Origin of the sequence: Paenibacillus sp. CCS19 (assembly GCF_033239625.1) — a bacterium.
In the GTDB taxonomy this organism is placed as follows: domain Bacteria; phylum Bacillota; class Bacilli; order Paenibacillales; family Paenibacillaceae; genus Paenibacillus_T.
Window position 1 is genome coordinate 1 of the sequence record NZ_BTCK01000051.1, and the last position, 45,708, is coordinate 45,708.

Annotated in this window: 33 protein-coding genes and 1 pseudogene; 26 read left to right on the forward strand and 8 right to left on the reverse strand. The window is 52.7% G+C overall.

What is annotated here, in order from left to right; all coding sequences use genetic code 11:
* Positions 1-150: 150 nt before the first annotated feature.
* The gene (locus tag SBI19_RS25000; protein ID WP_317972252.1) at positions 151-702 is read right to left on the reverse strand and encodes a helix-turn-helix domain-containing protein; all 552 of its coding nucleotides are present in this window, start codon (positions 700-702) and stop codon (positions 151-153) included.
* A 148-nt stretch (positions 703-850) separates the two neighbouring features.
* Between SBI19_RS25000 and SBI19_RS25005 the strand changes: the two genes are divergently transcribed.
* Positions 851-1,255: a DoxX family protein gene (locus tag SBI19_RS25005; RefSeq protein ID WP_317972253.1), complete on the forward strand. Its 405-nt coding sequence runs from the start codon at positions 851-853 to the stop codon at positions 1,253-1,255.
* Between the two features lie 20 nt (positions 1,256-1,275).
* Positions 1,276-1,917, forward strand: a complete 642-nt coding sequence (locus tag SBI19_RS25010) for an alpha/beta hydrolase (RefSeq protein ID WP_317972254.1) — start codon at positions 1,276-1,278, stop codon at positions 1,915-1,917.
* Between the two features lie 354 nt (positions 1,918-2,271).
* On the opposite strand, the gene SBI19_RS25015 is transcribed toward SBI19_RS25010, so the two are convergent.
* Positions 2,272-3,918 carry an Ig domain protein group 2 domain protein gene (locus tag SBI19_RS25015; protein ID WP_483312336.1) on the reverse strand — a complete coding sequence of 549 codons (1,647 nt, stop codon included), beginning with the start codon at positions 3,916-3,918 and terminating at the stop codon, positions 2,272-2,274.
* 302 nt (positions 3,919-4,220) lie between these two features.
* Here SBI19_RS25015 and SBI19_RS25020 point away from each other — a divergent pair, with 302 nt between their 5' ends.
* The 9 genes and pseudogenes from SBI19_RS25020 to SBI19_RS25060 all read left to right on the forward strand — a co-directional run bounded on the left by SBI19_RS25020 (position 4,221) and on the right by SBI19_RS25060 (position 10,677).
* Positions 4,221-5,018 (forward strand): RodZ family helix-turn-helix domain-containing protein, encoded by a 798-nt coding sequence (locus SBI19_RS25020; protein WP_317972255.1) that lies wholly within the window; start codon positions 4,221-4,223, stop codon positions 5,016-5,018.
* Positions 5,019-5,199: 181 nt separating this feature from the next.
* Entirely contained in the window at positions 5,200-6,204 is a 1,005-nt protein-coding gene (locus SBI19_RS25025; RefSeq protein WP_317972256.1) for a type II toxin-antitoxin system SpoIISA family toxin, read from the forward strand.
* Positions 6,205-6,256: 52 nt separating this feature from the next.
* Positions 6,257-6,415, forward strand: a complete 159-nt coding sequence (locus SBI19_RS25030) for a hypothetical protein (RefSeq protein WP_317972257.1) — start codon at positions 6,257-6,259, stop codon at positions 6,413-6,415.
* Positions 6,416-6,555: 140 nt separating this feature from the next.
* On the forward strand, positions 6,556-6,717 hold the full coding sequence (locus SBI19_RS25035) for a hypothetical protein (protein WP_317972258.1): 162 nt from the start codon (positions 6,556-6,558) through the stop codon (positions 6,715-6,717).
* A 190-nt stretch (positions 6,718-6,907) separates the two neighbouring features.
* On the forward strand, positions 6,908-7,720 hold the full coding sequence (locus SBI19_RS25040; protein ID WP_317972259.1) for an aminoglycoside phosphotransferase family protein: 813 nt from the start codon (positions 6,908-6,910) through the stop codon (positions 7,718-7,720).
* A 139-nt stretch (positions 7,721-7,859) separates the two neighbouring features.
* Positions 7,860-9,167, forward strand: a complete 1,308-nt coding sequence (locus SBI19_RS25045) for a phytoene desaturase family protein (protein WP_317972260.1) — start codon at positions 7,860-7,862, stop codon at positions 9,165-9,167.
* Positions 9,168-9,204: 37 nt separating this feature from the next.
* Positions 9,205-10,008 carry an RNA polymerase sigma factor SigJ gene (gene sigJ, locus SBI19_RS25050; RefSeq protein ID WP_317972281.1) on the forward strand — a complete coding sequence of 268 codons (804 nt, stop codon included), beginning with the start codon at positions 9,205-9,207 and terminating at the stop codon, positions 10,006-10,008.
* 183 nt (positions 10,009-10,191) lie between these two features.
* Positions 10,192-10,374: pseudogene (locus SBI19_RS25055) on the forward strand (YiaA/YiaB family inner membrane protein); the annotation flags it as partial.
* Positions 10,375-10,431: 57 nt separating this feature from the next.
* Positions 10,432-10,677: a YiaA/YiaB family inner membrane protein gene (locus tag SBI19_RS25060; RefSeq protein WP_483312337.1), complete on the forward strand. Its 246-nt coding sequence runs from the start codon at positions 10,432-10,434 to the stop codon at positions 10,675-10,677.
* 223 nt (positions 10,678-10,900) lie between these two features.
* On the opposite strand, the gene SBI19_RS25065 is transcribed toward SBI19_RS25060, so the two are convergent.
* The 3 genes from SBI19_RS25065 to desA are packed head-to-tail and all read right to left on the reverse strand — an operon-like array spanning position 10,901 to position 13,702.
* A complete protein-coding gene (locus SBI19_RS25065; protein ID WP_317972261.1) occupies positions 10,901-11,506 on the reverse strand; it encodes a response regulator transcription factor in 606 nt (201 codons plus the stop codon).
* A gap of 2 nt (positions 11,507-11,508) precedes the next feature.
* On the reverse strand, positions 11,509-12,633 hold the full coding sequence (locus SBI19_RS25070) for a sensor histidine kinase (protein WP_317972262.1): 1,125 nt from the start codon (positions 12,631-12,633) through the stop codon (positions 11,509-11,511).
* Between the two features lie 31 nt (positions 12,634-12,664).
* Positions 12,665-13,702, reverse strand: coding sequence for a Delta(5) desaturase DesA (gene desA, locus SBI19_RS25075; RefSeq protein WP_317972263.1), 1,038 nt, complete (start codon positions 13,700-13,702; stop codon positions 12,665-12,667).
* A 340-nt stretch (positions 13,703-14,042) separates the two neighbouring features.
* Here desA and SBI19_RS25080 point away from each other — a divergent pair, with 340 nt between their 5' ends.
* Both SBI19_RS25080 and SBI19_RS25085 read left to right on the forward strand, forming a co-directional pair.
* A complete protein-coding gene (locus tag SBI19_RS25080) occupies positions 14,043-14,855 on the forward strand; it encodes a GNAT family protein (RefSeq protein WP_317972264.1) in 813 nt (270 codons plus the stop codon).
* 220 nt (positions 14,856-15,075) lie between these two features.
* The gene (locus tag SBI19_RS25085) at positions 15,076-17,580 is read left to right on the forward strand and encodes a stalk domain-containing protein (RefSeq protein WP_317972265.1); all 2,505 of its coding nucleotides are present in this window, start codon (positions 15,076-15,078) and stop codon (positions 17,578-17,580) included.
* Between the two features lie 160 nt (positions 17,581-17,740).
* Here the strand turns inward: SBI19_RS25085 and SBI19_RS25090 are convergent, their stop codons facing one another.
* Positions 17,741-18,982: an S-layer homology domain-containing protein gene (locus SBI19_RS25090; RefSeq protein ID WP_317972266.1), complete on the reverse strand. Its 1,242-nt coding sequence runs from the start codon at positions 18,980-18,982 to the stop codon at positions 17,741-17,743.
* Positions 18,983-19,342: 360 nt separating this feature from the next.
* The gene (locus tag SBI19_RS25095) at positions 19,343-21,340 is read right to left on the reverse strand and encodes a beta-galactosidase (RefSeq protein WP_317972267.1); all 1,998 of its coding nucleotides are present in this window, start codon (positions 21,338-21,340) and stop codon (positions 19,343-19,345) included.
* A gap of 235 nt (positions 21,341-21,575) precedes the next feature.
* Here SBI19_RS25095 and SBI19_RS25100 point away from each other — a divergent pair, with 235 nt between their 5' ends.
* The 9 genes from SBI19_RS25100 (at position 21,576) to SBI19_RS25140 (ending at position 36,896) form a co-directional block, all read left to right on the forward strand.
* The gene (locus SBI19_RS25100) at positions 21,576-22,535 is read left to right on the forward strand and encodes an ABC transporter permease (protein ID WP_317972268.1); all 960 of its coding nucleotides are present in this window, start codon (positions 21,576-21,578) and stop codon (positions 22,533-22,535) included.
* A gap of 37 nt (positions 22,536-22,572) precedes the next feature.
* Complete coding sequence (locus tag SBI19_RS25105) at positions 22,573-23,457, forward strand: carbohydrate ABC transporter permease (RefSeq protein ID WP_317972269.1); 885 nt, start codon at positions 22,573-22,575, stop codon at positions 23,455-23,457.
* A 105-nt stretch (positions 23,458-23,562) separates the two neighbouring features.
* Entirely contained in the window at positions 23,563-25,191 is a 1,629-nt protein-coding gene (locus SBI19_RS25110) for an extracellular solute-binding protein (protein WP_317972270.1), read from the forward strand.
* A gap of 981 nt (positions 25,192-26,172) precedes the next feature.
* Positions 26,173-28,506, forward strand: a complete 2,334-nt coding sequence (locus SBI19_RS25115; RefSeq protein WP_317972271.1) for a helix-turn-helix domain-containing protein — start codon at positions 26,173-26,175, stop codon at positions 28,504-28,506.
* A gap of 140 nt (positions 28,507-28,646) precedes the next feature.
* Entirely contained in the window at positions 28,647-31,292 is a 2,646-nt protein-coding gene (locus SBI19_RS25120) for an exo-rhamnogalacturonan lyase family protein (protein WP_483312335.1), read from the forward strand.
* Positions 31,292-31,978, forward strand: a complete 687-nt coding sequence (locus SBI19_RS25125) for a DUF1961 family protein (protein ID WP_317972272.1) — start codon at positions 31,292-31,294, stop codon at positions 31,976-31,978. The genes SBI19_RS25120 and SBI19_RS25125 overlap by 1 nt, the downstream gene beginning before the upstream one ends.
* 17 nt (positions 31,979-31,995) lie before the next feature.
* Positions 31,996-32,805 carry a polysaccharide deacetylase family protein gene (locus SBI19_RS25130; protein ID WP_317972273.1) on the forward strand — a complete coding sequence of 270 codons (810 nt, stop codon included), beginning with the start codon at positions 31,996-31,998 and terminating at the stop codon, positions 32,803-32,805.
* Between the two features lie 148 nt (positions 32,806-32,953).
* Positions 32,954-34,228, forward strand: a complete 1,275-nt coding sequence (locus SBI19_RS25135; protein WP_317972274.1) for a rhamnogalacturonan lyase family protein — start codon at positions 32,954-32,956, stop codon at positions 34,226-34,228.
* A 382-nt stretch (positions 34,229-34,610) separates the two neighbouring features.
* Positions 34,611-36,896: a glycoside hydrolase family 88/105 protein gene (locus SBI19_RS25140; RefSeq protein ID WP_317972275.1), complete on the forward strand. Its 2,286-nt coding sequence runs from the start codon at positions 34,611-34,613 to the stop codon at positions 36,894-36,896.
* A gap of 510 nt (positions 36,897-37,406) precedes the next feature.
* On the opposite strand, the gene SBI19_RS25145 is transcribed toward SBI19_RS25140, so the two are convergent.
* Positions 37,407-38,336 carry a helix-turn-helix domain-containing protein gene (locus tag SBI19_RS25145; RefSeq protein WP_317972276.1) on the reverse strand — a complete coding sequence of 310 codons (930 nt, stop codon included), beginning with the start codon at positions 38,334-38,336 and terminating at the stop codon, positions 37,407-37,409.
* A gap of 159 nt (positions 38,337-38,495) precedes the next feature.
* Between SBI19_RS25145 and SBI19_RS25150 the strand changes: the two genes are divergently transcribed.
* The 4 genes from SBI19_RS25150 to SBI19_RS25165 all read left to right on the forward strand — a co-directional run bounded on the left by SBI19_RS25150 (position 38,496) and on the right by SBI19_RS25165 (position 45,434).
* Positions 38,496-40,715 (forward strand): glycoside hydrolase family 52 protein, encoded by a 2,220-nt coding sequence (locus SBI19_RS25150; protein WP_317972277.1) that lies wholly within the window; start codon positions 38,496-38,498, stop codon positions 40,713-40,715.
* A 1-nt stretch (position 40,716) separates the two neighbouring features.
* Positions 40,717-42,783 carry an alpha-glucuronidase family glycosyl hydrolase gene (locus tag SBI19_RS25155; RefSeq protein WP_317972278.1) on the forward strand — a complete coding sequence of 689 codons (2,067 nt, stop codon included), beginning with the start codon at positions 40,717-40,719 and terminating at the stop codon, positions 42,781-42,783.
* A 363-nt stretch (positions 42,784-43,146) separates the two neighbouring features.
* Positions 43,147-43,980: a sugar phosphate isomerase/epimerase family protein gene (locus tag SBI19_RS25160; RefSeq protein WP_317972279.1), complete on the forward strand. Its 834-nt coding sequence runs from the start codon at positions 43,147-43,149 to the stop codon at positions 43,978-43,980.
* Positions 43,981-44,030: 50 nt separating this feature from the next.
* On the forward strand, positions 44,031-45,434 hold the full coding sequence (locus tag SBI19_RS25165; protein ID WP_317972280.1) for an MFS transporter: 1,404 nt from the start codon (positions 44,031-44,033) through the stop codon (positions 45,432-45,434).
* Positions 45,435-45,708: the final 274 nt, after the last annotated feature.

A 45,708-nucleotide genomic window follows, 5' to 3' on the forward strand; every position in this document is an offset into this window, starting at 1 on the left:
CTAGAATTTCATCGGATAAACCAGGGGTTTTATCCAATGTCCATTCTAAGGGGTGCACTCCATTTCAAAACGGTGGGTTTCTCTTTCTTTTTTGTCTTATCTATAGTCCGCCGCGCAGCGAAACCCGATATTTCCGGTGGAGCTGTCGGGCTACAGGAAATCATTCGCCTGATCGCTTTCGGTATAGACAGCGATTAGAATAATGGCGGTTTCCTCGCTTATGTTTTTGACGAGATGCGGCGTGCAAGCATTCCAGCCGAAGGAGTCGCCCTCCCTGAATTCGGATGCATCCTCGCCTTGCTCGGCGTAAATGGTTCCTTTTACGACGAGATGGACCTCTTCACCCTCATGAGCATGCGGAGCGAAGCCAGTCGAAGCGCCGGGAGGAATCTCCACGAGCCGCATTCTTACGTTCTTAGTGGAGCTCAAGTGCTCCACTTTTAATTTCTCGGTCCCGCTGGTTGTCGTTTTTCGCTCTTCCTTCCGGACAATATTCATGCGTTCCTCTTGCTGCAGCAGCAAGTAAGCCAGCGGTACTTTCAAGGACTTGGCAATGCTTTCTAAGGTTGCGATAGACGGAGAGGTTTTATTCGTTTCAACCTGGCTCATGAAGCCTTGGGACAAACCTGTGTCTTCACAAATTTGCGCGATCGTTATGTTTTTGCGTTTGCGTATCGATCGGATGGTGGAGCCGATGTTCAACGGATGTTCACCTCATAAAAATATTTGTAATACAGAATATATATTAATAATAACAATGTTTCTGTTGACAAGCTACTCCTTCCCACAATATATTAGCTATACGAAACAAACATCTTTATAACTAATATGTTGAGGAGAGGAATTATATATGACGAAAATAAACATTGTTTCGACTATAGCGCGTGTCGTGCTGGGCATCTTGTTCGTGGCTCATGGACTTGATAAATTTCAGATGGGCTTAGGCAATGTGGAGGCTTGGTTCGATTCTATCGGTGTACCGGGACCACTCGCTTATGCCGTGGCGTATATCGAATTGGTTGGTGGAATTCTGCTGATAGCAGGTATCTTCACCCGATATGTAGCGGCCTTGTTGGTGATCATACTCATAGGCGCGATTGTCACAACTAAGCTGTCCGTCGGATTGCTTGGGAACGGCCAGATGGCCGGCTATGAGCTGGACTTGAGCTTTATTGTCATTGCGATTTACTTGATTGTTGCTGACCGATCGCCGTTGTCGTTCGATCACTTGCTGTGGAGAAAACGCAGCGCCTAACGCAAAGGAGAAGTGTCCACATGAACCCGACATATCAGTATGACATTCATTTTCCAGCTCATATGGATCCGGACAAACAGTACCCGACCATCTTCACGCTTCACGGCAAAGGGTCAAACGAGAGGAATATGTTCGGTTTAGTGGAGCCTTTAGCCGATGAATTTATTATTGTCGGCATTCGCGGCAATCTTACATTGGGCGCGGGCTTCCAATATTATGAACTGAAGAGCTTAGGGAATCCGATTCGGGAAATGTTCGATCAAGCGGTTGAGCAATTGGAAGCATTCATTCATTATGCGACGGAGAAATACCCTATTGATGCGGCCAAGCGTTATTTGCTCGGCTTCAGTCAAGGCGCGATTTTATCGATGACGCTTGCGCTTACGATGGGGGAAGCGCTGAAGGGAATCGTGGCGTTGAATGGGTATGTGCCGGAATTCGTGAAGACGGAATATTCGCTGAAGAGCATCCAGGAGGTAGCGGTGTTTATTTCCCACGGCGAATTCGATTCCGTATTCCCGATTCGGATCGGGCACGAAACGGCTGATTATATCGGAAGTCTAACGTCTCGTTTGACCTTCAACATTTATCCGACCGATCATGGTGTTTCCGAGCGCAATCAAAAGGATTTCGTGAACTGGCTTAAACAAGTGAACGAATGATTTTGACCAAGGCGGCACTTCATGGAGGTCATGCTGCTTTCTCTACTTAAAGGCCGTACGATATAAGAATGGGAGCCCAAGTCGGGCTTCCATTTTTCTATTTGACAAATTATTTTAGAAAGGAATCGGAGCTTTAGCGAACGTCGAGGTTGTGACTCGAGTATGGGCCTTTATGAAACGCATGTGATAGACACCACCATGATGAGCATTGACGAAAGTGTGACCGCTATTAGGCAGTCTCTTGTTGATGAGGGTAAGCGACTGAGCTAAATATCGCATTGAGGAAGCCATCTTTGCAGGTGTGTCATCCTGCAAAGATGGCTTAAAGCTTCCGGTAGTATAGAACGCGGAGAATTAATTCACCGTGAAGTTGTCCACGTTGATGCGGCTGCTGGAAGTGCCTGCTGCGACAACTTTGAACCGAACAGGAACCGTCGAATTGACGGTAATGGTCTGCTCGGTCAAGTTCGCTGTTGCGGTTGCTGCGGTCGTCACGTCGGTCCATGTTGAGCCTGCGTTGGTAGACTTTTGCAGCTTCCAGGTCGCACCTGTGTCCGTACTGAAGTTGGCCACGCTCAGCTTGACAGTCGTTGCACTCGCGACGTTGAAGTTCATGGCGATGGAACCAGCCGCGCGGATGCGCGCCGACTTCGTGCCAGTCTTCTTGTCTGTGCTCAAATCGCCGATCAGGGCATTGTCGAACGTCCAAGATCCAGAACCTAGCGTTACGCTGCCAGCTGTATAGGCCGTCTTGGTGCCGGATTCAAAGCCTTCATTAAGCGATGTAGATGGATTCGTGACCGTGCAAGAGCCGCCGCCATAAGAGCCCGTCTTGAACGTGCAGCGATCCCACCATTTGTAGCCTGCCGCTGGGGTAGACCACGGTTCGGCTTGCGGTTCCGTCGAAGCCGCTGGTGCTTCCATAGCGAGCAGGGAAGTGGCTTGATCCAGCGTTAAGCCGCTCACTTGGCTTAAGGAGGTGTAGGATTCTTGCGCACTCAGCCAGTTAGCGATATTGACGAGCAGCGTTCCATCATTTTGCTCCGTGAAGCCAGCGTAAGTCGTCTTCGCCGTGCCGGTCTCCTCCCGCAAATATTTCGGTGTGGCATCTTCAACAGGCGAAGAATCGCCGATGAAGGCAGCTTTGCCGAGACCGACCTTCGAGACGGCAACATACGGGCCTTCGTTCACGCCGCCGCCTTCGTACACGCCTTGATCGACGGCGCTTGCCCACTTCGTCGTAGTCGCAGGCAGATAGACGATCCCTTTTGCTTTGGAAGGGTCCATAATCGCAAGTGTCGACCCTGCATGCATGGCGACTGTCGATACGCCTTGGGTAATGCCGAACGCTTGCGAAGGGGAGACGATATTGTTCGCCGTCACATCGCCGATTGCGTTATAACGGAATCGCACGCCGAAGTTCGTGCCGAGCCAGTCCGAGCTGACGACGCCTTGCATGGCGTCGGAATTGGCTTCCTCCGTACTCATTCCTTGGGCAGGGTCGGGCCAAGCGCCGCGGCGATAGCCGTTGAACACTTCAGAAGCATCCCACCGATTCTTGTTCCGGTCCGCATTATAATGATCCCCGATGAAGAAAATGCTGCCGCCGTTCTGTACGTATTGCAGCATTGCAGCTTGCTCAGAGGCTTTATAAGGAATGTTCGCCTCGCCGATGATGAAGACATTGTAGCCGCTAAGATCGCTCAGCGTGATTGGGGTCGCTTTGCGTAATTCCTTCACATAGTATCCTTGTCCAGCTAAAGCTTGCGCATAGTCCGAGAAACCGCCGTCGATGACCCAGTCCGCAGCTCCTGCCGTTTGACCGTGCGTATTGTCGAACAAGATTTTCTTGCCATTGGCCGTGCCCGTCGGCTGCAGCACGGGAGCAGGATCGGCAGGACCCTCACCGAATGCAGTTGGCACACTGAGGATGCTCATAGCAATCGCACACGCTGACAAATACGCTGCCATCTTGCGAGTCCAGGCTAGTTTTCTTTTCATCATTTGTTTCCCTCCACCACATATTGATTTCGTTACTCCGAATTCCGACGACTTTAACGTTCCTCCTAATCGAATAGATTGATCGTACATGCCTATTACAACAGAACACTATTATGCTGGCGTCATGGCGTCCCGAAGGATTTGTAAATCGCGGCAGCTTCGTCAATTCCGCCATTTGCCTCCACCAAGTGCGGATGCATCGTGAAAGTGATCCTAATACCTTAATATCAACTTAAGTCATTTATCATGGAGGTGGAAATGTGTACAGTAGGGTTCTGAAGAAGGCGAGGCGAGAACGTCGAGTGAAACCGAAGTCCCGATTCAGGCATAAGCGAAGAACAATAGTCAAAAGAAAAGTCTGTCCGGTTTCACCCCAAACCTTCAGATCTAAATTGGCGAATACATCAAACCCTGTGGCTGCCCAAACATCTAACTCCAGCTCCGACTCCAACGATACCCATACAATAACTTCCGCCGCGGCTAACGCATCCAATCCGATCTCCGCCAGCACATCGAATCCGAATGATGTTCATTCATCTATTCCCGTCACGAGCATCGCAACCAGTCCGACCGATGCCAACACCTCTAATCCGGTCGCCACGAACACCAATACCAATACGGTTAGTCCAACCATTAATGTGAATCCGGTTATTAATATTAATTCGACTGCTGCAGGACAGGGACTGCTCACGGAGTTTAACTTCGTGCCGTTGGACTTTAATTCCACGGAATCCCCCGTTCCGAATACAGTTCTAAATACAACTCCGCTCCTCTTAAGTATTGATGATACGACGGGTCGCGTATGGCTCAATTTCTCCGTCCAATGGGCAAGTACTCAGCCGGTTAGCGAAGTCATATTTCGTATTCAACGCAGAAGACAAGGAGAAGTCGCCTTTACGGATATATGCACGACGATTGATACGAAATTCACAAACATACTAACAACTACTTTAACATGTGTTGATGCTGAGTCGATCCTCACACCGGGACAACAGCCCGTTGAATATCAAGTGACAGCAGAAGCAGCAGATGGTCTTCCGGTTCTTATTTTCTTCGGCATCGGAACTTTCACAGGTGCGGTAATCGAAGCGAACAATTAACGAACCGTTTCAGCATTTGAAGACTTGGCGTAGTGCCAGGTCTTCTTTGTGTTTGCAACGATTCAGATATACCGATACCGATAGGGGAAACTGAATGAAAGAAAACAAGTGACAGAATAAATCAAAATCTTGTAAACTAGTGCGGGGAATATTTGGAATAAAATAGAGGGGCAGCAGGGGGATGGGCGATGAATTGGGGAAAATCATACTTTATATCTTGAAGTACATAGGCATGATATCGGCAGGCTTCCTCTTCCTTATTGGCTTGGTATATGGCGGGGTGGAGCTATTCGATCGGATCGATTGGATTAGTATTGACCCACATCTTCTGAAGCTGCGAGAGGCGTTCAAGAACGGCGGGAAGGTATTCTTTGGTTCCTTCTTTCTGATTCTTATGGGATATTTAATTCACTCCGTGCAAGCCTTCCGACAAGACCCGAATAAATACACGGAAGAAATATGGAAAATTCGGAAGACTTATTATGCGTTCTATATGTCTCTGACGGCTGTAGGGTTTGTGTTTGGTTACATCGACTACAGGGACTGGAAGCTTCTTCTTCAGTTAACGGCACTTGTTGTCTTTTCAGACATTGCTGTGTTCCAAACACCGAACATTACAAAAATTTGGTCAGCAGAATTTCAGCATAATGCGATTGCAAAGAAAGCAATTGAAGGAAATATGGAACAAATCGAGAGCACAAGCATCAAATTGAGCGAATTCTCGGAAGTGGTACGCCAAACGAATAATCACTTTGCTCCTATTACAGCGAATACCCAATTATGGGCTGATTATGAGCAACAGTTACGCAGCTACTTGAACTTGTACACGAATCGATTTCGGTATGCCGTTCATTTTTTCCCATTTACTTATGATGCAGCCGATGTTGACATGACCAAACAAAACATAAGCCAAGCCTTAGACAATTTCGAGGTTCAGTTTGGTCACCGCATTGATCCGACTCCAGGAAGAGATCAAGAGCCAAGTCCTCGCGGTAAAGCGATGGATAAGCTGGTACATGGCAACGGTGTTTTTTTGGATTCGGACAAGCTGTTGGTCGTCCCGATCTTTTTTCATGGTCGAGATTATCTCATTGGGGTTAAAGCTAGTCAGGGGCTAAAGCTCGATCCTGTTGACAATACCAATCTCGTAAACCTTTGCCGCATCTTTCAAATGTTCATCCTGTAGAATCCGTGGTATAATGTGGTAGAGTACTAGTTTTCGAAGGGGGTTGATTTTCATGGTGAGACCATTGAACTCGATATGGAATAAGGATAAAATCGTCCGCCAGAAAGAAGCAGTGATACCGCCAAAAACGATGTTTGAAACGAAATCTACAGTAGAATTCAAGGATCTGCAGGCATTGAACCGTAAGGCTTTGACAAGCCTCAAACAATAGTATTAACAATGCATTCGGCATCGTCATATACAGAAGGATCAGGCTATTTTGCTTGATCCTTTTTTGCTGTCCTGTTTTAGAATCTCGTTTCCTTGACCATAATGCTACTAAATTATGGTAGTCCGAGAGGGGCTTCAACGATGGTGACGGTACATAGAAACAAGGGAATCAACAATGACAATGCTAGGAATAAAGCAAATAAAGGTCTGTTTGAAACACAAGTGCCTTTTATCGGAGAGAAGGCGCTCAAGGAATCTAGGAAAGCGTTGAAGCTTCTGGAAAAGGCGATGAAAAAACGTTAAATCAATAAGGTGCAGCTGAGGGCCGCTGTCTGATAAGCGGCCCTTTTTTATTTTGCTTAAGAGCGTTACAGAGATTCGAAACATAAGTATGGCATGCTTTTTATCGGCATTCCTTACTGCGTGTGCATTTGGTATTATATGTATAAACTTAGAGCTGAGAATATAATCCAAATGGGAAGGGTGAGGTCCAGTGACTCAGGAGGAAGTGTTAAAAGGCGGAAATGTGAATCACATCGTCCGTAAGGAAAATACGGTTCTGCGCCCCACTGGTTATTGGAGCCCGAGTGTTCACGAGCTGCTTAAACATTTAGAGAAACAAGGCTTCGAGGGAGCGCCGAGATTTCTCGGAATCGACGATTCCGAGCGTGAAATAGTAACATTCATCTCAGGGGAAGTTCCGGGAAACGATTACCCTGAACTTAAACCTTATATGTGGTCGGATGATACGCTTATAGGTTTAGCACGTCTCTTGCGCCGTTTTCATGATGCGACTGAAGGCTCTTCGCTCGTGAAAGAGGGCAAATGGCAGCTTAGTTATGTGGATGATCGTGAGCATGAAGTGATATGCCATAACGACGCTGCGCTGTATAATGTGGTTTTTCAACAGGGTACTCCTGTGGCGCTGATTGATTTTGACATGGCTGGACCTGGTCCGCGTATGTGGGACATTGCATATTCCCTGTATACATCCGTTCCGCTTGCGAGCTTCGAGCCTGATCATTCTTCGGGGACAACGGTGGCGTACCAATCGGATTCGCACGCTGCAGAGCGCCGTCGACGAATTCACTTATTCTTTGAATCGTATGGAACTCCCCTCCCTAATGAACTGCGTAATTGGATTATTCAACGATTGGCTGCAATGTGCGATACGCTCCGCAATGGTGCTGCCGAAGGAAATGTTGCGTTTATTAAAATGGTGGATGAGGGCCACTTGGCTCACTATGAGAGCGAGATTCGATTTGTATCCGATCATTTCGATGATTGGATAAATAATGGAGTATGACTTGAGACATAGCAAGATCAAGACCCTCTTGAACAAGAATCGGTGCTGCAAAGATTTCCTTAAAATTTACTTCGCGTATTTGTCACACTTCGCATCCGTTCCCCGTCATACAGGTAAAATGGCGAGGGGATGATGGGCGATGCAAAAGGTAAAGGTTGATGTGGTCGTGGTTGGTGGAGGAATTGCAGGTTTAACTGCTGCTGTCTATGCAGCCAAAGCCGGGAAACAAACAGTGGTCATTGAAAAACAAAATCGTTTAGGCGGCAGAGCCGTTACCAACAAGAAGAATGGCGCTTACTTCAATCTGGGCGCGCATGCCTTGTATAAGGGGGATGCTTACGCGACTTTCCGGGAGTTAGGTTTGACCTTGCAAGGTAAGCGGCCTTCGGCTGACGCTTATGGCTTGTGGAAAGGGAAATTGAGCGTCTTGCCTTCGGATATGAAATCTTTGTTTGCGACCCCGCTGTTGTCTTGGAAAGGAAAGATGGAGTTCGCTTCGTGTCTTATGAAACTTTCAAAAGCGGATACTCGTCCATTTGACCGGATCAGCATCCGAGAATGGGTCGAAGGGAATTTGCGGGATCCCATGGTGCGCAATATCTTTTATTCGCTGTTTCGTACGGCCAGCTATGTGGTCGGGCCTGATCTGCCGGCAGCGGGCCCTGTATTGAAACAATTGCAGAATGCCCTTAAAGGCGCGTTATACCTGGATCGTGGTTGGGGCGAGTTGATCAAGGAATTGCATAGCAAGGCATCCGACTTGGGAGTGCGGTTTTTAACATCTACCAAAGTCACGTCTCTCGATACTGAGGGCGGGATCGTACGGCAGGCTCGCTGTGAAGACGGAACGACAATCGATACTCGCCATGTTATCCTTGCCACAGCGCCTTCTATTGCGAATCAGTTGGTACCTTTTGCAGAAGAAACCGCCCTTCATACCTGGAAAGAGCAAGCGATTGAGGTCACGGCAGCCTGCCTGGATGTGGTCTTGAAAAGACTCCCCAGACCGAAACATCAATTTGCATACGGAATCGATCAGACGGTGTTTCTTACCAATCAATCGCGTGCGGCTTATCTAAGCGACGATGGCGCGCAAGTCATTTCGCTCATTAAGTACCAAGGGAAAGAAACGGACCCGGATCAAGATTTGCGCGAGCTGGAAGGCATGCTGGATTTGATGCAGCCGGGATGGCGTGAACAATTGATTGTGAAACAATACCTTCCCAAAATAACGGTCTGTCATGACTTTATGCATATGAAACGTCTCGAGAATCCTGGACCCGCTGTCCCGGAAATACAAGGACTATACGTAGCGGGAGAGTGGGCGTCGCACGGTGAAGTATTGGTTGACGCCGCGACGGCAAGCGCCAAAAGAGCAGTCCAACACATGCTCTCCCTTGAGGGCAAGGAGAGGAATGTCTTTAATGAGCATAGAGGAATTATATAAACGTTATAAAACGGAGCTGTTTTCGTTAGCCTACCGAATGCTCGGCAGCGTCATGGATGCGGAAGATATCGTGCAGGATGCTTTTCTGAGCTATGACGGGCTGTCTGACGTTGGGGCGATCCGAAACGAAAGGGCATTTTTATACAAAATCGTAACGAATCGGTGTCTTGATCTTTTGCGCTCATCGGTCAAAAAACGGGAATTGTATGTCGGTCCATGGCTCCCCGAGCCCCTGATTGAGAAAGCGGCTTCGGACAATGATCCATCCAATAAGTATTTGCGGTCCGAGTCGATTTCCACGGCTTATCTTCTGCTTCTGCAGCAGCTGAATGCTGCTGAAAGGGCGGTTTTTCTTCTTCGAGAGATTTTTCATTATTCGTTTGAAGAAATTGCCGATATCGTGGGGAAAAGCAGTGCGAACTGCCGGCAAATTTTCCACCGCGCCAAGAAAAGCATCCATTTCGACCAAGACCAACAACCGTCGGTTTCCATTGCAGAGGAGAAAATTAAAGAGTTCGTACGATCGATGCTGCAAGGCAATACGACAAAACTACTTGAACTGGTTAGCGAAAATGTGGTGCTCTATTCGGACGGCGGAGGCAAGGTAAGAGCGGCGCAAGTGCCTGTTGTCGGGTTTGAGCAAGTGCTGAAGTTACATCGGAACGTGATCAATATGCATGAGGGTAAACTTTCGTTCTCGTTCCTCGCCGTGAATGGGTTACCCGGAATCCTCATTCGAATAGGCGAAGAGACGAAATACGTTTATTCTTTTGCCTATGACAACCATAAGATCAAAGCGATCTATAGTGTCGCCAATCCAGAAAAGTTAAGACATCTATAGCATTAAACATGCTGCGCAGCATTGCCATTCTAGCTGCCGATTACGCCAGCGTTATATAGAGTTGTTTAATATATGTTAAAAATATACTAAAAAACCTGATAACAAGTAGAAATAAACGAAATAAACATTTATAGTGAACAATAGTATTGGTTTACTATCCTATAGTTGGAGAGGAAGCGTTGCATGAGTCAACGATATCGCAAACGCAATACAGCCGCTTTCACAGCTGCATCTTATTTTGCATTAGCTGCCGGCCTGTTCTTATTCTGTCTGGGCGTATACAACGCCGACTGGGAGCTGAACGTGAAAGGGTATTATCTGCTTTGCATGGTGCTCATTACGATTACTTGCATCGTGGTGCAGAAGGTTGTTCGCGACAATACGGAGGATAAAGAAACTCGCTTGGACAATCCGAAGCACCGGATGAGAAATACGCAAGCTTTCACGATTATGGTGATCGCCGGTTTGATTATCGGATATGCGATGTTCTTCATTGGCTTGTATAACGCTGATTTCGAACTGAATGTCAAAGGCTATTACATCGCCGTCATTCTTCTCATATCCTATAGCGCGATCGGCGTTCAGAAAGTGACGAGGGATAATGCGGAGGATAAGGAGATCCTTGCCGAGCAGGACGCCGCTAATCGCGGCATGTCTGGTCAGTACTGATAGGCTCTCTATACATCTAACGGATCAAAGGCAAGGGAATGTTCCCTTGCCTTTCCTGTTAACGGCTCCGGTTATCAGCATCTCAACTTTATGAAAGACTCCTCATGATTATTACCGCTCCTTTCCTCCACCATTTATGCAAGCCTCGAATCTTGATAAACAACAAAAAATCCACCTTTGGAGGCGGACTTTACAAGTCTATAGTATTCTTCATGACAGCCGTTCATTTAAACCAGCCTTTATCCTTAAAATGCTTGATCGCCTCGACCCGGTTGCCGACGCCAAGCTTGTTGAGGATGACGGAGATGTAATTCCGTATCGTGCCGGGAGTAATGTACAGCTCCTTCGAAATTTCCTTCGTGCTCTTGCCGTCGGCAATGAGCGCAAGGACTGCCTTCTCACGCTCGGTAAGAGGGTTCTCCTCGCCATAGGCCTCGTCCATCAATTCAGGAGCATACAGACGTCGGCCGCCAACGATGATGCGGACCGAATTCGCGAGTTCCTCGCTAGGACTGTCTTTCAACAGGTATCCGTGTACGCCTGCCTTGATCGCCCGCTCGAAATAACCGGCACGAGCGAACGTCGTGAGGATGACGACTTTGCAATTCAGCGATAGTGCGGAGAGCTCCTCAGCCGCCTCCAAGCCGTTCTTCAGCGGCATCTCGATATCGAGTATGCAGACGTCCGGCTGGTGGAGCCGCACCAGCTTGACGGCATCCTCGCCGTTGCTCGCTTTCGCGACGACCGTCATATCGTCTTCCAGATCCAGCAGAGCAGCGAGAGCGCCGAGAATCATTCGTTGGTCTTCAGCAATCACGATTCGAATCATCTTCAAGCCTTCTCTCTCGGATGGGTATTCGGTATTGTCATGACAAGGGAGGTTCCAGGTCCTTCGCCCATATCGAGGCTGCCGTTAATGAACTCGAGACGTTCCTTCATTCCGATCAGGCCGCTGCCTCGGGAATAGGTTGCATGCGGCGTCATCCCGATTCCATTATCCTCAACGATAACGACTAAGGCCAGACGATCTGGCCGGATTGTGATCGTACAGACAGAAGCCCCGCTGTGCTTGACGAGATTCGTGACCGCTTCCTTCAGGCACATGCACAATACATTCTCGTTCATCAGCGATAGGTTCTTCGGTTCAAGGTCGCCTTCAACGACCAGTTCGATACGTGCAGTTCGGAGCATCTGCTCGATTCGGACGATCTCTTCCGTCAGCTTCGCGCCGCGCATCTGCGTTACGATCTGCCGGACTTCCTTCAGTGCGTTTCTAGCCGTCTGTCTTACTTCCTTCATCTCATCCATCGATTGCGAAGGGTTCTTGTTCATCAGCTTAAGGGCAAGGTCGCTCTTGAGCCCGATCAGCGACAGCTTCTGACCGAGTGTATCGTGCAGGTCTCTTGCAATGCGCTGGCGTTCCTCGAGCTTCACCAGCTCCGAGATCCGCTTGTTCGCATCGTTCAGCTGGCCTTGCAACCGCTCGTTCTTATTGCGATTGTAGTTGGAGATCGGGAGCAGGATCACCATGATCAAGCAGATTAAGACGAACGGCAATTGGCTGATGACGACTGGATTCTTGACAATAATTGCATAATCGATGATGGCGATCGTGATCGTCAGATGCACGACATATAACGTAATGAAGCCCTTCTTGCTCATAATATTGCCAATGACGAACGCCAACAGCAGCGAGAAGTATACGAATCCGAATAGGATGGTCATGGCGATGGAGATGGCAATCTGAACGCCTGACCAGACGTAGAGCTTCCAACCCTTAGTTACGAATACGAGTGCATACGAGACGAAGAACAGAATAATGAGCGTAATTCCTGCGGCCGTATGCGCCGTGGAAGAAGTACGAAAAATATAATAGAAAGGCAATATGAATAGGATTGCCCATATGAACGGATTAAGCCCCGTCGTTTTGTACAAATTCGAACTCCACTTTGCCATGTTGGTCCACCTTTAACGCTGACCCCAGGCTTCAGCCCGTTCGACCAAGCTCCGTCTTCGCAGCAGCCTGCTTCTTACGGTAGTCTCTTAGCTCGCGGAAACCGATGAACGTCTTCGCTTCTTCATCCCATAACCGGAAACGAAGCGATTGCAGACTGGTGCGAAACGTAATCGTCACCGCTTGCTGAAGGGGCGGAATGGCCAGATGCGTTTTCTCTAAATTGTAATTCGGCACCTTCGGATTCAAATGATGCACGTGATGGTAACCGATGTTGCCCGTTATCCATTGCAGCAATCGGGGGAGCTTATAATAAGAGCTTCCTTCGACAGCCGCCTTCACGTAGCTCCATTCATCGTCATTCTCGAAGTACGAGTCCTCGAATTGATGCTGAACATAGAATAACCAAATCCCCATCGTTCCTGCAACCCAAAGTATAGGAACTTGTACAAGGATTACGTTCTTCCATCCCAGCAGCTCGCCTAACAACACGTACAGGACGACAATTGCAACATTCGTTAAATACGTATTAAGCTTCTCTTTGCGTTTCGCTCCAGGACGGTTCTTGCGATACGTAACTAGAAAGACGAGCAGAGGGCCCAGCACTAGGAAGACAAGCGGATTCCGATACAGCCGGTAAGCCAGCTTCATCCGAGGGGAGGAAGCGACATATTCGTCCACGGTCATCACCCACATATCGCCGACGCCTCGTTTATCGAGGTTGCCGCTTGTCGCGTGATGAATATTGTGCGCGTTCTTCCACTGCTCATAAGGAAAATGCGTCAGAATGCCCGTAATGTTCCCCAGCCAGTCATTTGCCCTGCGGCTCTTGAAAAACGACTGATGACAGCAATCGTGGAAAATAATGAATGTTCGGATCAAAAAAGCTGCTGCAACGATCGTGATCGGTATCGTCAGCCAGTATGAGATGGATAAGCTCGCATACGCCGCAATCCACAACAGCAGAAACGGCAGCAAGGTGTTGGTTAGCTGACGAATGCTGGCTTTGGTGTTCGTTCTTGCAAAGGGAGCGGAATGTTTCTTCAGTTCTGCAATGTTCATCGGATCCACGGGTACTTCCTCCTAATTGAAGCTCTCTCGTCGTTGAATGTCATAGATAGCGTTCTTTTATCTTCATTATAATGGGGAGGGAATCGCCGTTTTAGTCATAAACGTCAAGTTGAATATATGATAAATATCATATAAGAGGGAGGTCTGTTTTCATAAAATAAGGGTCATCCGCCAAGGATGGGCGCGGCCGCCTGCGCAATGGTTGACGGGTTCGAGGTTGTCCGAGTATGGTGTTATACGATAAGATTACGCCGCATGAGCCGCATTACTCTCCGAATCGGCTGCTTAGGGTCGGGAGAGTGCAGCAGCTCATCATGGCTATAAGTAGAGGAGCGATGGCATGCAGCGGCCTGTCATAACGAAGGCGTTAGCCGAGAAAATGGAGCAATCCGAGATCGATTTCATGTCTTCACGGATTGATGCGATTGCGGCGCGTGAAGGCAATCCGATGGGTGCTGAGCTACTGAAGTTCGGCAGTTCAGCAGTTTTCTATGTCCGAGAGATGCCATGGGGATCGTTTAATACCGTCAAAGGCATCCGTTCGGAAAACATCGAATATGTGGATCCGATCATCAGCTTCTTCCGTGAACGGAACAGGCCATTCCAGTTCGAGATTACCCCAGCGAATTCGTCTAATGAGCTGCTTACCTATTTGTCGGACAGAGGCTTCCGCCATAGCGGGTTCCATACGACGCTGTACGGTGTGCCGAGTATGGATGAGCCTGTTTATGCTGAAGGAATATCGATAAGAGAGCTGCAAGCTGACGAATTCGAACTGTATGGGAAACTGCATTGCCTAGGTACAGGGTTAAATGTTGAAGGTGCAGGTCATGTTGCGGATAACAATCGGGTACTATTCGATCGGCCAGGATGGCGGTTCTATATCGGATTCGTGGACGACCAGCCTGCCGGCGTCGCAGTTATGTACATGCATGGAGGCACGGCCTCGTATACATTCGCGGCGACTGTTCCTGAATTCAGAAGGCGCGGGCTGCAGACGGCATTCTTACATAAACGTTGTTATGACGCTGCTCGTTCACAATGCGAGCTTATCGTCAGCCAAGCGGCATATGCTTCTACCAGCCAGAACAATATGGAGAGGGCCGGTTTTGGCATTGGTTATACCAAAGCGGTGTGGACAGGCGGGAAGTAATCTTCGCCTTCACCATGCAACAAGAAAGAGGATAGCGCTAGGGGCGCCATCCTCTTTCTTGTTGTCGTGCTATTTGGTGGGAAGCTATATGATAATCGATAATGAAGTAATAATCGACAACTGATTTTTCATTTATTTTCCATGATTAAAGAACTAGATTGTAATATACTGTTTCATAGTGTTTTGGAAGATGGGAAATTACTAGAAGGAGAGACACACGGTGAGAAGACTATTATTAATTGTAACGGCATTGCTGCTGCTAGCTGCGATGGTACCGCCGCTAACAGGAGAGGCACAAGCCGCCGAAGGAGCGGGAATTAACAATCCGGTCCAGCAGTGGAAGCTGTGGGCGAACAGCAATCATCCTGCTGTCTTCGGTACCGACGGCACGATCTACCTTGGGGGCGATGATCTCTACGCGATGACGCCTGCGGGGACGATGAAGTGGAAGTTCAATATACCGGGCGGCGGGTTTTATGCGGATGCACAACCTGCGGTCGGCATGGACGGTACGATCTATGCTTCATTCATGCCTAAAAGTCCGATGACTGCAATCGAAGATCGGATGTCCTATTTGGTGGCGGTCAAGCCTGACGGCACGATGAAGTGGAAATACGAGACGGGCTCGCTCGTCAGTTCCCAGCCTGTTGTGTCGACGGATGGCACGATCTATGTTCGTGACTTTGGGGGCAAGCTGTATGCTTTCAATCCGGACGGTACGATGAAATGGTCACTTCAGGTTGCAAATATTGAATACGGCCAGACCGCGCAGCTTGCAGTAGCGGGAGACGGCACGGTCTACTCGACCTGCACGCAGGGATTATGCGCAATAGGAACGGACGGCAAGGTGAAGTGGTCTTATCCAAAATCCGGTCTGTACCCTTATGCGGCGCCGAACGGACAGGTTTACTCGCTGAACAACGCAGGGTATCTGGCTGTGAATGCAGCCGATGGTACGGAACTTAAGCTTCTCGATCTTCATGCGTCTTCGTTCACAATCGGTGCCAATGGGACCATCTACGCTGGTGTTGGCAGCAATATGAACGCATACACGGCGGACGGTGCGCTGATCTGGTCGGTGCCAACGGCCGGCGGCGTAGGACAAGCTGTTATTTCGCCGGATGGCACGGTATATTTCGGCAGCTATGACGAGCATGTTTATGCGGTTGACGCAGCAGGCAATTTGAAGTGGCTTTATTTTGCAGGAACAGGGAAGGCCATTCATTATGGAACCGCCATTCTCGATTATGGCTCCTACTTCCTAGGCATCAACCCTACTGTAGCAGTCGGTGCCAACGGTACAGTCTACGTGAACTCTTATGAGACATTCGCCAATCCGAGCGAGCCTGGCTACCAGACTTCGCTTGATCCGAACTATCCGGCTCAGATCTTTGCATTGGTCGATCAAGGCGGAACACCGACGAATAAACGGATCGTCCCGGATCCTTCTTATGTGAAAGCGACGACCGGTATGTTCGAAATTCGGCTGACGGGGGAATACGGCAGCGAGAGTGCTGGCGTCAAGGTGAGTGCAGTAGATGCCAATGGCGCTGTTGCTGCAACGGGAACGACCGACAGCAGAGGGAAAGCGGCGCTGGAAGTTGCGCAGGAAGGCATCTATACCGTAAGAGCCGAGATGGAAGGCTATCAGACCTCATCCAGCCAAGCGATGCTTCTGTTCGGACAGATCACGCGGATGGGGATGGTCATGAAGACGGTGAAGGACGGCGCCATTCACTTTGTCCTGACCAACGGTGCGAACAACACGCCGATTAACGGCGCACAGGTTAAGTTGACCAATTTGAAAACGCAGGCTGCCATCACGGCATCGACGGATGCACAAGGCGAGGCGTACTTCTACGATGTACCAGAGGGCGACTACTTGATGACCGCGGATAAATATCCGTTCCAGACGCTGGATACAGGCGAATGGATTAGTCCTAAACCGTACCAGCAGGACTTTAATTGGCAGATGAGTTATCCTCCCGTTACGGTCAAGTTCGTCGGCAAGGATGGCCAGCCCACTCATACAGCCGTCATCTATCGCCTCCTAACCTTGGATCAGCAGGGAATGACGAACATGTACGACAGCGCGGAGTTCTATGACCTTGCGCCGGGTACATACCAATTAGCAATCCTAGATCGCAACTATCAGGAGGGCAAACCAATTAAGTTTGTCGTGACCGATACGAAGCGTGAATTTACCGTGATCCGCACAGATGATGGCAATGGCATTATGCTGGAAGGACAATCGGCAGAGGAAGCAGGCAGCAGCGGCGGTCCGGCAGGGAATGGCGGCACGCCAGCTAACTCTTCGACATCTCCTGGTTTAAGCGGTACGACGTCGACTCAGCCTAATACGAAACTGCGCAATACGGTGTTCATTAACGGTACTGCACAAACGTTCAGCGCAAAGCCGGTCATCGTCGGCGGTACGACATTCGTACCGATGCGGAGCATTTTCCAAGCGCTCCATGCGGATGTCGTATGGGAACAAGCGAGGCAGCAGGTTAACGCACAGCGTGGGACGATGAAGTTGTCGATTACGATCGGCAGCAAGAGTGCGACGCTGAATGGCAAGCCTTTTACGCTGCTTCAGGCGCCTTTTATGCAGAAAGGTACAACGATGGTGCCGCTTCGCTTCGTCAGTGAAGCCCTTGGTGCAGACGTGAAGTGGGACAGCAAGACGGGGAATATCTATATTACCGATCCGACGTTGAAGTAAACCGTGACTTAAGGAGAGGTCGGCTTGCAGGTGGTGCAGGAATATCTAACCAATCGGCTGGCTCGCAGTGGTTCTAGTACTTAATACCTGTATAACATAGGCCAAAATAATAAAATGCCTAGCTCTCAGAGAGCCGGGCATTTTATTTTTTCGCAACTTTTTATTGCTTGATCGCGGCAATCGAGAAGCTGACGGTCTTCGCCGCGCTGTCGACGAGCAGGCTGACATGATCGGTGCCGACCGTAATCTGTTTGGAGGCGAGCGGACGTCCAGCTTCGATCTCCGTGCACACCGCATCGAACCATTGGTTGAAGGCGCTGGCATAATAGCCGAACAGCGTATTGGCGAACAAGGTGACGGACTCTTTGTTACGCGCCCGCGTGCCGTCACGCAGCACGACGGTAATGCCATAGGTGTTGTACTCGGTGTCGAGCCAGATGGACGTCTCCGGCGTCGTCTTGGCTGACGTCGTGGAGTCGAGCGCCGCTTTCTTCTCTATGCCGTCTTTGAACAGACGGAGCGTGGTTCCTTGCAGATCGTAGTTGCTGCCGCGCAGCTTGCCTGCTTGAAGAAGGACATCATACATGTCCCACATTCGTTTGTCCGGGAATACGACAACTTTCTGGGCGCCTCCGGCAGCAGGAACGAGACGCTGCAGCTTGTCCGCGGAAGGCTGCATTGGAATCCGCTTGCTCGTATCCGTCAGTCGATTCAGAATGACGAGCGCTTCTGCCCGCGTCACGACGTCGCCAACGCCGAACTTGCCGTTCGGGTAGCCCTGCATGATGCCCTTCACCAACACCTCTGCGATAAACTTCTGCATACGATCCGACGCGCTCGTCAGATCGCCGTACGATTGGGCAACCGAGCGGCTGAAGGATTCATCCTCCAGATACTCCGTTTCTTGAAGGGTGTAATAGAGCACCTCAGCCACATTCTCGCGCGTCATGTTGCCCTGGAAATCGCTGTAGCGGCTTTTGTTCAGAAAATGCAAGTCGCTTGCGATATCGATGAAAGGCTTAGCCCAATAGCCTGCCGTACTTGGTTTGAAGTTATAGTAGCGATAGTCCTGCGCAATAATCGTCCGATTCTCCTCGGTTAAGGAGTCGAGGAAGGTTGATTTCCAGCTTCGCTCGCCGTTCGGAAGAAGATCGGAGTAGGATAGAATGAGCATTTTGATAAATTGATCGACCTTCACCGGGTCGTTGGGCCGAAAACTCCCGTCCGGATAGCCATCCAATATGCCTCTTGTGACCATGTCTTCGATTGTTGTCTTGCCCCAATGCTTCGCAATATCCGTGAATACGACAGCTGTAGCCGCTTGCGCAGCTGGCGCGAAGCCGATTCCTCCGCTAACTGCCAGCATCGCGCTGATCGATGCAATTGCGATCCAACGTTTCAATTCGAGCAACCCCCATCATCTATGTGCCGATCGTTTTGCGTCGAAAGCATTAGTTTCCTGCTCCCATTCGACATTACCTAGATAACCACAATATGGTGCGGCTGTGAATTGGCCCTTGCACCTATTGTAAGGTTGAACCATGGTCACATTTGACAGTAAGACTACCCGCCTAAATGATGGTTCAGCCAATGTACTGAAGTCTCGATCTTGGAAAATCGGTCCAGAACACACGTTCCTGTCCGAACGGGTGCAACAAAGTGGATATGAATCAATAAAAGGCTCGATCTCTACGTCATTGTAGTGATCGAGCCCTATTAATAGGAGGTAGAAGATCATATCCCTGGCCAGATGCTGCAGTGTTTAAGCAGACAGCCGAACAACTCGGTACGCATAGCGTTCAACCGCGAGCGGCCCGGCTGCAATCGGCTCACCGGTAATGGCATCGACCGAACCGTTCGGAATGGTAACCGTACCGCCTCGGCCATCCATATTGACGATGACCCATAGCTGGCGTCCGTCGGTCTCGACCCTCGGTGCGACAAGTGTACCGGAGGTGGCGTTTGCGCGAAGCGCAACGCCAGCGCGAGAAGCATAATGATCCAACATGGTGCGAAGCATCAAGTCGCCTTCTTCGCCAGTCGGCATTGCGCCGAGCATGACGACCAAACCGTCGCCGACGCGCTGCTCCGTTAGGAACGATAGCCCTGGCGTCAAGCCTTCCGTAACGCTTCCGACCGACCATGCGCCTCCGTCCCGCGGCTCGAATATGGTGCCCCACATACCGAGCGGCGATCTCACACCGAAGGCTTCGCCGACAGCCCCTGATCCATCAAGCGGATAGGAGAAGACCGCTTCGACTCCGCCCAATTGCTCCAGCCTGCCTAGCGCTGCGTCTGTCGGGATCGAATGCTCCTTCGTCCGTCCGCCTGTGACAGGCCCGACGATCCAGACACCTCCTTGTTCCACGAACGTCATCGCTTTATCGATGAACGTTTCACTGACGTAAGGCAGGAATGGCGTCAGCAGCAGCTTGCGCCCTTCAAGCGCTGCTCCTTCAGGTACGACATCCCGGTGAATGCCCATCGACAGCAACCTTCCATAATAGCCCGTCAACAGCCCTCGGTAGTTCATTCCTTTGAGCGGTTCGGTCGCCATGAATGCCTTCGCTCGATCCGAGTAAACGAGCGCAGCTTCCGCAACCGCCGGTCGTGAACCAAGCAGCAGCGGGGCAAGCATTCGTCTTGCTTGCTCAACCTCGAGCACATTCGTCCAACCAACGGTCGGTTTGCCCCAAGCGCTCAGCGCCGAGCCATGCGGCTGCTCGCAGCCGCTGCGATGCTGCCGCCAATGCCAATAGCAGAACGCATCCGCGCCAAGCGCATACGCCGCGACAGCCTCGGCGGCGACATAACCTTGCGGATGCGGAACGGCAGCGCTCTGAAGCGAGCCGCTGTACGAGGGGCTCGTCTCCATGAGCCAATAGCCGCGGCCCGGCTTGTAGTTGCGGAATAGGTCGCAGTTGATGAGATAAGCGGCATAATTCTCCGCGCTTGCGTAAGTATCGAAGGAAGCGAAGTCCAGCTGTTCGAAGAGCCTTTCATTGTCGACGTGGAAGGCGACGCTGCTGTTATGCGTAATCGGCGCGTATGAGTGACGACGAATGATTCCGGCCTGCTCATCAGCGAATTCCGCAATGCTGGACATACTGAACAGCCGATGGGCCGTCTGCATCGACGAATTGTGCAGGAACGGCGTCGGTCCTGGGTGCGGCACCTGATCGAATCGTTCATACTGCTGGCTCCAGATCGCCGATCCCCAAGCCTCGTTCAACGCATCAATCGTACCGTACCGCTTCTCCAGCCACTCCTGCCACAGATGAAGACAGCTCTGACAGTGGCAAGCTGCCACATGCGCCTTGAACTCATTATCAAGCTGCCAGCCAACAAGCCCCGGCAGCCCACCGACGCTAGCGGCAATCGCTTCTGTAATCAAGGCCGCCCGCCGCCGAAATTCCATATTGTTCGTGCATATATGCTGACGCGAGCCATGCCCCATGACAGCACCGCGTTCATCCACATGCAGCCGTTCCGGATGCTGATGCGTCAGCCAGATCGGCGGTGTCGCTGTCGGCGTACACATGACCGTATCGATGCCTTCGGCGTGAAGTCTAGTGATCACATCTGCAAACAAGCTGACGTCGATCGCGCCTTCTGTCGGTTCCATCGTCGACCAAGCGAATTCACCTAGTCGTACAACGTTGATGCCAGCTTCCTTCATCTTGGCAATATCGTGCAAGATGACCGCTTCGTCCCACAACTCTGGGTACCAGGCTGTCCCATGATACAGCTTCTCACTCATCGTCAAGTCCTCCTGTCTTTGCAGTGCCAACATGCCTCTTCTAATGTAACGAACCCCGCAGCGGCGGGCAATTGCACTTTCTTGAACGCCTTCCGAACAGGCAGAGATAAAGTGCAAAGCATGCACAAATGCCCCATTCCAAAATGTCTAATTGCCGGCAAGGAGCGAGTCGAAGCATACTGAGGCTGCACCACGAAATGGACAATGGATGGACTTTCACAGGAGGTGAACCAAGATGAAGCACAATGCTGTAACGACATCCGCCGCGGCTCAGCGCACCTCCGTTTATCGGCCAAGCATCATGAGTCGATTGAAGCGTGACAAATGGATGTACGCGCTGCTGCTGCCGGGACTGATCTATTTTCTATTATTCAAATACGTTCCGATGTGGGGCGTGCTGCTCGCCTTTAAGAACTATCAGCCGTTTCTCGGGTTCTGGAAGAGCGATTGGGTCGGGTTTGAACATTTTCGATTGTTTTTCACCAATCCGGATTTCTTCATGTTATTGCGCAATACGCTGATCTTGTCATTTTACAACTTACTGTTCTTCTTCCCGGCGCCGATCATCGCCGCGCTTATGTTGAACGAAATCAGAATCGCGTTGTTCAAACGGGCGGTTCAAACGTTGATCTACGTTCCTCACTTTATCTCGATGGTTATCGTAGCCAGCTTGACCTACGTGTTCTTGACAACGGAGGGCGGGGTCGTCAACGAATGGCTGAATGCCCACACGGGCAAAACGATCGATTTTCTGACGAGTCCGGACTGGTTCAGACCGATGATTATCATTCAAACGATCTGGAAGGAATGCGGCTGGGGCACCATTATATTCCTCGCTGCGCTCGCGGCCGTCGATGTAGAGCAATATGAGGCGGCAATCGTGGATGGCGCTAATCGGTGGAAACAAATGTGGCATATCACGCTGCCGGCACTCCGCAGTACGATCGTCATTCTGCTCATCCTGCGTATGGGCCACGTGCTCGACAACGGCTTTGAACAAATCTATCTCATGCTCAATCCTCTTAACCGAGAGAATGCGGAAGTGTTCGATACCTATGTATATATGATGGGTATTACGCAAGGCGCTTTCAGCTACAGTACGGCGGTCGGCCTGTTCAAGGCGGTCGTAGGCGTCATCCTCGTGCTAGGCACGAACTGGCTGGCGAAGCGTTTCGGCCAATCGGGACTGTACTGACAGAAGCCATTACACAACAGAAAGGAGGGCGCTCATCATGGCCAAAACATACCGGACTCCCGCAGGTGTCACCTTCGACGTCTTCAACTACGTCGTGCTCGGACTGTTCGCTGCAGCGGCGATCCTGCCGTTCCTCTATGTCATTGCAGGCTCGTTCGCATCGGATGCGGAGCTGACGAAACGGGCGGTATTTCTGATTCCCGAGACGTTCACGCTGAACGCTTACAAGTTCATTTTCTCAACGGATACGATTGTGAAAAGCATCGGCGTCTCCATCTATGTGACCACGATCGGCACGCTCGTCAACCTTGCATTTACGGTGACGATGGCTTATGCACTCGCCAAACGCGGGCTGATGGGGCGCAATCTCGTTCTTAATCTTGTTATCTTCTCGATGTTGTTCGGCGGCGGCATGATCCCGACGTATCTCGTCATTCGCGATCTGCATCTGCTTGATACATACTGGGCGCTTATGCTCCCAGGGGCCATTAATGCGTTCAACTTGATCATTGTCAAAAACTTCTTCCAAGAGCTCCCGCCGGAGCTGGAGGAGGCGGCGCGTATCGACGGGTGCTCCGAGATCGGACTGCTGCTTCGCATCGTGCTTCCGTTGTCGGCGCCTGTGCTGGCCACCTTTACGCTCTTCTATGCGGTAGGCCATTGGAACGATTTCTTCTCCTCGCTGCTTTACTTGAACGATCCGCAGAAGTGGCCGCTGCAAGTGCTGCTGCGCCAAATTGTTCTATTGTCGCAAGCGGCGGCAGGCGACATGAATTCAATGGACCCGAACTTCGTCAAACCGCCGGAGCAGTCGATCAAAATGGCTGTTATCGTCGTTGGCACCGTACCGATTCTGCTCGTTTATCCGTTTCTGCAAAAGCATTTTGCAAAAGGCGTTCTTCTCGGCTCCGTCAAGGGCTAATGCCCCGAGCCTGCTGTGCGTGAAATCCGCGTTGTACGTAGATAGGATAGCTGTCAACGCGGCTTTACGATATGATACAACTATTCCTATGGGAGGTCGCTTAAGATGAAACGAAATGTGATGGCACGGAAGCGCTTCGCAGCAACTGTATTGGTAGGTACGCTTGTGGCTGGTTCGCTGGCAGCTTGCGGTTCCAGCTCGGATGAGGAAACGAAGGGAAGCACGACCGAACAAACCGAAACTGCAGGCACAGACACGAATACTGCGACAAATACAGAAACAGAAACGCCGAAGCAGCAGGATCCGCTCAAGCTGAACATCATGCTGCCGATTTTCAAAACGAATTTCCCGAAGGATGACAGTCCGGTAGCTGCGCAGATCGAGAAGCTGACGAACTCCGATATTCACTTCGAATGGGTGCCGAACGCATCGTATTCGGATAAGCTCAACATTACGCTCGCATCGGGCAAGCTGCCGTCCATCATCTATATCGATAATGTGAAAGGCGCAAGCTTCGTTAATGCAGCCAAGTCCGGCGCATTCTGGGAGCTGTCGTCATACCTGAAAGATTACAAATTCCTGAGTGCAGCGAATCCAGTCATTCTGAACAACTCCTCCATCGATGGCAAGACGTACGGTCTGTACCGTTCGCGTCCGCTCGGCCGTAACGGCATCGTATTCCGCAAGGATTGGCTGGAGAACGTGGGCCTCAGCGAGCCGAAGACGGTGGACGACTTCTACAACATGCTTAAGGCGTTCAAGGAGAAGGATCCGGATAAGAACGGCCAGAACGATACGTACGGCATGGTACTCGTGAAGTGGACGGGCGGCTGGGCAAGCGGCTTCGATACGATCAAGCTGTGGTTCGGCGCTCCGAACAAGTGGGGCGTGCAAGACGGCAAGCTGGTGCCGGAGTTCGAAACGCCGGGATATATGGAAGCGCTTCGATTCATGAAGAAGCTGTACGACGAGAAGCTGATCAACCAAGATTTCGCGGTGTATGATTCGGCGAAGTGGGTCGATCCAGTCGTCAACAACAAGGCAGGCGTCATCGTTGACGTTATCGATACGGCAGCTCGCATCGACGATAAGATCCATGCAGCGCTGAAAGAAGCGGGTACGGAAGTGCCGGACGATCAGAACTTTATGGACGTTGTCGGCGGCGTAACGGGCGCAGACGGCACTCTGCATACACTGCCAACCTCGGGCTTCGCTGGTATGCTGTCGATTCCGAAATCGTCTGTAAAATCCGAAGATGAGCTGAAGCGCGTGCTTGGCTTCATCGATCAACTGAGCGAGCCGGAGCTTCAGACGCTGGCAAGCTTCGGTCTTGAGGGCACGCACTATACGAAGAGCGGCGATTTCGTAGAACCAAGCAAAGATTCGGTGCTCTTGGAGTCCGAAGTAGAGGGACTTAACCAGATGCTGACGTTCATCCCTGAGACGACGGCGGCGACTGTGAAGCAGACTCCGCTCCGCCTGAAGCAAACGGCGCTGATCAAGGAGAACGAGCAGTTTATCGTACCTAACCCGGCAGAACCATTTATCTCGGAGGTTTACTCGCAGAAAGGTCCTCAGCTGGACAACATCATCAACGACGCCCGCATCAAATACATCGTCGGCCAGCTCGACGAAGCAGGCTTCCTCGCAGCGATCGAGCTGTGGAAGAAAACCGGCGGCAACGATCTTGTAGACGAGATGAACAAACTCTACGCAGCAAGCGGCGGCAAATAATAGAGCAATGATCACGAAGTAGCGCGGGGGAGCATGTTCGACCCTTGACCGGCAAATGAAACAAGACCACTGGCAACCTGCCCCGATGGGCAGTCAGCTAGTGGTCTTTTTGCCGCTCTCAGGAAAGCTGAGCCCCACAGGGTACGAGCTTCCGCCTCCGTCTAACGAACTCAAGGAACGCTATTTGGAGCAAATTCGCTCTCAAGAACTCTGACGAACTCAGATGCGCTTATATGATCTGTTTTCTCGCACGAGGCTCGAATTCCGACCCAATAACGTCAGTAGAGTTCGTTACAACTAATATCGAGCTTTATAGCGACAATTAGCAACGCTGTAGTTCGTTACAGTCATTCGAACATAAGTTGTGCCCCGCAGGGGCACGCGACTCCCAGCTAGCAGTAATGAAAAACACACCAATCAGCTCGAACAAAAGTTGTGCCCCACAGGGGCACGCGGCTCCCAGCACGCAATAACATACCCGCACCACTAAGCTCGAACAAAAGTTGTGCCCCGCAGGGGCACGCGGCTCCCAGCACGCAATAACATACCCGCACCACTAAGCTCGAAAGAAAGTTGTGCCCCACAGGGGCACACGACTCCCGGCACGCAGTATCAAACCAGCGCCTCTGTCCGGCCACCATTCCATTCCGGGGTCCAGGGGTTGGAAACCCATGGGGCCCTCCCTTGCAGGGAGGGTTTGGGTGGGTAGAGAAAATTGGTATGAAGAAGTTATAGAGGCGCAGCCAGAATTTAATTTAGGGGGTTAAAGGGGCGAAGCCCCTTAAATACGGGGGGCCAAGGGGGCACACCCTCTTGAATCCTCCATTGAGGGAGGACTTAGAAGGGTTCACGCCAAAATAGTCCAAACGGCGCAAAATGTTGCAATGACATCGTTGTCATCTGGGTCTTGTTCAATGGAGCGTGTCCCTTTATCCTAGAAGAACGCGCTTACATTTTAAGAATAATGGCTGGTGAGAGAGAATGGGTAATCGCTTCAAGGCATGGCAGGGCATACGCAAGAACCGGCAAACAGGCGGCAAGAGGCGTTTTTATCGCAAGAGCTTGATCGTACTTCTTCTCGTCTCCGGCATACCGGGCCTCATTACAGGCGCACTCGTTTACTGGATGGCGGGGGGGCGGCTCGAGAGCGAGCTGCTGAGCATGCACAATGAACAAATTCAACATCGTGCGCATAATGTGGACGAGCAGCTGTCCAATCTGGAGCTGATGCTATCGCATTGGGCGTTTGATACCAAATTTAATTACACGCTGCGCGATACTGATTTCGTCAGCGATTTCATTCGGTCTCGCGATATTACGAATACATTGCTTGTTATGCAAGGCTCAAACACGATGGTCAAGAAAGTCGAGCTGTACGTGGACGGGAAACAACCCGTATTGTTCGATCCCGAGTTCTCAGAGGCGAGCTCGATGTCGGACACTTACCAAGGGCTGCTCCAATCGGATCGTCAGACTTATTGGACGCAGTGGGCATTCGATGCCGCGCACCCGGACGATAAGGAGCTGACGCTCGTACACCATGTCCCAGGTGGCCAGCTCAAGCCGGTAGGGATGCTGCTGCTTAGACTCGATCACGAGAAGGTCGGCGAATTGCTGCGTACGATGATGCCGTATAATGACGGCGAGACGTTCTTGTTGAAAGATACAGGTGAGCTGTACGGCTCTATCGGAAGCGAACCCGAATCCGATTTTGTAAACGCTTTAACGGAAGTCGTGCACAAACGCGGGACAGGCGAAGGCTCGTTCTTCTTCGACTGGGGCGGCAAGACGTACACCGTCACGTATGGCCACTTCTCCCGCATTCAAGACGAGTGGAGCTATGTGTCGGCATCGCCGATTTCGACCATCACAGCTCCGGTCATGTTCATCTCGAAGCTGATTCTGATCGTAAGCGGCAGCGCGCTGTTAATCGCAGCCGTGCTTGCATGGCTTGCATCCCGGAGCATTTATTCGCCGATCGACCGTCTCGTGCGGCTACTCACTGCAGGCAAGCCGATGTCGGAAGAGAAGGAAGACGAGTTCGCGATGATCGAGCGGCAGTGGCAACTGCTCAGCAGCGAGAGCCGCGAGCTTCACACGAGATGGGCAGAGCAGCTTCCGCAGGTCAAAGAGAGCTTCCTGCATCAATTGCTGCAGGGTTATCTCTACGCGTACTCCGAGCAGGAGCTGCAGAAGCGGATGGAGCGGTACAAGTGGGAAGTGCAGGGTCGCACGTATCTCGTGCTGTACGTGCAGTTGACAGGCATTGCGAATATGGATGGCAAATTCCGCTACGGGGACGAGGGGCTCGTTACTTTTGCTGCAGTAAACGTAATCGAAGAGCTGGCGTCCCGCCACTACGAGCAGAGCAGCGTGGTCAACTTCCATGATCTATCGGCAGCGCTGCTGATAGTCGTAGCGAATGAGGAGTCCTATGAGGATAATATTCGAGCGTATTGCGCAGAGCTGACAGATGCGGTTAATCGGATGCTGCAGATGCAGGTAACGATAGCCATCAGCCGTCCGACTCATCGCATTGCGGATATTCCGTTGGCGTTCGAGAATGCCAAGCAGGCAGCAGGCTACCGAAGCGTTGAGAGCGGCAACGGCATTGTCGATATCGAAGCGTTGGATGACAGCGGCAAGGACGGGCCGGAGTTTACGTATCCGTTCACGCTGGAGCGCGAATTCGTGCAAGCGCTTCGCACCGGTCAAGAGGATGAAGCGAACCGTCTTCTCGATGCGTTCATTCGTGCATTGGCGGTGAAAGGCGCGAAGGAATTCGATGTGCAGCAGGGGATGCTTCATCTGCTTGGCAGCGTGCAGCATGCGATTATGGTGTCCGGCATTTACCCAGGACGGCTGTTCAAGGGGGCTAACCTATACGAGCAGCTGTCACAAATGCGTGAACCTGAGCGGCTCGCAGATCTGTTCCGTGACAAAGTCATTGTTCCGTTCTTGAAGGAGCTTGGCGAGCGGTCGCACAGCCAGACGAAACGAATGATCGAAGGGGCGATGCTCTACCTTCAGCAGCATTATATGCGCGACGTGTCGCTGGACAGCTGCGCGGACCATATCGGGACGAACCCGTTCTATTTGAGCAAGATGTTCAAGCAAGTAACAGGCAAAAACTTTATCGACTATCTGACGGAGCTTCGGCTTGAGAGAGCGAAGGAGCTGCTCCGCGAATCGGAGCTGAAGATCAACTGTGTCGCCGAGCAGGTCGGCTACCAACACAGTTACTTTAACCGAATCTTCAAGAAGACGGAGGGCATCACGCCAAGCCGTTACCGGGAGATGAGCCGCAGCTCGTAGCTATTGCAAAATAGAGCAAGTCCGACAATAAAGTGCAAGTCTGCCGCAGCCCGCCAGACAAGAATGTTTCATTGCCCGCAAGCAGGCGCTTCTATACGATGAAGGGGAACATTCGCCATAGCGAGGGAGATGAAGTCATAATGTCCACAGAAACGACGGGATTGACGAGCATTGCACTGCATCGGCTGCATGCAGCCGGCCAAGGGGTAATGAAGCTGCCTTCGGCCGGCGTGACGTGGGGAATTCCTTGGCGGGAAGGAGAGCTGTCGCGAAGCGACAAGCTCGAGCTCTTATCCAACGTTAGCAATAAACAACTGCCGATGCAGAGCTGGTGGGCGGCTTATTGGCCGGATGGAAGTGTCAAATGGTCGGCTCATGCGGCTGTTATTGATGGGATAGAGGACGGCGGATTCGAGCTGCGCCGCCTGTCGGAAGAGGTTGCAGCTGCTCCGCCTTCGACAGCGATAACAGTATCGGAGACGGACGAGACGATTACGCTCGACACCGGCATGATCGTATGTACGCTGAACAAGCAGGGCGATCGTCTCATTCGATCGGTCGTGAGAGATGGGCTTCCAGTGTGCGAAGGCGCTGATCTGGTCTGCTTGAAAGAGACGATCAGCGGCGTATCCGGCGTACGAACCGTACGCGAGGAGCCATTCCGCGGCATCATTCGGACGGCTGTTATTGAACAGACGGGACCGATTCGGGCGGTCGTGCGTTTTGACGGGCGTCATCGTTCGACGGGCCGCTCGTCGATGTGGATTCCTTTTACGCTTCGAATGTACGTGTATGCGGGATCGGATCAGATTCGGCTCGTTCATACGTTCTTTTATGACGGCAATCCGAATGAGGACTTTATTAAAGGGCTTGGCGTGTCGTTCCGCATCCCGATGCGCGGACCGCTGTATAACCGGCATGTGCGTTTCGCGGGTGACTCCGCCATGTTCGCCGAGTCGCCGAAGACGCTGCATACGCGCAGGACGAAGGGCAAATACCGCGAGCTGTTCGAGCAGCAAACGGCGGGCGAGATGGTTGAATTCGATGAGTTGGAGGACAGTTATTTCCTAAGTCTTCTTGATGATTCAGCGGTATGGGACGGCTTCAAGCTCGTCCAGGACTCGGCCGATCATTATCGGATCGCGAAGCGGACGCATGAGGGCTGCAGCTGGCTGCGTTCGGCAGAAGGGCGCAGAGCCGGGGGGCTTAGCTACGTTGGCGGAGAAGGCGGCGGTCTTGCGGCAGGTCTTCGCGATTTCTGGCAAAAGCATCCGTCCGGCATGGAGGTTACAGGCCTGTCCGAACAAACAGCGTCGCTCACCGTATGGCTCTGGTCGCCGGATGTGCAAGCGATGGATCTGCGTCATTACGATACGCGGACGCATGTGGAATCTTCTTATGAAGGCGCGGAAGAGCTGCGTGCAACGCCATATGGCGTTGCGAACACAAACGAAATTAACATTTGGTGTTTAAGCAGCACACCGAATAACGAACAACTGGAAGGGATGCTCACGCTGTCTCAATCGCCGGAGCTGCTCGTCTGCGAGCCGGCCTATTATCGCCGAGCTGGCGCCTTCGGCATTTGGAGCTTGCCGGACCGCAGCACGGCGGCGAAGGCGGAGCTGGAGGATCGGCTGGACGGCATCATCGCGTTCTACCAAGCAGAGGTCGAGCAGCGCCGCTGGTACGGGCTGTGGGATTACGGCGACTTCATGCACAGCTATGATCCGGTGCGGCATGTGTGGAATTACGATCTAGGCGGATGCGCATGGCAGAATACGGAGCTGGCGCCGAATATGTGGCTGTGGTACATGTTCCTGCGGTCCGGACGGCATGACATCTTCCGGATGGCGGAGGCGATGACGCGTCATACGAGCGAAGTCGACGTGTATCATTTTGGCGAATATGCGGGTCTAGGTTCTCGTCACAACGTTGTTCATTGGGGCTGCGGCTGCAAGGAAGCTCGCATCGCAATGGCGGGGCTGCATCGTTATTATTACTACCTGACGGCGGATGAGCGAATCGGCGAGCTGATGGACGATGTGAAGGACGCGGATTATGCAACGGTGACGCTTGATCCAATGCGTGCGTATTTTCCTCCTGACGAGCATCCGACGCATATTCGGGTCGGTCCGGACTGGGCGGCGTTCAGCTCGAACTGGATGACGCGTTGGGAACGGTACGAGGACGAGGTTTATCGGAACAAAATCATGACCGGCATCGACTGCATCAAGGCGGCCAAATATCGTCTTATCTCGGGGCCGACGTACGGTTATGATCCGGCGACGAGCAAGCTTACGCCGATGGGCGACGACAACTGGGGCCGCCATCTGGCGATCTGCATGGGCGGACCGCAAGTCTGGCTGGAGATGGCGGATATGCTGAAGGATCCGGAATGGGAAGATATGCTGGCGGAATTCGGCGTTTATTACAATCTATCGCAGGAGCGGAAGGATCTTGTCACGAATGGAGAAGTGAGCACGGCAAGGTTCGAGCATCCGGTGCTCAGCATCGCGCTCGTCGCTTATGGCGCGGCTAGAAGGAAGGATGAGGAGACCGCGCAGACGGCCTGGTCGATACTGCTCGGCAATCCGTTCGCGCGCGTTCGGCTGCTCGAAGAGGCGGCTGATGTGTGCCAAGTCGGACCGCTCCGCGAGATCGATTGGATCAATACGAATGAAGCGGCGCAATGGTCATTGAACACGATCATGAGCTTAGAACTGATCGCAGACGCTCTTCCAGAATCGCTCTATACCGCAGTGGCTCAAACAACGGGGACGAAGTGATGATGCAGAAGGCTGGCATTCCAGAAGACTGGCGGCTGCTGTATCGCAATCCGCTGGCATCCGTTGACGACATTAGCGAATTCGTTATGGAGGGCGATGGCGCTGCGAGCTTCCCGATGGGGCGCATGCGATTGGAGAGCCGCCGAGATCCTGAAGAAGGACAGCAGGCGAACTTCGTCCTCTGGTGCCCAGAACAGTTTCCATCGGATGTCGCATTATCCTGGCGGTTTCGACCTCTTCGGGAACCGGGTCTTGCGATCCTATTCTTCGCGGCGCGCGGAGCGGGAGGGCTGGATCTGTTCGATCCCGCTCTTCCCGTTCGCACGGGGCCTTATGAGCAGTATCATCACGGCGAGATGGATGCTTACCATCTGTCTTATTTTCGCCGGCGATGGCCAGAGGAACGGCAATTTCATACCTGCAATTTGCGCAAAAGCTACGGCTTCCATCTGGTCGCCCAGGGCGCTGATCCGATACCGGACGTTAGCGACGTTAACGCTTGTTATGAGCTGCTGCTCGTGCGGAGAGGGGCGTCTATTACGTTCTCCGTGAACGGATTGCCGCTGCTCGCTTGGGAGGACGACGGTACAATTGGCGGACCAGCGCTTGGCGGCGGACGAATTGGATTTCGCCAGATGGCGCCGTTGATTGCGGAGTATTCGAACTTAGAAGTGTATGGACCATAATCGTAAGGAGGCAGAAGATGAATTCGAGAATTACGGTTTGTTTTCCAGGCGGCAGACACAAGGCGCTGACGATGAGCTACGATGACGGGACGATTGCAGATCGGCGGCTCGTTGACATTTTTAACCGCAATGGCATTAAAGGGACGTTTCATCTGAACTCGGGGCTGTTCGGACAGCACAATCGGATTGGGGCAGAGGAAGCGCGTGCATTGTATGAAGGGCATGAAGTGTCGGCTCATACGGTTACGCATCCGACGATTGCGAGAAGTCCGCAGGAAGCGCTCGTGTATGAGGTAATGGAGGATCGTCGTAATCTGGAGCGGCTAGTGGGCTATACGGTGCGGGGCATGTCGTATCCGAATGGTTCGTACAACCGTGCGATCAAAGAGACGCTGCCGGTGCTTGGCATCGAATATTCCCGCGTCGTGCCGTCGACAGGCCACTTCGGCATGCCGGACGATTGGTATGAGTGGATGCCGACCTGTCATCACAAGCATGATCTGATGAGCAAAGCCGAGGCGTTCATGGAGCTGCACAAGTCGCAGTATTTGTATTTGATGTACGTGTGGGGGCACAGCTACGAGTTCGACAACGATAACAATTGGAACGTAATCGAACAGTTCTGCGAATATGCAGGCGGCAGAGATGACATCTGGTATGCGACGAATATCGAGATCGTGGACTATATGAAGGCGTTCCGTCAGTTGAAGTTCTCGGCTTCGTTGGAATTCGTCTACAATCCGTTGGCAAGCAGCGTCTGGCTGAACGTGAACGGTACGATCGTAGAGGCGAAGGGCGGCGTGCAGACGTCGTTGTTGTTAGATTAGCGGTTAATTATTGAAAGATAAGTGAGATGACAGTAACTGATATCTGATATAGCACGGAATAACAACGTTGGTTTATGGTAACGGACAGTTTCATGAGCACAGTACATAGCAGCATTCAGAGCGGTTAATGACAGGGGGACGAACGGCAATGACAACGGTAGGAGCAAATCAGAAGGCGGCAATTGGCATTGGATCGATCGACATTAAGGCTGCAGGACCACGCTGCAAAATGCTCATCGGCGATCTCAACGGAGACGGGCGCATGGAGCTGCTGCTCGCTCAACCGGATAACCGGCAGGATGTACGTTATATCCCGCATCAGGTTCAATGTCTGACCGCCTATGATTTGAATGGCAAACTGCTCTGGCAGACAGGTACGCCTGACCCGGGAGCGGGAAGCCAAGGCTCGGATTACCCTGTGCAAATCTATGATATCGACGGTGACGGCAAGCTTGAAGTGCTGTGCGTTATGAACAGCCAGTTCGTCATCCTCGACGGCGCGACGGGCGAACGCAAGGCCGTTCATGAGCTGCCGAGCGAGCATGCGCATGATTGCATCATTATCGCCAATTTAACGGGCGGGCCGCATGCTTCCGACATCATTCTGAAGGATCGTTATCATCGGATGTGGGCGATGGATGCTAACTTCAATCTGTTGTGGACGCATGAAGGGAATCCTGGTCATTTTCCATGGGTGTACGATCTGAATGGCGATGGCCTCGATGAAGTCATGGCGGGTTACGATCTGCTGGATGCGAAGGGGCAGCTGCTGTGGAGCTGCCACGATCTCGATGACCATGCCGACTGCATCTGGGTTGGCGATGTGAATGGGGACGGCAAGCCGGAGCTTGTGATCGGCGGAAGCGTCACGGTTATGTATGATGCGGAGGGACAAGAGCTGTGGCGATATGAAGGTTCCGTCGAATCGCAGCATGTGGCCCTCGGCCGATTCCGTCCGGAGCTGCCTGGCTTGCAGGTGGCTGGGCTTGATCGACTTGTTCGCGAAGACGACGGCGCAGGCAAGCAAGGGAAGGACGCGCTGTTCCTGCTGGATTCGGAAGGCCGCGAGCTGTGGAAGGAAGAACGCAAGACGCCGGGCTGGCTGACCATTGCGGAGACGCTGCAGCATTGGGAGGCAGATGCTCCTGACTACATACTCGCTTATCGTCGGGGCGGCGGCGTCTATCCGACGCTGTATGACGGTCATCTGAACGAAGTCGTTCATTTCCCGGCGGACGGCTATGCCGTTCATGCCGATCTGCTCGGAACGGGAACGGAGCAGGTCATTATTTACAATGATGAGCGCGCTGTTCTGTTTGCCAGCCAGCCGTTGGACCTGGCGAGTGCACCGTCAGGCGTGCCGATCGCTCAGCCGAAACGGCTGTACAGCTCGACGCTGTATCCGGGCGGGCAGATCAGTTGATTGTTAATAGATACGGATCAGGGATCGGTGATTAGCGATCGCCGATTGATTACAGAACACGGCGGCCGTGATAGGTGCCCCCCGAATGGCTGCAGAACACGGCGATATGACCATCATACGTCTAACGGATGTCACAGAGGTTATTCGGTGATTTAGAGCGCATTTCCAGCATTAACGGTTCTTATGAGGTTATTTGGCCCAAATAGGAGCTTACCTCACTCAATTTTAACTTAATAAGCTCTCCTAGAACCGTTAGGGTTTGAACAGAAGCCTTTCATAGCGAATAAGCGCTGTGGCAACCCATTAGCGTGTGTGAACGTGCTGTTTCTACTGTTCATTGGTTACTAGCTTGCAACGACTTTCCATGAGAGGCGGGATTGCGATGAGGTATTTCGAAGAACATGAGTCTATTGCGCTGCGTGCCGCAGGTGACGATAAGCTGATTCTATCTGCGGTGGCCGGACGGTTCGCAGGAGCGCATCCGAAGCTTCCTCCCGTCTATCGGGCGTACGATGAGGGAGGTTTTCCGCGCGGCGAGGATTACCGATACGAGATGAATCTGGCGGCGATCTGGCCGGAGTTAGCGGATGGTCAGCATGTCTATATTTGGGGCAAAGTGTGGAGCGACAATGACGGCGAGCTTCCATTCACCGTGAGCTGCTACAGTCCGCTACGGGTGTTCGTGAATGGGACGCCACGATTTACTTCGAACTTGAATGATGATGTGTTCCCTGATCGCAAAGTATACTTCCGAACCGCGCTGCGTCAGGGCTGGAACGATATTGTGCTGGAATGCGTGAGCACGGGAACGGGCTGCGGGGCGATCTTCGGCACTGGCAGCGTGAAGGGCTTCCCGATGCATGCGATACATCCCCTGCCGGAGCGTGCCGGTGCTGAGGGCTGGGCCTATAGCGAGCCGCAGCCTCAAGCCTGGCAGGCTGTGCCTGGCGCGGAGGAGTGGGCGAGCGTGGAAGCGCAGCTGCTGGATGCTTCGCCTTCACAAGAGCGTGCCCTAAGCTGGCATCCGAAACGGGAATGGTCGGATGAGCAACAGGCAGCGGGCTGCTTCGCTCGATTGTACGGCGGCAGCGGCAGCGATATACCTGGTCATGAGGCGCTCGCATGGGCTTCGCTTCATCAAGATCGCGCGGACAACGAGCCGATCACACTAAGCGGTATGCACAATGGACCATTCACATTGTTCGTCGATGGTGTTCCTACATTTCGCACCCAGTTGGATGAAGGCGCTTGGTGCGTAGAGCTGTCGCTTGGTTTCGGCCGGCATGAGCTGGTCATTCACTCGCGGTGCAGCGGCGGTCAATGGGGCTTTACCGCTGAACTTCAGTGTGGCGGGGATAGCAGAGGGCTTGCCCGTTTGGAGAGACCATACCCAGTGGCAGGTGTGCCAGAAGGAGAGGTATGGCTGTATCGGGGGCTATATGCGGCAGGCTGTAGTCCGACAGCATCGGATGTTACACGGATTGACTATTGTTCGAATAGCGATCATCGCGATGCGTCCTTCTGGCGTATCGACCGGCCCGATACGTTCGTCAGACCGTATTTGGAAAATGGCATTTTCGGCAGATGGAACTATCCGCTCGGCGTAACACTGTACGGCATTATGGGAGCGGGCGAAGCAGTCGGCAATCCGCATTTTACCGAATATGCGATCGATCATATTGAACAATGCTCAGCGATGCATGCGTATGCGATGAAGGATACGCTGCGGTGGGGCTCTCCGGGCGTTAATCACCAATTGTCGTTGATGGACAGTCTGGATGACTGCGGCTCGTTCGGCGCAGCGATGCTGGAGGCGCACAAACGGCGCCCTGTCCACGGAGCGGAGGGCGCTGCGGCACATATTGCGCATTACATTACGCATGTACAGGACCGTACGTCTGAGGGGGCGCTGTATCGAACGCGTGGAACGACCGACTTCATGCAGAAGACGATGTGGTGCGACGACTTGTACATGAGCACGCCGTTTCTGACCAAGTACTACGAGCTGACGGGCGATATCTCCTATCTAGATGATGCAGCGTCGCAGTTTCTATTGTACAAGCAGCGGTTGTTCATGCCAGAGCGCGGCATTATGCATCACGTCTATGATTTCAAGTTCGATAAACCCAATGGCGTTCCGTGGGGAAGGGGGAATGGCTGGGTGCTGTTCTCGCTGACGGAGCTGCTGGCTGTCATGCCGCAGGAGCATCGGCAACGCCCAGAGCTGCTCACCATGTTCCGTGAGCTATGCGAAGGATACATCCGGCTGCAGGATGAGCAGGGATTGTGGCATCAAGTGCTAACCGATCCTACCTCGTATGCGGAAGCCTCTTGCACGTCGATGTTCATCTACAGCTTTACACGCGGCGTCCGCTTCGGCTGGCTCACGGAGCCTGAACGTTTCACAGCGGCAGCGCTTCGAGGCTGGGACGGATTAACCCGTCGCTGCATCGATCGGCACGGCAACGTGTATGGCGTATGCAGAGGCTCCGGCTATTCCTTCGCGGCGCACTATTACCGGGATCAGCTCTCCTGGCAGCTGAACGATACGCACGGTGTCGGCATCGTGCTGTTAGCAGGAGTAGAGACGTTGAAGCTGCGGGATTATATGATGAATGTCTCTGCTCTGCGGCAGTCCGGTGCGGCTGCGACTTCTGCAACAGTATAGCGTCCCCGTCACTCATGCGTCTGATTTAACCCTAACGGACTGAGATGACGCTAATGTGCTGAGAATGCCTAGTGTGGAATCTAACGGACTTGAGAGGCGCTATTTGCTGTGTTATCTATGCAAACGGCGAATTTCATAGTGTGTAAGGTTAGCTGAGTCCGTTAGCGCAGAGAATGAGACGATATCGGGACAATAAGGTTGCTGGGGTCCGTTAGACTGGTGAGGATTAGGGAGCAAGGTTCACGAATGTCAGCATAGCAGGGACTGAGCCCCGAACACCTAGTGCCTAGTACTGAGCACCGAGTACCGAATACTGAGCGCCGAGTACTGAGCACCGAGTACCGAGTTGCTAGCAACGAGCACCGAGTATAGTTAGCACTTATACGTTTGAGGATCGGCGCAGACTCAACCTCGTGCTAGTCCGAACACAATACGACAACGCATAACAGCCTCAGAACCGTTAATCACAAGCGGGTTTCTGAGGCTGTTTCTATGTGTCAGCTTTAAAAATCACGAGTTTGTCGTCGTCTGCTGCCGTCGATAATCGCTTGGCGAGACGCCTGTCCAGCGCTTGAACTGACGGCTGAAGTGGGCGATGTCACGATAGCCGAGCACAGATGAGATCGTCTGCACCGGCAGCTGCGGATCCGCGAGCAGCAGCTTCGCTTCATCAAGCACTAGCTCGGACAAATAAGCGCGCGGCGACTGCCCGTATACATGGCGGAATACGCGGTTACAATGCGACACGCTGATGCCGAGTTCTTCGGCAATATCATCGATGCCGTAATGCTTGTCGCCTACTTCATCGACGTGTTCAGCGCTGCTTTTGAAGGTTCGGCCCGCAATGGTCTGCAGCCGGCTGCGAATCCGATTCGCCAGCTCGAAGCGCTCGTAGTTGTCGGCTGACAGGCTGACTGCTTCCTGCGACAGCGCCTCCAGCAGGTTGCCGAACAACTCGAATGCGGCAGACTGCAGCCGCATTCTTGTCACGATGGAGGCATCGTCATCTTCCCCTGCGATCGTGATCAGCTTGTGCAGCACGGGCACGACCTGCGTCGTCAGCTGGCCGCCGCTAGCAAACAGCACCTGCTTCATGCGGGCGAGGAGCGACAGAAACAGATGGTCATCAATATTGAAATGAAGACAGAAATACATAAAGGGCTTTCCGTTCGCGCTTCGGCTCGAATGCTCTTCGCCCGGACGGATCAGGATCAGATCGCCTGCCTTCTGCATATACGGCGTACCATTAACGGTCATTAACTGCTCGCCTTCAAGCAAATAGTTGATTTCGTACTGCGAATGTTCATGCATGGGATATTCCCAATCGCCGTCGACTTGCCGCATATGAACGAAATATAGATTAACCGTAGTCTTCACATTAGGAAACATAAACGCCTTAAAACTGCTGCCAATCGCGAGTGGGAGATAAGGTGCTGACATGGATGCGACGCCTCCTGACAAGCTGATATCTTCGAATATCTTCGAGTATAACGCATTCAGCGCGATTTGGGTAAAAATCCGCCTGATTTGTCAATGTCCTTGATCAAGTATTGCATGCTAGTATGGGACAAATGACAGCGTTTGAAAGGGGATGCATCCATGTCAGCCAACCATACATTTTATAATGCACATCACGCTCCAATCGGGGCATTCGCAAGCTTCACGCTTGGATTCAAAGGGAAAAGCGGGGGCTTCGGCCTTGAACTGGGCAAGCCTGCTGATCAGAATATTTACATCGGGCTGCAGTCTCGCGACGGCAAACGATACGAGGCACTGCCTTTCTTCGAAGCCGTGGAAGATGCCAGCGCTCGATACGATGTGGAAAAGTTTGATGAAAAGGGTAAGGAGGAAGGCATCGAAGTCGCCGAAGGCGTCGTGATTCCACTGACGACCGTCTCTGCTCCACCCCGTTCGGTCATTGTGCCTTTCGAAGATAAAGCGATTACGCGTACGTTCACAGCAGGAACCGATACGTGGCAGGCTGGGGATCTGACGTTCCGCCTCTATTCGCCAGTCCGCTCTGTACCAGAGCCAGGCAAGTGCGACGATGCTGACTTGAAGGAAGCCATCGTACCGGCTGTATTCGCGGAACTGACGATCGATAATACGGCCGGTCAGCAAGAGCGCAGAGCGTTCTTCGGCTATGAAGGCAATGATCCGTACAGCTCGATGCGCATTATCGAAGGCGATTCGGCTAGCGGCCGCCTGCAAGGTGTCGGACAAGGTCGTCTGACGGCTATTGCATCGCGCGATGCTGACGTAACGCCAGCCCTTGGTTTCAAAATGGAAAGAATATTAGATGTTGAGCTTGCGCACAATTATTCGTTTGGCCTTGGTGGAACCGGCGCGCTGCTCATGCGCGTGCCTGCAGGCGAGAAGCGGACGTTCCAATTCGCACTTTGCTTCTATCGCGGCGGCATTGTGACTTCGGGTATCGATGCTTCTTATTACTATTCGAAGCTGTTCCGCAATATTGAATCGGTTGCAGCGTACGCGTTGGATCGCTTCGATGCGCTGACGACAGCTTGCACGGAAGTGGACGCGCGTCTTGCGCGTGCTTCGCAGCAATTGTCCAATGATCAGACGTTCATGTTGGCGCACGCCATTCACAGCTATTACGGCAGCACGCAGTTGCTGGATGCGGATGGAGATCCGATCTGGATCGTCAACGAAGGCGAATATCGGATGATGAACACGCTTGATCTGACGGCGGACCAGCTGTTCTTCGAGCTGATCCTGAACCCATGGACGGTGCGCAATGAGCTGGAGCTGTTCGTCAACCGATACAGCTATCACGATACGGCGCGGTTGCCGGGTGATGATACGGAATATCCAGGCGGCATCGCCTTCACGCATGATATCGGCGTTGCGAATGTGTTCTCTCGTCCGCATCATTCGGCGTATGAGCTGGCTGGCATCGATGACTGCTTCTCCTTTATGAGCCACGAAGAGCTGGTGAACTGGCTCTGCTGCGCGCTCGTCTACATCGAGCAGACGAGAGATGAGGCATTCACGACTGCGATGCTGCCAGTCATTCAGCAGTGCTTCGACAGCATGGTCAACCGCGACCACCCAGATGCTGAGAAGCGCAATGGCATGATGGGTCTGGACAGCTCGCGGACGCAGGGCGGCGCGGAAATTTCCACGTACGACAGCCTTGATGTATCGCTCGGCCAGTCGCGCAACAATATTTACTTGGCAGGCAAATGCTGGGCGGCTTATGTTGGGCTCGAGAAGTTGTTCCTTCGTCTTGGCAAGGATGCGCTTGCGGCAGCGGCGATCGCGCAAGCGGACAAGTGTGCGGCTTCGATTACAGCGGCGATGACGGAGGAAGGCTACATTCCGGCAGTCATCGGAGAGAATAACGATTCGCGCATCATTCCGGCGATCGAGGGGCTCGTGTTCCCTTATTTCTCGGGCTGCGCAGAAGCGCTTGAACCAAACGGCAGATTCGGGGCATATTTGAGCGCTCTGAAGCAGCATCTGGAGACGGTGCTCGTACCAGGCACTTGCTTGTTCGAGAACGGCGCTTGGAAGCTGTCATCCACTAGCAATAACTCATGGCTTAGCAAAATCTATCTGTCCCAGTTCATCGCCCGCGAAGTGCTGGGCATGTCATGGGACGAGAGCGGCAAGAAGGCAGATGCAGCGCATGTAGAATGGCTGCTTCATGAAGAGCTGTCGTACTGGGCATGGAGCGACCAGATTTTGTCCGGCCATATTATTGGCAGCAAATATTATCCTCGCGGCGTAACGGCGATATTGTGGCTGCTTGAGGGACAGGAGAACAGCAAACAACTGGTGAGAGGAGGCGCATAGGATGAGCGCAATCGGATATGAGGCATGGCTGCAATACCTGCCCCTTGCAGAGGAAAGACAACAAGCGCTTAGCCGCTGGTTCGGCTGTATTATCGCGACGGAGACGTCGGAAGTCATCGCGACTGCTGCAGCGGAGCTTGAACGCGGGCTTGGGCGGATGCTTGGCGTTACTCCGGCGTCGCGTTCCTCACGCGACAACGACAGCGGCCGCGGTTGTATCGCGATCGGCACGTTCAGCGGAAGCAATCCATCCGTTACGCGCGTATTCGGCGAGAGCAGCGCGCGCCTGGACACAGGTGCGGAAGGCTTCGCGATTCGGACAGACGAAGCAAGCGGCATTATCGCCATCGGCGCGGAACAGCCTGCAGGCGTGCTGTACGGAGTCTTTCATCTATTAAGACTCATTGCGATCGGCGCTTCGATCGGCGAGCTGAATGTGGTAGAACGTCCGGCGAATGCCATTCGGATGATGAATCAGTGGGACAATATTGACGGCAGCGTGGAGCGCGGGTATGCGGGACAGTCGATTTTCTACGAGAACAATGCAATCAAGTCTGATCTCAGCCGCGTAGAAGATTATGCACGGCTCCTTGCATCCACTGGCCTTAATGCAATCACAATAAACAACGTGAATGTGCATCGGCTGGAGACGCTGTTTATTACGGAGTCCTTCCTGCCGGACATCGCTCGAATCGCAGCGATCTTCCGTCGTTATGCGATCAAGCTCTTCCTCAGCGTAAACTTCGCTTCACCGATCGAGACAGGTGCGCTGACAACGGCTGACCCGCTGGACGCAGATGTGAAGGCATGGTGGAAAGCGAAAGCGAACGAGCTGTACCAAGCGATTCCTGACTTTGGCGGCTTCCTCGTCAAGGCGGATTCGGAGAACCGCCCCGGGCCGTTCACTTACGGACGCGATCATGCGGACGGCTCGAATATGTTGGCGGAGGCGCTGCTGCCGCACGGCGGACTCGTCATCTGGCGCTGCTTCGTTTACAACTGCAAGCAGGATTGGCGCGACCGGAAGACGGACCGCGCGCGGGCGGCGTACGATCATTTTAAGCCGCTGGACGGCCGGTTTATGGATAACGTTATTTTGCAAATCAAGAATGGTCCGATGGACTTCCAAGTTCGCGAGCCGGTATCGCCGCTGTTCGGCGCGCTTCCTGCAACCAACTGCATGATGGAGTTCCAGATTGCGCAGGAGTACACGGGGCAGGCCCGTCATCTCTGCTATCTAGTGCCGCAGTGGAAGGAAGTACTCGACTTCGATACGTATGCGAAGGGCGAAGGCTCTTATGTGAAGCATGTCGTGGACGGCTCGGTGTTCGGCTATAAACACAGCGGCTTCGCGGCTGTATCCAACATCGGCGATAATATGAATTGGACGGGCCACCCGCTGGCGCAGGCGAACCTGTACGGCTATGGCCGTCTGGCATGGAATCCGGCGCTGGAATCGGATGCGATCGCAGAAGAGTGGACGCGTCTGACGTTCGGCAACGATGAGCGTGTCGTTCGGACGGTCATCGGCATGCTGATGGACTCGTGGGGCATCTATGAATCGTATACGGCGCCGCTTGGCGTTGGCTGGATGGTGAGCCCGAATCATCATTACGGTCCTGATGTCGATGGGTATGAGTACTCGAAGTGGGGCACGTACCATTTCTCCGATTATAAAGGGATGGGCGTTGACCGCACGCTGGCGACAGGAACCGGCTACGCTGGGCAGTATCAAGAGCCGAATGCTTCGCTGTACGGCACGCTTGAGACATGTCCGGACGAGCTGCTATTGTTCTTCCATCACGTTCCTTACACGCATGTGCTGCACTCCGGCAAAACCGTCATTCAGCATATTTATGATACGCACTTCGAAGGTGTGGAGCGAGCGGATGGTTTGCTGCAGCGCTGGAACGAGCTGGAGGGGCAGGTTGCTGCCGAGACGTTCAAGCTGGCTGCGGATCGGTTCGCGGAGCAGGCGGAGCATGCCAGAGAATGGCGCGATCGGATCAATACTTATTATCTTCGCAAATCTGGCATCAACGATGCGTTGGGGCGGACGATTTATTAACTTCTACGCGCGGCCGCATGTCTAATGCAGGCCTCGGCAGAGGCTTTCTCATTATTCAGCGCCTTCGGCCATCTCTGGCCGGGGGCGCTGTCGTTTTACAATTGTTTAATATAAACGATGTGTAATGTATCGTTCTGCGCAACATATGGCAAAATCGCATAGTGTTTGCTTACAAATGTGCATAGCGCTGATCTTACATTTGGACTATGTTGATGTTATTGTACAGATAAGTGCATTTTGTTGAAAAAAAGTGATGGTTGAAGGTGCATCACGGCGATGTCCAAGCTTCATACCTATAAGTGCGAGTTCAAAAAGTGATCGAAAGCGGACTTTTTGAACAACATCTGCAAGGAGGAATCCCCTTTGAATCAAGACAAATTATCGCTTAGCAGCTGGAGTGTGCATCGATTGCTCGGATTGAGCCACTGGACGGTATGGGATGAGTCGGCTTCCCGACCTGCTACCCATGTAGAGGAGGGAGACGCGGCGATCGCGCTGCTGGATCTTCCACAAGCTGTTGCGGACAAGGGGTTCCGTTATTTGGAGCTATGCCATTTTCATTTGACTAACTTAGACGCGGCATATCTTGCGCAGTTGAGAGAGGCATTGCAAAACGCCGATGTAAAACTTCATACGCTGCTCATCGACTATGGTGATCTCTCTTCGCCGGATCCTGTAAGACGTTCGGCTGATGAACAATTCATCACCATGTGGATCGATATTGCGGAGAAGCTGGGCGCGGCGGCGGTTCGCGTTGTTGCTGGCGAGCAGCGGACCGGCGACGCAGCAGCGATTGCACGCAGTGCCGCTTCGCTGCAGCGGCTGCATCGTTACGGTACGGAGCGTGGCGTACAGGTCGTGACCGAAAATTTCCGTGAGCTGACGGCAACGTTGGCGAACTGGAAAGCGGTTATGGAAGCGGCGGGCGGTCGAATCCGCACGATCGTAGATTTTGGCAATATGTTGCCGGAGGAGAAGGAGGCAGCGATTGCTTACGGTGCGCAAGCTGCGCATTCGATTCATACGAAGCCTGTCTATCTGGCGGACGGATCGTTCGACGAGGAGGAGCTGCGCAGGAATGTGGCGATAGCTTCTGCGAACGGGAGCGATGCGCCGATTTCGGTTATTTTTGATCAGGATGGCGATGTGTGGGAAGGGATAACGCGGATTGCGGAAGTGATCGTCGATTCTCAATGATTTCCTGCTGTCGGAATAGCGAGCGCTTGTTACAATAGGGGAATCGCGCTTTGCGCTATGCTGTTACGACTACGATGAAATCTGGTGAATTTGTCATGCTCCGCATTCGAAAGCTGTTTCCTTCGTTCGATTTGTCCTCTCTGCGCAAGCTTCCGAGGGATGCTGTTTATTTCTTAGCTGCTAGTTTCGTCAATTCGGTCGGGATGGCGATCATGTGGCCGCTGACGACGTTCTATGTGCACAATGTGCTCGGACAGTCGTATGGTGACGCCGGCATGGTCGTTTTCTTTCAATCGCTGTTCAGCGTATTCGGCCAATTGACGGGCGGGCAGCTTTATTACCGTATCGGTCCGAAAAATATGATCGCCGGCTCCTTCGTACTCGCCGCGGTTCTGCTGCTGCTGATCGCCGCGACGGATAGCTGGCCGCTTTATATCGTGTGCCTCAGCCTGTTCGGATTCGCCAATGGCGTTGCCATGCCAGCGATGAATGCCTATGTCGGCTTCCGCTGGAAAGCGTACCGCCGCGAGCTGTACAACGTGATGTACGTGTGCAACAACTTCGGCGTATCGGTCGGCGCGGCCGTCGGCGGGCTCGTCGCTGCGGTGTCTTTCTCGCTCACGTATGCGATGACGGGCGGGACGATGCTGCTGTTTGCTGTTTTTCTGTTCGTGTTTATTCGAAGCGCGTCGGGGGATGGCGGTGGTGACGGGGATCATGCATCCGCTGCTGAAGATGGTGCGGCTGCTGTGGCACGAGGGATGAACAAGGCGGGCAAGCAGCAGGCTGAGGCTGGCATGAGAAGGACGGACGAAGAGGACAAGCCTTCGTACAATCGCAGAGAGCTGCTGCGGAACGTTAATTTGTATTTGTTTCTTTCGCTTGGCTCGATGTTCTACTGGATTACGTTCCAGCAGTGGTCGACGGGCGTCGCGCCGTACATGGAGGAGAACGGACTTGGCATGGATTTGTACAGCCTGCTCTGGACCGTGAATGGCATCGTCATTGTGCTCGGCCAGCCGATGACGAGCTGGATGAAGCGTACGTTTGCGAATACGATCGGCAAACAAATGCTGCTCAGCTCGCTGTTCACCTTGCTTGCGTGTTTGTTCATATTCGCATTCCATGCACACTATGTTTACTTGGTGATAGGGATGGTACTCGCCACATTCGGCGAAATGCTGCTGCTGCCCGCGATTCTAACTTATCTCTCAGAGCGGACTGGGGCAAATGCGCCATTCTACATGGGCATCAACGGCGGCCTGGCTAATGTGGGCCGGATGCTTGGTCCGCTCATGTTCGGCCACGCGTTCGACCTATGGGGCGTTAACGCGGTGTTCCTGCTCGGCACGATCAGCGCATTGATCGCGCTGCTGTTGTTCAACGTGCACCGCCACGTCAACCGCAAGCCGGAGCCCCGCAGTGAAGGAACGCTCCGACCCGCGGCGCAGTAGGGAGGTGCAACAAAGGAGGTGCATAGATGCGCCTCCTTTGTGCGTTGCGCGCGAGGTTGTGACGATGTGGTGCAGAAATGCACCATATGGAGCAATCGCGCGCCGCTGTTGAGCTAATAAGGTGCAGAAATGCACCATATGGAGCATCGCGCGCCGCAGGTGGGCCAATAAGGTGCAGAAATGCACCATATGGAGCATCGCGCGCCGCAGGTTGGATCCCTGTCAAGAAAGTAGACACAAATTTAGCTGACCTGTAGTTGCTCGTAGTATCTCT

Excerpts from the sequence above, each read along its gene's own strand:
- SBI19_RS25125 (WP_317972272.1), top strand. The coding sequence starts at position 31,292 with ATGATGCAGAAGGCTGGCATTCCAGAAGACTGGCGGCTGCTGTATCGC.
- SBI19_RS25105 (WP_317972269.1), top strand. The coding sequence starts at position 22,573 with ATGGCCAAAACATACCGGACTCCCGCAGGTGTCACCTTCGACGTCTTC.
- SBI19_RS25115 (WP_317972271.1), top strand. The coding sequence starts at position 26,173 with ATGGGTAATCGCTTCAAGGCATGGCAGGGCATACGCAAGAACCGGCAA.
- SBI19_RS25100 (WP_317972268.1), top strand. The coding sequence starts at position 21,576 with ATGAAGCACAATGCTGTAACGACATCCGCCGCGGCTCAGCGCACCTCC.
- SBI19_RS25130 (WP_317972273.1), top strand. The coding sequence starts at position 31,996 with ATGAATTCGAGAATTACGGTTTGTTTTCCAGGCGGCAGACACAAGGCG.
- SBI19_RS25150 (WP_317972277.1), top strand. The coding sequence starts at position 38,496 with ATGTCAGCCAACCATACATTTTATAATGCACATCACGCTCCAATCGGG.
- SBI19_RS25010 (WP_317972254.1), top strand. The coding sequence starts at position 1,276 with ATGAACCCGACATATCAGTATGACATTCATTTTCCAGCTCATATGGAT.
- SBI19_RS25155 (WP_317972278.1), top strand. The coding sequence starts at position 40,717 with ATGAGCGCAATCGGATATGAGGCATGGCTGCAATACCTGCCCCTTGCA.
- SBI19_RS25025 (WP_317972256.1), top strand. The coding sequence starts at position 5,200 with ATGGGCGATGAATTGGGGAAAATCATACTTTATATCTTGAAGTACATA.
- SBI19_RS25110 (WP_317972270.1), top strand. The coding sequence starts at position 23,563 with ATGAAACGAAATGTGATGGCACGGAAGCGCTTCGCAGCAACTGTATTG.
- SBI19_RS25095 (WP_317972267.1), bottom strand. The coding sequence starts at position 21,340 with ATGAGTGAGAAGCTGTATCATGGGACAGCCTGGTACCCAGAGTTGTGG.
- SBI19_RS25145 (WP_317972276.1), bottom strand. The coding sequence starts at position 38,336 with ATGTCAGCACCTTATCTCCCACTCGCGATTGGCAGCAGTTTTAAGGCG.
- SBI19_RS25005 (WP_317972253.1), top strand. The coding sequence starts at position 851 with ATGACGAAAATAAACATTGTTTCGACTATAGCGCGTGTCGTGCTGGGC.
- SBI19_RS25070 (WP_317972262.1), bottom strand. The coding sequence starts at position 12,633 with ATGGCAAAGTGGAGTTCGAATTTGTACAAAACGACGGGGCTTAATCCG.
- SBI19_RS25045 (WP_317972260.1), top strand. The coding sequence starts at position 7,860 with ATGCAAAAGGTAAAGGTTGATGTGGTCGTGGTTGGTGGAGGAATTGCA.
- SBI19_RS25120 (WP_483312335.1), top strand. The coding sequence starts at position 28,647 with ATGTCCACAGAAACGACGGGATTGACGAGCATTGCACTGCATCGGCTG.
- sigJ (WP_317972281.1), top strand. The coding sequence starts at position 9,205 with ATGCTCGGCAGCGTCATGGATGCGGAAGATATCGTGCAGGATGCTTTT.
- SBI19_RS25030 (WP_317972257.1), top strand. The coding sequence starts at position 6,257 with ATGGTGAGACCATTGAACTCGATATGGAATAAGGATAAAATCGTCCGC.
- SBI19_RS25060 (WP_483312337.1), top strand. The coding sequence starts at position 10,432 with ATGAGAAATACGCAAGCTTTCACGATTATGGTGATCGCCGGTTTGATT.
- SBI19_RS25035 (WP_317972258.1), top strand. The coding sequence starts at position 6,556 with ATGGTGACGGTACATAGAAACAAGGGAATCAACAATGACAATGCTAGG.
- SBI19_RS25015 (WP_483312336.1), bottom strand. The coding sequence starts at position 3,918 with ATGAAAAGAAAACTAGCCTGGACTCGCAAGATGGCAGCGTATTTGTCA.
- SBI19_RS25080 (WP_317972264.1), top strand. The coding sequence starts at position 14,043 with ATGCAGCGGCCTGTCATAACGAAGGCGTTAGCCGAGAAAATGGAGCAA.
- SBI19_RS25065 (WP_317972261.1), bottom strand. The coding sequence starts at position 11,506 with ATGATTCGAATCGTGATTGCTGAAGACCAACGAATGATTCTCGGCGCT.
- SBI19_RS25135 (WP_317972274.1), top strand. The coding sequence starts at position 32,954 with ATGACAACGGTAGGAGCAAATCAGAAGGCGGCAATTGGCATTGGATCG.
- SBI19_RS25140 (WP_317972275.1), top strand. The coding sequence starts at position 34,611 with ATGAGGTATTTCGAAGAACATGAGTCTATTGCGCTGCGTGCCGCAGGT.